47 protein-coding genes and 1 pseudogene (2 of these 48 only partly in view) are annotated in these 57,671 nt (G+C 45.7%); 14 read left to right on the top strand and 34 right to left on the bottom strand.

From position 1 onward, the window contains the following. Positions 1 to 85, bottom strand: partial view of a glycosyltransferase family 2 protein gene (locus tag T325_RS12455; RefSeq protein WP_051949835.1) — the 5' end (the start) only. The gene continues 950 nt to the left of window position 1, outside the view; only the first 85 of its 1,035 coding nucleotides appear in the window; the start codon lies at positions 83 to 85; its stop codon lies beyond the left edge, outside the window. 167 nt (positions 86 to 252) lie between these two features. Between T325_RS12455 and T325_RS09780 the strand changes: the two genes are divergently transcribed. From T325_RS09780 to T325_RS09790, 3 genes are read left to right on the top strand one after another with little or no spacing between them, the layout of a single operon-like run. Then, positions 253 to 1,413 carry a glycosyltransferase family 4 protein gene (locus tag T325_RS09780; protein ID WP_036913031.1) on the top strand — a complete coding sequence of 387 codons (1,161 nt, stop codon included), beginning with the start codon at positions 253 to 255 and terminating at the stop codon, positions 1,411 to 1,413. Positions 1,414 to 1,415: 2 nt separating this feature from the next. Continuing rightward, positions 1,416 to 2,966, top strand: a complete 1,551-nt coding sequence (locus tag T325_RS09785; protein WP_036913033.1) for a lipopolysaccharide biosynthesis protein — start codon at positions 1,416 to 1,418, stop codon at positions 2,964 to 2,966. Beyond that, positions 2,963 to 4,141 carry a glycosyltransferase family 4 protein gene (locus tag T325_RS09790; RefSeq protein WP_036913036.1) on the top strand — a complete coding sequence of 393 codons (1,179 nt, stop codon included), beginning with the start codon at positions 2,963 to 2,965 and terminating at the stop codon, positions 4,139 to 4,141. The genes T325_RS09785 and T325_RS09790 overlap by 4 nt, the downstream gene beginning before the upstream one ends. Here the strand turns inward: T325_RS09790 and T325_RS09795 are convergent. From T325_RS09795 to T325_RS09810, 4 genes are read right to left on the bottom strand one after another with little or no spacing between them, the layout of a single operon-like run. Then, positions 4,101 to 4,946 carry a glycosyltransferase family 2 protein gene (locus T325_RS09795; RefSeq protein WP_036913038.1) on the bottom strand — a complete coding sequence of 282 codons (846 nt, stop codon included), beginning with the start codon at positions 4,944 to 4,946 and terminating at the stop codon, positions 4,101 to 4,103. The genes T325_RS09790 and T325_RS09795 overlap by 41 nt on opposite strands. A 12-nt stretch (positions 4,947 to 4,958) precedes the next feature. Continuing rightward, on the bottom strand, positions 4,959 to 6,095 hold the full coding sequence (locus T325_RS09800; protein WP_036913041.1) for a glycosyltransferase family 4 protein: 1,137 nt from the start codon (positions 6,093 to 6,095) through the stop codon (positions 4,959 to 4,961). 10 nt (positions 6,096 to 6,105) lie between these two features. Further along, positions 6,106 to 7,137 (bottom strand): glycosyltransferase family 2 protein, encoded by a 1,032-nt coding sequence (locus T325_RS09805; RefSeq protein ID WP_036913044.1) that lies wholly within the window; start codon positions 7,135 to 7,137, stop codon positions 6,106 to 6,108. Positions 7,138 to 7,145: 8 nt separating this feature from the next. Further along, entirely contained in the window at positions 7,146 to 8,306 is a 1,161-nt protein-coding gene (locus T325_RS09810; RefSeq protein ID WP_036913046.1) for a glycosyltransferase family 4 protein, read from the bottom strand. Between the two features lie 85 nt (positions 8,307 to 8,391). Between T325_RS09810 and T325_RS09815 the strand changes: the two genes are divergently transcribed. After that, positions 8,392 to 9,297 carry a glycosyltransferase family 2 protein gene (locus T325_RS09815; RefSeq protein ID WP_036913048.1) on the top strand — a complete coding sequence of 302 codons (906 nt, stop codon included), beginning with the start codon at positions 8,392 to 8,394 and terminating at the stop codon, positions 9,295 to 9,297. A gap of 4 nt (positions 9,298 to 9,301) precedes the next feature. Here the strand turns inward: T325_RS09815 and T325_RS09820 are convergent, their stop codons facing one another. Together T325_RS09820 and glf are read right to left on the bottom strand one after the other, a co-directional pair. Continuing rightward, the gene (locus tag T325_RS09820) at positions 9,302 to 10,438 is read right to left on the bottom strand and encodes a glycosyltransferase family protein (protein WP_036913051.1); all 1,137 of its coding nucleotides are present in this window, start codon (positions 10,436 to 10,438) and stop codon (positions 9,302 to 9,304) included. An 11-nt stretch (positions 10,439 to 10,449) separates the two neighbouring features. Beyond that, the gene (glf, locus tag T325_RS09825; protein WP_036913054.1) at positions 10,450 to 11,583 is read right to left on the bottom strand and encodes a UDP-galactopyranose mutase; all 1,134 of its coding nucleotides are present in this window, start codon (positions 11,581 to 11,583) and stop codon (positions 10,450 to 10,452) included. A gap of 84 nt (positions 11,584 to 11,667) precedes the next feature. Here glf and T325_RS09830 point away from each other — a divergent pair, with 84 nt between their 5' ends. Continuing rightward, the gene (locus T325_RS09830; protein WP_036913057.1) at positions 11,668 to 12,258 is read left to right on the top strand and encodes an acyltransferase; all 591 of its coding nucleotides are present in this window, start codon (positions 11,668 to 11,670) and stop codon (positions 12,256 to 12,258) included. On the opposite strand, the gene T325_RS09835 is transcribed toward T325_RS09830, so the two are convergent. From T325_RS09835 to aspS, 3 genes are all read right to left on the bottom strand, one after another. After that, complete coding sequence (locus T325_RS09835) at positions 12,255 to 12,596, bottom strand: hypothetical protein (protein WP_036913059.1); 342 nt, start codon at positions 12,594 to 12,596, stop codon at positions 12,255 to 12,257. The two genes, T325_RS09830 and T325_RS09835, sit on opposite strands and share 4 nt — an antisense overlap. Positions 12,597 to 12,656: 60 nt before the next feature. Beyond that, complete coding sequence (locus T325_RS09840) at positions 12,657 to 12,971, bottom strand: winged helix-turn-helix domain-containing protein (RefSeq protein WP_036913684.1); 315 nt, start codon at positions 12,969 to 12,971, stop codon at positions 12,657 to 12,659. Positions 12,972 to 13,138: 167 nt separating this feature from the next. After that, positions 13,139 to 14,920: an aspartate--tRNA ligase gene (aspS, locus tag T325_RS09845; RefSeq protein ID WP_036913062.1), complete on the bottom strand. Its 1,782-nt coding sequence runs from the start codon at positions 14,918 to 14,920 to the stop codon at positions 13,139 to 13,141. A 148-nt stretch (positions 14,921 to 15,068) separates the two neighbouring features. On the opposite strand from aspS, the gene T325_RS09850 reads away from it, so the two are divergent. Then, positions 15,069 to 15,458, top strand: coding sequence for a DUF1573 domain-containing protein (locus T325_RS09850; RefSeq protein ID WP_036913065.1), 390 nt, complete (start codon positions 15,069 to 15,071; stop codon positions 15,456 to 15,458). Positions 15,459 to 15,884: 426 nt separating this feature from the next. Here T325_RS09850 and T325_RS09855 read toward each other — a convergent pair whose 3' ends face one another. Beyond that, the gene (locus T325_RS09855) at positions 15,885 to 17,063 is read right to left on the bottom strand and encodes a DUF3078 domain-containing protein (RefSeq protein ID WP_036913067.1); all 1,179 of its coding nucleotides are present in this window, start codon (positions 17,061 to 17,063) and stop codon (positions 15,885 to 15,887) included. A gap of 129 nt (positions 17,064 to 17,192) precedes the next feature. On the opposite strand from T325_RS09855, the gene yidC reads away from it, so the two are divergent. The 6 genes from yidC to T325_RS09885 all read left to right on the top strand — a co-directional run bounded on the left by yidC (position 17,193) and on the right by T325_RS09885 (position 27,529). Beyond that, a complete protein-coding gene (yidC, locus tag T325_RS09860) occupies positions 17,193 to 19,079 on the top strand; it encodes a membrane protein insertase YidC (RefSeq protein WP_036913069.1) in 1,887 nt (628 codons plus the stop codon). A 4-nt stretch (positions 19,080 to 19,083) separates the two neighbouring features. Further along, the gene (locus T325_RS09865) at positions 19,084 to 21,246 is read left to right on the top strand and encodes a dipeptidyl-peptidase Dpp5 (RefSeq protein WP_036913071.1); all 2,163 of its coding nucleotides are present in this window, start codon (positions 19,084 to 19,086) and stop codon (positions 21,244 to 21,246) included. Between the two features lie 100 nt (positions 21,247 to 21,346). Continuing rightward, complete coding sequence (locus tag T325_RS09870) at positions 21,347 to 22,969, top strand: MFS transporter (RefSeq protein ID WP_036913073.1); 1,623 nt, start codon at positions 21,347 to 21,349, stop codon at positions 22,967 to 22,969. A 7-nt stretch (positions 22,970 to 22,976) separates the two neighbouring features. Then, on the top strand, positions 22,977 to 24,443 hold the full coding sequence (locus tag T325_RS09875; RefSeq protein WP_036913075.1) for a DUF1846 domain-containing protein: 1,467 nt from the start codon (positions 22,977 to 22,979) through the stop codon (positions 24,441 to 24,443). An 8-nt stretch (positions 24,444 to 24,451) separates the two neighbouring features. After that, on the top strand, positions 24,452 to 25,792 hold the full coding sequence (locus T325_RS09880) for an MFS transporter (RefSeq protein WP_036913077.1): 1,341 nt from the start codon (positions 24,452 to 24,454) through the stop codon (positions 25,790 to 25,792). Between the two features lie 3 nt (positions 25,793 to 25,795). Continuing rightward, a complete protein-coding gene (locus T325_RS09885; RefSeq protein WP_051949836.1) occupies positions 25,796 to 27,529 on the top strand; it encodes a phosphoethanolamine transferase in 1,734 nt (577 codons plus the stop codon). Positions 27,530 to 27,532: 3 nt separating this feature from the next. On the opposite strand, the gene T325_RS09890 is transcribed toward T325_RS09885, so the two are convergent. From T325_RS09890 to T325_RS09910, 5 genes are read right to left on the bottom strand one after another with little or no spacing between them, the layout of a single operon-like run. Continuing rightward, entirely contained in the window at positions 27,533 to 28,552 is a 1,020-nt protein-coding gene (locus tag T325_RS09890; protein ID WP_231622224.1) for an endonuclease/exonuclease/phosphatase family protein, read from the bottom strand. After that, a complete protein-coding gene (gene nhaC, locus T325_RS09895; RefSeq protein WP_036913080.1) occupies positions 28,539 to 29,948 on the bottom strand; it encodes a Na+/H+ antiporter NhaC in 1,410 nt (469 codons plus the stop codon). Before nhaC ends, T325_RS09890 begins: the two co-directional genes overlap by 14 nt. Further along, positions 29,949 to 31,484, bottom strand: a complete 1,536-nt coding sequence (locus T325_RS09900) for a peptide MFS transporter (protein ID WP_036913083.1) — start codon at positions 31,482 to 31,484, stop codon at positions 29,949 to 29,951. Between the two features lie 3 nt (positions 31,485 to 31,487). After that, on the bottom strand, positions 31,488 to 32,327 hold the full coding sequence (locus tag T325_RS09905) for a porin family protein (RefSeq protein WP_231622225.1): 840 nt from the start codon (positions 32,325 to 32,327) through the stop codon (positions 31,488 to 31,490). A 22-nt stretch (positions 32,328 to 32,349) separates the two neighbouring features. Continuing rightward, positions 32,350 to 33,708 carry a PBP1 and LysM peptidoglycan-binding domain-containing protein gene (locus T325_RS09910; protein ID WP_036913086.1) on the bottom strand — a complete coding sequence of 453 codons (1,359 nt, stop codon included), beginning with the start codon at positions 33,706 to 33,708 and terminating at the stop codon, positions 32,350 to 32,352. Between the two features lie 179 nt (positions 33,709 to 33,887). Between T325_RS09910 and T325_RS09915 the strand changes: the two are divergent. Both T325_RS09915 and uvrA read left to right on the top strand, forming a co-directional pair. Continuing rightward, positions 33,888 to 34,190 (top strand): annotated as a pseudogene (locus T325_RS09915) (gliding motility-associated C-terminal domain-containing protein); the annotation flags it as partial. 3 nt (positions 34,191 to 34,193) lie between these two features. Beyond that, positions 34,194 to 37,019, top strand: a complete 2,826-nt coding sequence (uvrA, locus tag T325_RS09920) for an excinuclease ABC subunit UvrA (RefSeq protein ID WP_036913089.1) — start codon at positions 34,194 to 34,196, stop codon at positions 37,017 to 37,019. Between the two features lie 430 nt (positions 37,020 to 37,449). On the opposite strand, the gene T325_RS09930 is transcribed toward uvrA, so the two are convergent. From T325_RS09930 to T325_RS10015, 18 genes are all read right to left on the bottom strand, one after another. Continuing rightward, positions 37,450 to 38,874 (bottom strand): NADH-quinone oxidoreductase subunit N, encoded by a 1,425-nt coding sequence (locus T325_RS09930; RefSeq protein ID WP_036913094.1) that lies wholly within the window; start codon positions 38,872 to 38,874, stop codon positions 37,450 to 37,452. Between the two features lie 20 nt (positions 38,875 to 38,894). After that, the gene (locus tag T325_RS09935; protein WP_036913097.1) at positions 38,895 to 40,415 is read right to left on the bottom strand and encodes a complex I subunit 4 family protein; all 1,521 of its coding nucleotides are present in this window, start codon (positions 40,413 to 40,415) and stop codon (positions 38,895 to 38,897) included. 4 nt (positions 40,416 to 40,419) lie between these two features. Beyond that, positions 40,420 to 42,411, bottom strand: a complete 1,992-nt coding sequence (nuoL, locus tag T325_RS09940) for an NADH-quinone oxidoreductase subunit L (protein WP_036913101.1) — start codon at positions 42,409 to 42,411, stop codon at positions 40,420 to 40,422. A gap of 29 nt (positions 42,412 to 42,440) precedes the next feature. Next, on the bottom strand, positions 42,441 to 42,749 hold the full coding sequence (gene nuoK / locus T325_RS09945) for an NADH-quinone oxidoreductase subunit NuoK (protein ID WP_036913104.1): 309 nt from the start codon (positions 42,747 to 42,749) through the stop codon (positions 42,441 to 42,443). Then, complete coding sequence (locus T325_RS09950; protein ID WP_036913106.1) at positions 42,746 to 43,261, bottom strand: NADH-quinone oxidoreductase subunit J family protein; 516 nt, start codon at positions 43,259 to 43,261, stop codon at positions 42,746 to 42,748. The genes nuoK and T325_RS09950 overlap by 4 nt, the downstream gene beginning before the upstream one ends. Before the next feature lie 6 nt (positions 43,262 to 43,267). Continuing rightward, complete coding sequence (locus tag T325_RS09955; protein ID WP_036913109.1) at positions 43,268 to 43,813, bottom strand: 4Fe-4S dicluster domain-containing protein; 546 nt, start codon at positions 43,811 to 43,813, stop codon at positions 43,268 to 43,270. A 9-nt stretch (positions 43,814 to 43,822) separates the two neighbouring features. Beyond that, positions 43,823 to 44,911, bottom strand: a complete 1,089-nt coding sequence (gene nuoH / locus T325_RS09960; protein WP_036913111.1) for an NADH-quinone oxidoreductase subunit NuoH — start codon at positions 44,909 to 44,911, stop codon at positions 43,823 to 43,825. A 12-nt stretch (positions 44,912 to 44,923) separates the two neighbouring features. After that, positions 44,924 to 46,486: an NADH-quinone oxidoreductase subunit D-related protein gene (locus tag T325_RS09965; protein WP_036913114.1), complete on the bottom strand. Its 1,563-nt coding sequence runs from the start codon at positions 46,484 to 46,486 to the stop codon at positions 44,924 to 44,926. Then, entirely contained in the window at positions 46,483 to 47,217 is a 735-nt protein-coding gene (locus tag T325_RS09970; protein WP_036913117.1) for an NADH-quinone oxidoreductase subunit B, read from the bottom strand. The genes T325_RS09965 and T325_RS09970 overlap by 4 nt, the downstream gene beginning before the upstream one ends. Then, complete coding sequence (locus T325_RS09975; RefSeq protein ID WP_036913119.1) at positions 47,208 to 47,558, bottom strand: NADH-quinone oxidoreductase subunit A; 351 nt, start codon at positions 47,556 to 47,558, stop codon at positions 47,208 to 47,210. The genes T325_RS09970 and T325_RS09975 overlap by 10 nt, the downstream gene beginning before the upstream one ends. A 152-nt stretch (positions 47,559 to 47,710) precedes the next feature. Beyond that, positions 47,711 to 49,228, bottom strand: a complete 1,518-nt coding sequence (locus tag T325_RS09980) for an alkaline phosphatase family protein (RefSeq protein WP_036913121.1) — start codon at positions 49,226 to 49,228, stop codon at positions 47,711 to 47,713. Next, on the bottom strand, positions 49,225 to 50,490 hold the full coding sequence (locus tag T325_RS09985) for an AGE family epimerase/isomerase (protein WP_304412730.1): 1,266 nt from the start codon (positions 50,488 to 50,490) through the stop codon (positions 49,225 to 49,227). The genes T325_RS09980 and T325_RS09985 overlap by 4 nt, the downstream gene beginning before the upstream one ends. 17 nt (positions 50,491 to 50,507) lie before the next feature. Continuing rightward, positions 50,508 to 51,851, bottom strand: a complete 1,344-nt coding sequence (locus T325_RS09990) for an MFS transporter (RefSeq protein ID WP_036913124.1) — start codon at positions 51,849 to 51,851, stop codon at positions 50,508 to 50,510. 1 nt (position 51,852) lies between these two features. After that, positions 51,853 to 53,019: a glycoside hydrolase family 130 protein gene (locus tag T325_RS09995; RefSeq protein ID WP_036913127.1), complete on the bottom strand. Its 1,167-nt coding sequence runs from the start codon at positions 53,017 to 53,019 to the stop codon at positions 51,853 to 51,855. Positions 53,020 to 53,031: 12 nt separating this feature from the next. Then, on the bottom strand, positions 53,032 to 54,150 hold the full coding sequence (locus T325_RS10000; protein ID WP_036913131.1) for a glycoside hydrolase family 26 protein: 1,119 nt from the start codon (positions 54,148 to 54,150) through the stop codon (positions 53,032 to 53,034). Positions 54,151 to 54,157: 7 nt separating this feature from the next. Next, a complete protein-coding gene (locus T325_RS10005; protein ID WP_036913134.1) occupies positions 54,158 to 55,477 on the bottom strand; it encodes an acetylxylan esterase in 1,320 nt (439 codons plus the stop codon). Between the two features lie 90 nt (positions 55,478 to 55,567). Then, the gene (locus tag T325_RS10010) at positions 55,568 to 56,869 is read right to left on the bottom strand and encodes a glycoside hydrolase 5 family protein (protein ID WP_036913137.1); all 1,302 of its coding nucleotides are present in this window, start codon (positions 56,867 to 56,869) and stop codon (positions 55,568 to 55,570) included. Positions 56,870 to 57,113: 244 nt separating this feature from the next. Beyond that, positions 57,114 to 57,671, bottom strand: the 3' portion of a protein-coding gene (locus T325_RS10015; RefSeq protein WP_036913139.1) for a hypothetical protein. Its footprint extends 333 nt past the window's final position; the window shows 558 of its 891 coding nt (coding positions 334-891); its start codon lies beyond the right edge, outside the window — the gene reads right to left on this strand; its stop codon occupies positions 57,114 to 57,116.

Raw genomic sequence — 57,671 nt, forward strand, 5'->3', positions numbered from 1 at the left:
TACACGACTGATTCATTATGGATTGAATACAACGTGTAATGTATTTCTCAACCTTATACACAGGAATAATTATTGAGACATCCATCTTTGGCCTAGATATTAAAAAATATAACTTATGGTGCAAATGTACGAATAAAAAACGAATTCAACAAGAAACTCACATTAAAATGCTTGTCTTTAAGTTAAATTCAGAGCATTCATCGTATTTCTTCATTTTTTTTTGTACTTTTGCACAAAGATAATGTTCACTTTATGAAAGTTGCAATTATTACATCTGGAATATTGCCAATTCCTGCAGTCTTAGGTGGAGCTGTAGAGAATCTTATAGATTATTATCTAAAATACAATCATCAACATCACCTTCACGACATAACAATATATAGTGTTAGCCACCCTCAGATTAAGAAAAACAAAGCACTCCAAGCGAAAGAAAATCATTACGAATACATCGATACAAAGTCCCTCTGGGCTCGTTTTGAAGCAAGAATATATGCGCAATTCCACAAGAACGAATGCTATTCGTACAAACTCGAGTATTTCTTTGAGAAAGTCTATAAAAGATTAAAAAGAAAGAATTTCGATTTGATAATTCTTGAAAATCGGCCAGGCTTTGCTTTAAAACTTAAAAAAAGACTAAATATTCCCATTGTCTCACACCTACATACCAATATGATATGTGCATCTGATGAAAAGACGAAAAGTATTATAAGAGCCACAGACAAGTTTATTGTTGTATCTGATTTCCTTAAAAGACAAATAGAATCCGTAGGAATTCCAAGCCGAATTGCTGTTGTGTATAATGGATTATGCACAGAAAACTTCACAAGCCCCAACAAACCTAACAACATTCGTGAGGCATTAGGCATTGAGAAGAATGATTTTGTTGCCATATATACTGGACGCCTAATTCCTGACAAAGGAATTAAAGAGCTTTTAGAGGCATTTATATTGCTAAAAGATCACCCCGATATAAAACTGATTGTAGTTGGAGGGGAAAATTTTGCTGACAGCAAGAATCAAAATCCATTTATAGAAAGTCTATATAATTTGGGGAAGAACGCCAACGCACATTTTACCGGTTTTGTTCCATACAACAAACTATCAAGTTACTTATCCGCAGCAGATGTCGCCATTATTCCTTCTCACATTAACGAGGCACTCGGAATGACTTGCATAGAAGCTACAGCTATGGGGCTTCCTGTAATTGCGACAAACGATGGAGGTATACCTGAAACATTAGTTGGGCAAAAACATATTCTTCTGGATAAAAATGACAACCTTGTAAGTGAGCTGGCCCAAGCCATACTTAAGATCAAGAAGAACTATAACAGCTACATTGGCAACAAGTTAGATCCCAGATTCAATATAGAATCATATTCATCACATTTTTTTGAGAATATTGTTATTAATTAAATATGGCAGAAAGAGTACACAAGAGTCTATTGAATGCAAAAGTAGGAATCATATTCTACTTTACGTCTATCATTATGACATTCTTCTCACGCCGTATTTTTCTGGACAACCTGGGCGCTGACTTTATCGGACTCACTGGTACTATCTCAAGTATTCTCGGTTTTCTTAATATTACGGAAGTGGGTATTGCCACAAGTATCGGATATTTCTTATACAAGCCTCTTGCAAATAGAGATCAGGATACTATAAACGAAATCGTCTCACTCTTTGGGTGGTTATACCGTATTGTTGGAACTATCATTCTATGTGGAGGTATTATAATCAGCCTGTTTTTTCCCTTTGTTTTCTCAAATTCGGGGATGCCTCTAGGAATCATCTTTTTCATGACATATTCATTTCTTGGTTCCGATGTGATAGGCTATTACTTCAATTACCGTCATATCCTATTGGACAGCGATCAAAAGACATACAAATACACGATATGGATACAGACAGGGGGAATAGTTAAGACTATTGTTCAGATATTATTAGCATACTACTATAAGAATTACTATATATTTGTAGGAGTCGAATTCGTCTTCTGCCTGTTTATATGCTGGGCGGTTAATTATGTAATTGACAAAGAGTATCCATGGCTTCAAAGTGACAAAAGCAAAGGTAAACTCATCTTAAAACGATATCCAGAGATACTCAAGAAAACGAAACAAGTCTTTATTCATCGTATGAAGAATTTCTTTCTTTCTAAAAGCGATGAAATACTTGTTTTCGCATTCGAATCACTACGCATGGTTACATGTTTCGGTAACTACATGATGATTGTCGGCAGACTAACTGGCTTATTCAATACAGTTTTTACAGGAATGAATGCCAGTATTGGCAATCTTGTCGCAGAAGGAAATCAAAGGAACATCAGAAAGGTCTTCTGGGAGTTCGCAACCTTTAGATATTGGATTACTGGTATTTTTATCATAGTCTTAACATTTATAATCAATCCATTTATTGGGTGGTGGCTTGGCCCACAATATATCTTAAAAGACCATATTGTTTTCTTGGTTCTACTCAACATGTACATCATGCTCACGCGTCCTTCCGTTGACTTATTTATTAATGCATACGGACTATATGATGATGTATGGGCTGCCTATACAGAAGGAGCAATAAACCTAATAATCACACTCGTTATAGGATACTTTTACGGACTTATCGGTATTTTATTAGGTAAAACTATTAGTATGATATTACTTGTAGTAATCTGGAAACCATATTTTCTATACAGACATGGTTTCAAACAACATGTCGCAAAATACTGGCGCCATATTATTATTCACTATTTGATACTTCTTTTATGCCTTGCAGGCAATTACTTCCTTGCATTGGCGCTCTCACAAAAAGCAGAATTCACACTCATCAGTATTCTTCTATATGCAATCTGCATCTCCCTTCCCATCATCATATTATACACAGTATTTGTGTATCTATTTACCCCAGGCATGAAAGACCTTGGCAATAGAGTCCCTGTTATTTCCAAGATTCAAAACAAACTACTCAGATGAAAATAGTATATTTATTAAAATCATTTGCTGCTAAAGGCGGAGAAGAAAGAGTGATGGCAGACAAGATGAATTATCTTGCCGAACATGGCCATGAAATAACATTGATAACATCAGAACAGGGGCAACACGAACTAGTATTTCCTTTGCATCATTCCATCAATCACGTTGACCTTGACACCCGTTTCTTTACTATTACCAATCTGCCGCTATTAAAGAAGCTTCATTCCCTGCATCTCATGCGGAATATATATATTAGGCGTTTGACCGCTATTTTAAACGAACTGCGTCCTGACATCATGACATCTACAATTATTCCACTTAAGAACATACGCCTAACAACTCGTGCATGTAAAGCTACAGGTATTCCTCTTATATTAGAATCACATTTGGCATTCAAGGCAACTATTAAACAAAATGATTTTTCTAAAAAATCAGCAAAATGGTACCTGGCAAAGTTCTATGATATATGGAATCTTCGTCCATTACGTCATTGCAGCCAACTTGTAGCACTGACTAAGGGAGATGCAGACAATTGGAGAAGATATTGCAAGAATGTTATAGTAATACCTAACCCAGTAACTCATATACCTGATCAAATTGATGACGTTGAGAAGATTCCTAGTCGTATTATAGCCGTAGGCAGACTTCATGCTCAGAAAGGATTTGACTTGCTTATAGAAGCATTCAGCCTCATTGCGTCCAAGATACCCAATTGGTATATTGATATCTACGGACAGGGAATTGATAGGGATCTGCTTAGAGACCTGATTGATAAGAAGGGCCTTATCGGACGTGTTAACTTGAAGGGAGTTTCCAATTCTATCTATGATGAATACAAAAAGAGTCAATTCCTTGTACTTAGCTCCCGTTACGAAGGTTTCGGCTTGGTTTTAATTGAAGCTATGTCTTGTGGAATTCCGTGTGCAGCATTTCGATGTGAATATGGTCCTGAAGACATCATCTCTGACGGCTCAGATGGTTTGCTAATAAAGGATGGTGACATCAAAGAGCTCGCAAGGAAGATATTATGGTTGGCAACTCACTCTCAAGATTGTGCGAAAATGGGAAGTGAAGCAAGAAAAAAGGCTCTTTTATTCAATATGGATGCAATCATGAAAAGATGGATTGAGTTGTTCAATGCACAATATTATCATCATTATCCTCATAATGATTAGCTCTATAGAACAAACGTGTTATTCCTTTCATTTGCACCTTAATATGTTTCAAGAAACTTTGCCATAGAGGCTCCTGTCCCATAGTACCATAGCCCGTTATAGCCCGACACCGTCTATCGCGAACAAATACAATTCTACCATATTTCTTAAGATTAAAAGCCATTGAGCCATCTTCTCCACGAATAATATCAACACGATATGGCTCCTGGCGTCCATAGTCGGCATTATATGCAAAGACTAAGCCTCTAACACTTAATTCCGGTCTTTTAAAATGTTGAATCCATAGAAACAGATCACGAGTTAACTCATATATCTTCAAACCTAGCTTAGAATGATTTGAATCAGGGAAATAACTCCATGTAGCTGAAACACAAGCGACTCCAGGTTTCAATAGCTGCTCAAGCATTACCTCATAATAGTATGGAGGATAGATAGTATCACTATCGACATCAAAATAAAAGCGTCCTTTTGAATGTTGGAGGCCACAGCGACGAGCATACCCACAGGAGTGCTGATACTCTCTATAATAGGGGATTCCCGATTTTTCAAAAATTTCTGCCGTTCGATCCTTAGAATTATTATCAACTCCTATAATCTCCAGCGGATACTTGCATTTAATCTCACTAATAGCCCACAGGCACGCTTGAAGATGAGTTTCTTCATTATATCCGATCACGACTACAGATGCTAATGGTTGGTCGCTCTGTAAAGCAGCTAAACGCTCACGAGTTCCATCAATAATTTCCTGGGGAACTTCACTAAACGGCTTGCCATAAATGGACAAATACTTATCATACCATGCCATATCTATATCGTTTTAAAGTGATTCAAACAATTCTATCCAACGATGCATAACTTGATCTCTTGAGAACATGCCAGCTCTAGCAATCGCAGCCTGCCCCATTGATTCACGAACATCTCTATTCTCTATAAGATAACAGATTTTCTCTGCCATTTTCCGAACATCACCAGCCTCAACCAGATAACCACTCACACCATCTTCAATAATATCCCGAGGGCCACAAGGACATGCAAATGAAACAACTGGCAAACCTGTTCCCATAGCCTCAACTAACACTAAGCCAAAGCCTTCATATCGTGAACTTAAAACATAGATACTGCTTTCTGAATATTTCTCATAGACATGATCCACTGACTTATGACAGGTCACTGATGATGATAAACATAATTCATCTGCCAATTTCTGATATGAAATATTGTCTCCACTACCATATATATCCAAGTGCCAATCAGGGTGACGAGCACTCACAATTTTCCATGCATCTATCAACATATCAAAGCCTTTCTGCCAAGAATATCTACCAACTGCGACAACCCTTTTAGACGACAAATCCGACTTTAGAGAAGTATTAGAAAACACGAAATTAGGAATCACAACCAGATTAGTCAGCTCTGGCCAATTCTTGGAATCTTCTTTCGTCAAAACAACAAAACGGTCAAGGCGCTTAAGCTGCTTTATCAAACTACCTGCCCATAAATTACTAATCCACTCATTTATTAATTTAGGAAAGAAGGGCTTTTCAAATCTTCTATAAAAAGGACGTGCGAAATGTATCTCTGCGACTTTCTTACTTCCGTCTTTAATATTATTAATAAAATTGATTTCACGGCGACAAATTGAAACTGTAATATCCGGACGGACTTTCATCAGATAGTCTGTAAACATCTGTCTGAACTTACGCTGTTTCAACCAATAAAACAAGACTTTCTTATATATAGGCATAACATCCAACTCATCGAAGTTGATGTCAAAGTTGACCCATTTAACCTTGGGATTGATATCATAAAACCATGGAGCACCAGCCTTCTCCGTCAAAATCATATAAAGATCGTAGTTCGTATGCTCTGCCAGATAATTAATTTTCTGGCTAAGGATTGCTCCCATTCCGTTGGGAGATAAAAGGCCTCCCACAAAATACACTATTTTTTTCATATGTCTCCGTTTATATGACTTTCTTTATTTTCCCTGCTATACGAACAAAAGGCACGAACAAAGAGTTTGGTATATGAGATAATGTCCAAAGCGCCAGATTACCCATCAACCTGCCACGACGGCATATAATGTCAGAAAACTTTAATGGCATCTGCATTAACTGTCTTAGTTCCGAATTTGAGATTATCGGGTGTATTATTGACTGATGCTTCAGGACATAACATACTACATAGAAACTATTCATTCCCAAATTATAATTCATGTAAGGGACATAAGAATGACCTCGTAGAACTCCCAACTTATCTTTAAGATAATTGACTACAGATGCGTTCTTAAGTATTTCTTCCTTGTGCAATGTTTTACGCTCTTGGAAATGAGAAAGTGAATCCGGACGACATATATAATAATAGGTAATTTCGGGCAATAGAATGGCACGACGAACTTTAGTAACCATCTCATATGTAAAAGCCATATCTTCCCAGAAAATTGCATCAACAAAATGCAGATGGGCATCACGAAGAGTTGATATTTTCATCAAGCAATTACATACAGAGATTCTAAATGTTGAATAGTTTTTAAAGGCATACATTGCAAGCCCATCAGGTTCTGTAAACAGCATATAAGGATAAACAGATTGAACTGACGGGCTCTTATCAATGACATCTATTCTTTCCCAAGACCCATATACAATTTCTGCATCAATCTTTTGGGCATGATCAAACAACAACTGAATAGTATCAGACATTATTATATCATCAGAGTCAAGGAAAAAGAGATAATTACCTCTTGCTTCATCAAGTATTCTGTTTCTTGCGACTCCTATGCCGTAATTCTTTTCATGACGAAGAATACGGATGTCCTTACCGCGAGGATGTTCCTTCTGCAATCGTTCAACCACATCCATTGAGCCATCTCCTCCACAATCATCCAGAACCAAGAACTCAATGTTTGGGAATGTCTGCGAAAGAGCTGATTCCATTGTCTTTTCAATGTAACCAGCAGCCCGATAAACTGGAATTCCTATAGTTACTTCGTATTGCATCCTCGTTTCTATTCTTCAGATACTGCTTTATCAAATAATCTTCTCCAACGTTCAGCAATTTCATCCATCTGGAACCGATGTACATCAACCAACGCGCATGATGACATGTTATGTCGCATGATCTCATCAGACATCAGCTTTCTCATCGATTCTGCCAATTTCTCAACACTGCCAGATGGGACCAATATACCATTTTCCATGTGTCGGACAATATCCTTAGGGCCGCATGGACAATCGAAAGAGATGACAGGAAGACCACAAGCCATTGCTTCGATAAGAACCATACCAAAGCCCTCAAAGCGAGAACTAAATACAAACAAAGAACTATTCAAGTACTCATGCTTAATATCATCGGTTGGACCACATAAGTGACACCGGTTAGTATCTATCTTGAGATCTTCCATCAATTTCTCATAAGCAGAACGATCACCCATGCCATAAATTGCCAATGACCAATCCGGCATTTGTTTCTCAACCTTTGACCATGCTTGCAACAACAGGTCAAATCCCTTTTGATAGACATAACGACCAACAGCGATAATACGCTTATTGGTTAATGGGCTCACTTCATCTATATCAAAAGCTAAAGGATTTGGAATTGAAACTACATTATTCAGTTCCGACCATGCAGACTTGTCTTCTTCAGTCAGAACGACAAAACAGTCTAGATGCTTAAGATGAGACACAAGACTTTTCATCCAGAACTTTGCGAAGATATTCTTGAAAACATTAGAATTCTCTACCTCAAAATTGCGATAGTTATTACGATTGACATGGAGTTCACCAATCTTCTTACTGCCATCACGAATACTGGTCAGAAAATTAATCTCACGTCGCAAAAGACTAATGGTTATATCAGGGCGGATACGCATCAGTTCAGCAGTCAGTCTTTTCCTGTATATTCTCTGCTTCTTCAAATAGACATATATCTTCCTTGCGAATGAGCAGTTCCACAGTTCTTCAAAGTTGATATCAAGATTAATAACCTTGATTTTATCAGACAAGGGATAGAATAATGCTTTATCTTTACCTTCCGTCAGAATAATAGTGATATCATACCCATCATGCTCTGCAAAATAGTTGGCTTTGAGTGTTAATACACGTTCAACCCCTCCAGCCATATACAAGGCTGGTGTACAATACACTATTCTCAGAGGCTTGTCATCCATAATGTCTCATATTTTATGCAAATATACTGAGATTATTTGGAAAAATCAAATTTAATCCTTATTTTTGCACCAAGAATGAAGAAAAATGATAAAAGTCAGCGTCATACTCCCAATATATAATGTTGCACCTTATCTGGACGATGCATTCCAATCTCTTATCAATCAATCGTTAAAAGAGATTGAAATCATCGCCGTTAATGATGGTTCTACCGATGATAGCGAAGAAATCATAAAAAAATATGCAGGACAGGACGCTCGTATCAGTTTCTATAGTCAGACAAATCAAGGTCAGTCCGTTGCCCGCAATCTTGCTTTACAACATGCCAGTGGAGAATATATCTATATGATGGACTCCGACGATATTTTAGCAGATAGAGAAGCGTTAAGGATCTGTTACGATTATGCAGAGGACAACCATGCTGACTTTATCTTCTTTGATGGCAATATCATACAAGAAGAAGGAGCAGCTCCCCTTACATGGAACTATCAAAGGACACAAGAATGGGAAGAAAACAAAGCCATTATAGGGGAAAATTTATTAAATAGAATGTTAGACATTAGCAAACACAACTGTGTAGTATGGCTTCTTCTAATTAAACATGACTATCTCAAACGGATTGGGCTCAGCTTTTATCCAGGAATTATCCATGAAGACGAGCTCTTCACCACAAAGTTAACTTTACAAAGCAATAATATATATTGTCTAAAAAAGAGTTTCGTCAATCATCGTGTCAGGTCTGTTTCTACTATGGGGAAGCATTATTCAAAAAGAAATATAAACTGTTATCTGACCGTCATTGATGAACTCTTAAGATGGCAAAAGAGTCCAATAATCCACAAATTTGCAAAATACACCTTGAGCAAGGTTTTCTATACTGGGCACATCATACCTTTCAAAGATAAATTCAGTGTATTTGGAAGAGCATTAAGATCTGGCTATATAAAATATATCGGAATCAAATCTTGTATGGTTTTTTGGCTAAAGCGATAAAAAATCAGGCCTCTTCAACAACACGTTTCATCTGAATCTTCCAACTTAAATTTTCTACAGTCTTACGTATCTCCTGGGGAGCGAATTTGTTATGATCAATAAAATCAAGAATCTCCTGGATGTTGATAGGGCTCTCGTCTGGAGAGGCTTTTATAATATAAGGTTTATCATCAAAATCACTATCAGTCTCAGAATAAATAAATGGAATTCCACGGGTGGCATACTCGCGATTCTTTAATGTCTTGATTATCTTAATACCTGAACGATGACGGGCCAGACTACCTACAGCAAAGCAACATTGATTGAAGACACGATTAAGTTCTTCACCAAACAACTGACCATGGAAAAATACTTTATCTCGAATACCGTAACGATCCATTAACTCAACAAAACCTGGAGCGTGCATCGAGTCGTACATCTCACTTTTCCATACTCCGCCAACAATATGGAAGAAAATTGATCTTGGTTTGGAGGTATTCTTATAGTATTCTCCCATTCCTGCTATCAGACGGTCAAAGCCATGCCAATAATGAACTTCTGCGACTCCAATCAAATGAATTGCTCCGTCACTTAAAGGATGGTAATCATGCAAAGGTATACTATCGAAATCAACACCATTGCTAATTCGGATAGTACGCTGTCCAAATATCTGTTCTGCATCAGAAAATGTCACTATAGCATCCATCTGCTTAGAAAGACGATTTCTGAACAGTTGGTCAATTTTCAAATTCACACGTGTTATAAATGGAAAGCCAACGAACTCTGCATCATAAGGATAGGTAGGAATCTCGGTCACAGTTTTGATGCCCAATTTCCTTAACCTTTTAAACAGCCTTATCAACCATGGATTGGCATTCTGGAAACAGCGAGCATATACAAGGTGAACGCCATTGAGTTTACAATACTCATAAATACATTCATAATCAATACGCTGACGAAGTCCGGCAAAGAGGCCCTTTCCATAATCTTCAATAACCTCGTCGTCAATATATCGACATTTATGACCATTCTCGGCATAGCCATAGTAGCAGAGGTGGACTTCATAACCATTCTCACGAAGTCCCTTCACTTGGTGGTGGATTTTCTTACTAATACCGCTGACTTCTGAAAAGCCATGATAAACGAGGAAAAGAATCTTCATTTACAACCTATCTATTCAAACAGCCCCATCACTTTTTCAACAATAGGAGCCATGTCGTAATATTTATACTCTGCAAGGCGCCCACCAAGAATCAGGTTGGGTTCTTGTTCTGCCAAATCACGATATTGCTGATAGAGCGACATGTTACGTTCGTCGTTGACACTGTAATAGGGTTCCATACCCTCTTTCCACTCCGTAGAGTATTCACGGGAGATAATAGTCTTGGGGCATTTATATACATCGTCACCAAACATCTCGAAATGCTTGTGTTCGATGATACGGGTGTAGGGGATTTCGGCATCGGTGAAGTTCATGACAGCATTACCCTGATAGTTGGGCAAATCAAGGATTTCTTCCTCAAAACGAACAGTACGGAACTCTAACTTACCAAAGCGATAGTCATAAAACTCATCGAGTTTACCAGTATAAAGAATCTTGTCAGCGATAGACTCCCAATGCTGGCGATCATCGAAGAAGTCAGAGTTCAACCTGGTCTCTACCCCTTCAAGCAAACCATCAATAAGTTTATTATATCCCCCCATAGGAATACCCTGGAAGCGATCATTAAAATAGTTATTGTCATAGATGAAGCGAACGGGCAGACGCTTGATAATAAAAGCGGGAAGTTCGCTGCACTTACGTCCCCATTGCTTTTCTGTATATCCTTTTATAAGGATCTCATAAATATCCTTTCCAATCAACACCTGAGCCTGTTCCTCAAGGTTACGGGGTTCTGTAGCGCCATCGGCCCGCATCCTCGCAAGCGCCTCCTGACGCTGTTCCTCTATCTTTGCCTGAGCTTCTGCTGGTGTAAGAACTCCCCACATCTGATAGAAGGTATTCATGTTGAAAGGCAGGTTGTACTGCTTACCTTTATAATTGGCGATGGGCGAGTTGGTATAGCGATTAAACTCAACTATAGAATTCACGAAATCCCACACCTTTTTGTTTGATGTATGAAAAATATGAGCACCATATTTATGAACATTGATGCCTTCGATATTCTCGCAATAGATGTTTCCTCCAAGATGGTTGCGTTTATCAATGACCAGACAACGCTTGCCCTGACGATGAGCCATATAAGCAAACGTAGCGCCATAAATACCTGCTCCAACAATAAGATAATCGTAATGTTTGTCCATCATTCACAGATTTTTCTGCAAAATTAGAGAAAAATTTGCTAATATACAAAATAATTCGTACTTTTGTAGTCATAAATAACAAAAGCGATGAATAACGAAGCCATCAGAGAAATGTTTAAGAAGAATCCGAAATGGAAGAATTTCATTGATTGGATTATCATGAATCAGGTGGAGACAAGGCCACGTTGGTTTATCAGGATATTATCACCTCTCTACCAGCATCGTGGCAAACATTCCGTGATTCATAGTTCTGTCAGGATGGACACCCCACCTTATAGAAAGTTCTCGCTTGGCGACTATTCAGTAATTGAATCATTTGCTTGTATTAACAATGCTGTTGGAGATGTAATCATTGGCAATTACACGAGGATAGGATTACACAATACCATTATCGGCCCTGTGACCATTGGTCATCATGTAAATTTAGCGCAGGGCATCACAGTAACTGCCCTTAATCATAAATTTGAGAATCCAGACATAAGAATTGACGAACAGGGTGTATCGACAAAACCCGTTGTCATAGGAAATGACATCTGGGTTGGAGCTAATGCCGTTATTCTTCCTGGCATAACTATAGGAGACCACTCTGTCATAGCTGCAGGGGCGATTGTCACCAAAGATGTCCCTCCCCACTCTCTCGTAGCAGGAATCCCCGCCAAGGTCATAAAACAAATCTAAGAATCAAATAAATTCAAGGAGAGGTCAACAGCAGGCTTCTCCTCTTTGTTCTCCTGTTGACGGGATTCGCTAAACTCTATCATAAGTTGGCGGGCATCGGAATTATTCTGAGTATTCAATCGATAACAGCCACGTTTGCCAGTAGCCTCAACCAGAGAGAGAGAAGACTTGGAGTTTTTCAGAAGGTATTGCTGAACATAGGCACGGATTTCATCCAAATCAGGAGTAAAAAACAGGCTTGAATTACAATTATAGATATGCTTGGCCAACAACTGCACGCTGATGCCCTTATCACCGACCTCCATAAGAATGTCTAATATCTGCCTGTCGTATATCATTCTATTAAAAAAGGCCGGTAAAAGCGATTACCGACCTTCTTTTATTGTACGTTAATTGTCTTATGCCAATGTAACTTTCTCTCCGTCGTTAGCAAGCTTGCCCTCCTTAAAGAGCCATCCAAGTCCGAGAAGAGTCTCTTCCTCAGAAATCTTTGCAGCTTTAGCAATCTCCTTTACGGTGAGAGCCTTACCTGCTGCAGCCAGTGCCTGATAAACATCTCCTGCCTTGAAACCTATATTCTCAGCATTCACTGCGAGAACAGACTTTGCTGCAGCCTTCTTAGGAGCTGCGGCTTTCTTCACGGTTGCGGTTTTCTTAGCTGCGGCTGCCTTTGTATCAGTAGCCTTCTTAGCTGTTGTTTTCTTTTCTGCCATAGTTCTTAATAATTTATTCTTTATTGAGTTATTTATCTCTCTCATCTTTTCGAGTGCAAAAATAGCACTATTAATTCAGACAAGTTATTGATATTTAAGTTTTTTTGGCAGAACACAGCTTATTCTTGACGAATATCAAGCGGCGAACGAAGCAAGTACAGTGAAATTCATTCACTGTCTTGCGAGGAGGAGCTAGAACGAAGTTCAATCGAAAGGTTCAGCTCTTCTAACTGCTTAGGATCAAGTTCTCCAGGAGCGTCAAGCATCACGTCGCGACCACTGTTATTCTTCGGGAAGGCAATGCAGTCACGAATGCTATCGAGACCAGCCATGAGACTTACGAAACGATCGAGACCGAAGGCCAATCCTGCGTGAGGAGGTGCTCCATACTTAAAGGCATTAATCAGGAAGCCGAACTGTGCCATCGCACGCTCGGGGGTGAAGCCCAGAATCTGGAACATCTTTTCCTGCAGCTTTCCATCGTGGATACGCAGTGAACCTCCACCAACTTCGACACCATTGCAAACAAAGTCGTAAGCTACGGCACGGACCTTAGCAGGATCAGTATCCAACAGAGGAATATCATCAGGATTAGGCATCGTAAACGGATGGTGAGTAGCCATCAGGCGCTGTTCCTCATCGCTCCACTCAAAGAGTGGAAAGTCGACAATCCAGAGACATACGAACTTATCCTTATCGCGAAGACCAAGACGATCACCCATCTCCAGACGAAGTGTACAAAGCTGAACACGGGTCTTATTAGCATTGTCGCCACTAAGAATCAGCACGAGATCACCATCCTTGGCACCACATGCCTCCTTAACCTTAGCCCAAACCTCAGGTGTATAGAACTTATCGATAGATGACTTAACAGTACCGTCCTCGTTGAACTTGACATAAACCAAGCCCTTAGCACCTACCTGAGGACGCTTTACAAACTCGGTAAGTTCATCGAGCTGCTTACGAGAATAGTTAGCGCAACCAGGCACGCAGATACCTCCGATATAGGTAGCCTCATTGAAAACAGGGAAAGTGCCTGTGCCCTTGAGCTGGTCCATCAGCTCAACAAACTCCATGCCGAAACGCAAATCGGGCTTATCACTACCGAAGCGACGCATAGCCTCATGCCATGTCATACGCTGGAGTGCAGGCAGTTCGATACCACGAACCTCCTTGAACAGATGACGAGCGAGATCCTCGAAAATCTGGAGTACATCCTCCTGATCAACAAACGACATCTCACAGTCAATCTGTGTGAACTCAGGCTGACGGTCGGCACGTAGGTCCTCATCACGGAAGCACTTGGCAATCTGGAAGTAGCGGTCGAAACCACTAACCATCAGCAACTGCTTCAGGGTCTGAGGTGACTGTGGCAATGCATAGAACTGACCTGGATTCATACGAGAGGGGACTACAAAGTCACGAGCTCCCTCTGGAGTAGAACCAATCAATATAGGAGTCTCAACCTCAATAAACTCCTTAGAGTCCAAGAAGTTACGAATCAGGATGGTCATACGATGACGCAGTTCAAGGTTTTTGCGAACAGCATTACGACGCAAGTCGAGATAACGATACTTCATACGGATGTCATCGCCTCCGTCAGTGTTATCCTCAATAGTAAACGGCGGTGTAAGGCTTTCACTCAGCACATTCAGTTCCTTGACCAGTATCTCGATATCACCTGTAGGCATCTTAGGATTCTTACTCTGACGCTCGCTAACCTCACCCTTTACCTGAATACAGAATTCACGACCAAGCTTGTTGGCTCGCTCACACAAAGCCGCATCATCTGCCTCGTTGAAAACCAACTGAGTCAATCCGTAACGGTCACGCAGGTCGACGAATGTCATGCCACCCATCTTACGACTACGCTGAACCCAACCTGCAAGTGTTACAACACTACCTGCATCGGAGAGACGGAGCTCTCCACAAGTCTTACTTCTATACATATTTATTATTCTTTTATTCCTTTTGAGGTGCAAAGGTACGAATAAGCGAGTAAAAAACCAAAAAAAGATGAAAAAAAAGTGTCCTTAGTGTCCTTAGTTAATTAAAATGCTTATCTTTGCATCAGAAATTAACAAAGAACACTTGAATATGAAAAAGATTGCATTGATGACTTTACTGCTGATGTGCGGCCTGACGGTTGCCTTGGCACAGAAACCCGCCGAGATTAAGTTCGACAAACTGACCCACGACTTCGGAACCTTTTCCGAAAGCAGTCCTGTTGTGACCTATACATTCACCTATACCAATGTAGGCGAGTCGCCTTTGATTATCAATCAGGCTGTAGCCAGCTGTGGATGCACCGTTCCAGAGTACACCAAGACACCCATCAAGCCAGGTGAGAAGGGTCAGATCAAAGTGACCTATAATGGTACAGGTAAATTCCCTGGGCATTTCAAGAAATCTATCACCGTTCGCACCAACGGCGTCGTTGAGATGACCCGCCTCTATATTGAAGGAGAAATGACTGAAGCAAAATAACCACTCAGGCCTCATACGCATATGAGGCGCACAGATGGTTTTGTCTATAGTAAAACAACTTGTTTTACTTTCTAAAGTATCGTCTTTTACATAGAAAAAGATAGTCTTTTCAAAGGTAAAACAAGTTGTTTTACTTTTTTGCATGACGTCTATTAAGCGTATAATCCTTATTCTCAAACATTTAAAGGCCTACTTTCAAGGCGTGAAGGTAAGTGACAGATAACAAGAAACCATCACCCGCCTTAGACATCAGTATATCAGGCTGTTACAACAAGAAGTGACAGATTCGCAAAAAAACACCGAATAAAAAAGAAAAAAATTATATCTATAGAAAAAGTTAGTCGTAAGGAAACTATGAGTTATATTACGACAAACCCATAGTTTCCTTACGACTAACTAGTAGTTACCTATATAACAAAACAAGAATTAGAAGTTATAGGTAAATCCCACCGATGAATACTCCTTGAACTGGAGATAGCCAAGATCGTCATCCTTAGCTCCGGCATCGTCGAAACGTGGGAAGAGGAACAAGTTGGCAGAGATATATTTCGAAACACGCAGTTCAAAGGTGTTTTCCCACTCAATCTCAGCACGCTTATAAGAAGTGAAGGCATAGAAGCGCGACTTCCACGTTACAACATCATTCATCTTCCAGACAAGATCGGCCGTCACTTGCGAACCGAAATCAAGAAGCGAGTGCTTGCCCTCTTTCAAACCATAACTTGGTCCAAGAGCAAGACGCCCCACATAACGATAGTTCACTGCAAGGGGCGACAGGTTGACCGTTCCTGTCAGTTTCTTATTTTTCGACTCTACCTTGTAGTCCATACCAAGACCGATATTCAGATTAAAAGGCGACATAAAATCAGAATAGGTTTTGGCATCATTTGATTTCAAGCCTCGAGTGAACTGTGTATAAGTGAGCAATTGGAGAGTATAATACCAATTTTTGGTAGCTTCAAGTCCCACCTTACTTGTAAAACGCAAGAGGTCTTCATTTGACTTGAACTTGTGAAGAGAGTCCGTACGAGAACGCAGGAAACCGAGTTTCATCTCCAGCTTATTATCCCACTTCCATTTATTCTTATTGTCATAGTTGGCTTCTAGCGTCAAAGAGCCGACCGCAGAGTAGTTCGACTCACCACCCTTATACCAGTTGCCAGAAACATAGTTCTGCATGAACTGCAGGAAGCCATCGCCTTTTTTTGTCCAGAAATTAGGTTTCTGCACCATTACGTCGGTAGGCACATCCTCTGGCATATCGAATATAGGTTCTTCAACCTTCTCAACCAATTCCACCTTATTCTCTATAGGAGCATCTACATCCTTACGGATTTCTCCAGACTTCTGAAGCTCTGTTTCTGTGGTGCTAACCAGATCTGGGCGATTCAGATAAATATTCAACAACGCAGCGTCAACAGCATCAGCCACAGCATCCTTACCTGTATCATTAGAGGCTATGTCCAATGTTTTATCAGCTACATTGTGGTAGAACGTCATCGGTGCAAACAGGCGATAATATCGTCCGTCGACACTGTCGTTTGGCTGGGCGGCCTTTACGCTGAGCGCAAAAATTGCCGCGATGAATAATATGTTTTTTCTCATAACTGGTGGCAAAGATACAAAATTTATAATAGATTTCGCAGAATTAGCAGATTTTTTTGTACCTTTGCACCTTGATTTATTGTGAACTTTAATTAATAAAGCAAATATAAAAAATAAAAATAAACAGAAATGAACAAAGACACTATCATCGGCTTTGTGCTTATTGCGCTGGTTCTCATCGGCTTCAGCTGGTATAATCAGCCATCGGCAGAGGAAATTGAAGCCGCACGCAAACAAGACAGTATTGCAACAGCCATCAAGGATAACGCTGCCAAAAAGCAGCAAGCTGAAGAGGCTGCACAAAAAGCTCAGGCTGAGACAGACGCAAAAGGAGACTCAACGGCACTCTTCTACTCAGCGCTCAACGGCACCGCCCAGCCTGTCGTGCTGAAAAACGACAAGGTAGAACTGACCTTCAACACCAAAGGCGGAACTATCAGCAAAGCCGTCATCAAGGGCTTTGAGGATCGTGACAACAAGATGGATGTGACACTTTTCGACGAGAAGACACAGAAGATGAACTTCATGCTCGCAGGAAAGTCTGAGAATATCATCACCCAGGATTTATATTTCACACCATCTAACGTAACCGACTCTACCGTGACGATGACCGCTCAGGCTGGCAATGGTGGCAGCATCATATTCAACTATATACTAGGACAGGACTATATGCTCCACTTCACTTTGCAGGTTAATGGTCTGAATGGCATGTTCGCTCCTAACTATAAGGAGATAGACGTTGAATGGACAGACTTGATTCGTCAGCAGGAGAAAGGCTTTACTTTTGAGAACCGCTACTCTACCCTGACCTATAAGGAGAAGAAGGGCAGCACAGACTATCTGAGTGAGACTTCTGAGAAAATCGACGAGAAGATTGATGAGCAACTCGACTGGGTAGCCTTCAAGAACCAGTTCTTCTCTGCTGCCTTGATTGCCAAAGACGAGTTCGCAGCTAATTCTCTGATGACCAGCATCCCTCAGCAGAAGGGCTCAGGCTATCTGAAGCAGTTTAATGCTAAGATGAAAACCGCATTCGACCCCTCAGGCATGCGCCCGTCAGAATTTGAAATGTATATTGGTCCTAACGATTTCCGACTGATTAAGGATGTTGAGGAACAGAGTACTTTTGGAAAGGATCTCGATCTGGAGCAGTTGGTATATCTCGGATGGCCTTTGTTCCGTTATATCAACCGTTTCTTCACGATCTACGTGTTTGACTGGCTCACGTCATGGGGCTTCTCAATGGGTATCGTACTGATTCTGATTACCCTGTTGCTGAAGGCTATTACCTTCCCAATGGTGAAGAAAAGCTACATGTCATCTGCCAAGATGCGTGTGCTGAAACCGAAACTCGACGAGGCCACCAAACAGTATGACAAGCCAGAGGATCAGATGAAAAAGCAGCAGGCCATGATGCAGATGTATTCTCAGTATGGCGTATCACCCCTGAGCGGCTGTCTGCCTATGCTGATTCAGATGCCAATCTGGATTGCGATGTTCAACTTCGTACCAAACGCTATCCAGTTGCGCCGTCAGTCTTTCCTTTGGATCGATGACCTTTCAACCTACGATCCTATCGTGGAATGGAGCACCCATATCTGGGGTATTGGCGACCATCTGTCGTTGACCTGTATTCTCTTCTGTGTGGCCAACGTGCTCTACAGCTACATGACCATGCGCCAGCAGCGCGACCAGATGGTGGGTCAGCAAGCCGAGCAGATGAAGATGATGCAGTGGATGATGTACCTCATGCCCCTCTTCATGTTCTACCTGCTTAACGACTACTCTTCTGGTCTGAACTTCTACTACTTCATCTCGCTGTTCCTCTCGGCAGCCATCATGTGGGTGCTCCGCAAGACGACCAACGACGAGAAGTTACTTGCCATTCTGGAAGCCAACTATCAGAAAAACAAGAATAATCCTTCAAAGAAAACAAGCGGACTAGCTGCGCGCCTTGAAGCCATGCAGAAGCAGGCAGAGGAAATGCAGCGTCAGCGTATGAATCAAAAGCGATAACGGTATGAAGAAGCTAACAACCATTGTTGCCTTAGTAGCTCTGATGCTGCCAGGTAGCGTAAATGCAGATAACGACGTGAAAATCGGAAAGCAGAATATCAAACTCGAGAGCGACCTGATGACCCCAGAGGCACTATGGGCCATGGGACGAATCGGAGCTGCCGAGGCAAATGCCGACGGTAGCAAGATTGTCTATCAGGTAGGTTATTATAGCGTAAAGGCCAACAAGAGCCAACAGAAGATTGCCATCATCAATGCTGATGGCACTGGAAACACAACGCTGACCACAGGCTCTAAAAGCGAGACCGATCCCACTTGGTTCCAAGGCAAGATAGCCTTCCTCTCCGGAGGCCAGATTTGGACAATGAACGCTGATGGTTCTGACCGCAAGCAGATTTCCAAGACAAGCAAAGATATCGAGGGCTTTAAGTTCTCACCAGATGGCAGCAAAGTCATTCTGCTTCACAGCCTCGACTTCAATGAGATTATCAAGAAGAATCCTGAGGATCTTCCAAAGGCATCAGGCCGTCTGGTGACAGACCTGATGTATCGCCATTGGGATCACTATGTGGAGAGCATTCAGCACCCATTCGTGGCAGAAGTGACAGAGGACGGTATCAAGGACGGCATCGACATACTGGAAGGCGAACCTTTCGAATGCCCGATGGAGCCGTTTGGCGGTATTGAGCAGTTAGCCTGGAGCCCAGACTCTAAATCAATTGCCTATACCTGTAGAAAGAAGACTGGCAGAGCATATGCCATTTCTACCGATTCAGACATCTACCTATATAATATAGGTACGCGTGAGACAAAGAATCTCTGTAAGCCCGCTGATTATGTGGAGCCAGAACTGGATCCTACAAAGACCATGAAGTATCAGAAGGTTAATGCAGAAGAAAATCTCGTTAACAATGTCGGTTACGACCAGAATCCTCAGTTCTCACCCGATGGCAAGTATGTGGCTTGGACCTCGATGAAGCGAGATGGTTACGAGGCCGACCGCAACCGACTGTGTATGTACAACTTAGCTACTGGCGAGAAGAAATACATGACAGAGAGCTTTGACTCTAACGTCGATGCTTTCGTATGGGCTAAGCCAAAAGACAAAGACGCACAGTTCTATTTCATCGGCGTATGGCACGGTTGCGTGAATATGTATGCTGTTGATAAAAAAGGAAGTATCAAACAACTGACAGAAGACTGGGCTGACTGGGTAAGCATCGCTCACGCCAACAACGGCAATAAGTTGCTCGCCATCCGTCAGAGCATCTCTGCGCCTAACGACATCTACATTGTCACACCTGGCAAGAAGCAGACTGACGTTCAGCAGATCACTTTCGAGAACAAGCATATCACAGACCAACTTTCTTTTGGTAAGGTACAACAGCGCTGGGTGAAGACAAGCGACGGCAAGGACATGCTGACATGGATTATCCTGCCTTCAAACTTCGACCCCAACAAGAAATACCCCACCCTGCTCTTCTGTGAAGGAGGTCCTCAGAGTCCTGTGTCTCAGTTCTGGAGCTATCGCTGGAACTTCCAGATCATGGCTGCCAACGGTTATGTTGTAGTAGCCCCCAACCGTCGTGGTCTGCCAGGTTTCGGACAGGAGTGGCTTGAAGAAATCAGCGGCGACTGGACAGGTCAGTGCATGAAGGATTATCTTGCAGCCATCGACGATGCGGCAAAGAATCTACCTTATGTCGACAAGGATAAGCTGGGTGCTGTGGGCGCCTCATTCGGTGGGTTCAGTGTCTACTACTTGGCTGGTCATCACGACAAGCGTTTCAAAGCTTTCATCTCTCACGATGGCGCCTTCAATCTCGAGTCGATGTATACAGACACAGAAGAGGTGTTCTTCTCTAACTGGGAATATGATGATGCCTTCTGGAACAAGGATCAGACAGCTAATGCCACTCGCACCTACAACTATTCTCCACATAAGTTCGTAGACAAGTGGGACACACCTATCCTCTGTATCCATGGCGAGAAAGACTATCGCATCGTCTACAATCAGGGTATGGGCGCATTTAACGCCGCCCGTCTGCGTGGAATCCCAGCTGAACTGCTGATATTCCCCGACGAGAACCACTGGGTACTGAAACCCCAGAATGGTGTACTCTGGCAGCGCACATTCTTCAACTGGCTCGACCGTTGGTTGAAATAAAACGGAGGTATACTCCGAGTAGACCCATACTTTACCCGGAGTAAAATGAGACTTTAGTCGGAGTAAACATATAGAAGCAAAATACAAAGAAATTAGAATAATGACTCAAGCAATTCAAAAAACATTACGCGACTCCGCTGGAATGAGGTGGACCGCTTTGCTGCTGCTCGCTATGGCGATGTTCTGCAGCTACATCTTCATGGATATCCTCTCACCTATCAAGGACCTGATGCAGGAGACTCGCGGATGGGACTCTACGGCATTCGGAACCATGCAGGGTTCAGAGGTATTCCTCAACGTGTTCGTGTTCTTCCTCATTTTCGCAGGTATCATTCTCGACAAGATGGGTGTACGTTTCACTGCTGTGCTTTCTGCTGCTGTGATGGTAGTCGGAGCCTGCGTAAAATGGTATGCCGTGAGCGAGAGCTTCATGGGTACAGGACTCGAGACTTGGTTTAACAACAATCTGAACTATATCCCTGTCTTCGACGAATTGGGCGTATCGCCTTTCTATGAGGGTATGCCAGCATCAGCCAAGTTTGCTGCCTGTGGATTCATGATCTTCGGTTGCGGCTGCGAGATGGCTGGTATCACCGTTTCAAGAGGAATCGTGAAGTGGTTCAAGGGGCGCGAGATGGCTCTGGCCATGGGATCGGAGATGGCGCTGGCCCGTCTGGGTGTTGCCACATGTATGATTTTCTCGCCGTTCTTCGCCCGTTTGGGTGGCGAGGTGAGCGTTAGTCGTAGCGTTGCCTTTGGCGTAGTGTTGATGTGTATCGCCCTGATCATGACCATCGTCTACTTCTTCATGGATCAGAAGCTCGACAGCCAGACTGGCGAGGCAGAAGAGAAGGACGACCCGTTCAAAATCTCAGACCTTGGAAAGATTCTGACCGATACAGGATTCTGGATTGTAGCTTTACTCTGTGTACTCTACTATTCTGCCATCTTCCCATTCCAGAAATACGCCGTGAACATGCTTCAGTGCAATCTGACACTAACAGCTCCCGACGCCGATTCATTCTGGGCTTCGTCGAGTGTGACCATCATACAGTACATCATCATGTTGATTGTTGCCGCCGCTGGTTTCGCCAGCAATTTCCAGAAAAAGGCTAATCTGAAATATGGTCTTCTCGGTCTTTCAATCGTGGCACTCATTACTTACTGTTATATGGGTTACATGCGTCAGTCGGCTGAGAGTATCTTTGCTGTCTTCCCACTGCTCGCAGTACTGATTACTCCAATCCTTGGCAGCTATCTCGACCATCACGGTAAGGCGGCTTCGATGCTTGTCTTGGGTAGCATTCTGCTGATTGCCTGTCACCTGACATTCGCTTTCGTACTTCCTTTGTTCAAGGGCAATGCTGTTGGCGGCATCATCATTGCCTATACCACCATCCTTGTGCTGGGTGCTTCATTCTCATTGGTTCCTGCCTCATTGTGGCCATCAGTACCCAAGTTGGTTGATGCCAAGGTGATTGGCTCTGCCTATGCCCTGATCTTCTGGATTCAGAACATCGGTCTTTGGCTGTTCCCTCTGCTCATCGGCAAAGTGCTCGACAAGACGAATCCTGGTGTTACTGATCCCACACACTTCAACTATACCGCACCACTTGTGATGCTCGCATCGCTGGGTGTAGCCGCTTTGATTCTCGGCTTCGTACTGAAAGTTGTGGATCGCAAGAAAGGAATTGGACTGGAATTACCCAACATAACCGAATAAGACAACAATGAAGAAGATAGGTTTCGATAACGATAAATACCTCAAGATACAATCTGAGCATATCAAAGAACGTATTGCCCAGTTTGACGGTAAACTGTATATGGAGTTAGGTGGCAAGCTCTTCGACGACCACCACGCTTCACGTGTGTTGCCAGGCTTTAAGCCCGATTCAAAGCTCCGCATGTTGGCCCAGCTGCGCGACAGCATCGAGATTCTTATCGTGATTAGCGCTGAGGACATCGAAAAAAATAAAATACGTGCCGACCTGGGAATCACCTACGACGAAGACGTACTCCGTCTGCGCGATGAGTTCATGAGTCGCAACTTCATGGTAGGTAGCGTCGTCATCACCCACTATAACGGACAGCATGCCGCCGATCAGTTCCGTCACCGTCTGGAGCGCGAGGGTATCAAATCTTATATCCACTACCCCATTGACGGATATCCACATAACGTGGAGCTCATTGCTTCCGATGAGGGCTTTGGCAAAAACGACTATGTGGAGACCACTCGTCCACTCGTTATCGTAACTGCGCCAGGTCCTGGTAGCGGCAAGATGGCAACCTGTCTCTCACAACTATACAATGAGAACAAGCGCGGCATCCGTGCAGGTTATGCGAAATTCGAGACCTTCCCAGTATGGAGTCTGCCATTGAAGCATCCTGTCAACATTGCCTACGAGGCTGCGACTGCCGACCTCAACGATGTGAACATGATTGACCCCTTCCATCTTGAAGCCTATGGCAAGACTGCCGTTAACTATAATCGCGACATTGAAATCTTCCCTGTACTGAATGCGCTCTTTGAGGGCATCTATGGCGAGAATCCCTACAAGTCGCCTACAGATATGGGTGTTAACATGATTGGTTTCTGCATCAGCGACGACGAAGTATGTTGTAAGGCTTCAAAAGATGAAATCATCCGCCGTTTCTACGATGCAACCAACAAGATGGCTGATGGAGCAGACAACGAAAGTGAGGTGAACAAAATCCGTATGCTCTTCAACCAGGCAAAGATCACTACTGCTTTCCGTCCTGTTACAACAGCTGCCTACGAAAAGAAACTGGAAACAGGACTTCAGGCAGCAGCCATCGAACTTGAAGATGGCACCATCATTACAGCCAAGTCAACACCACTTCTGGGTTGTAGCGCTGCCCTTCTGCTTAATGCGACCAAATATCTGGCAGAAATCGACCATGAGGCGAAGCTTATTCCACAGAGTCTTATCGAACCCGTTCAGAAGACGAAGATTGAGTATCTGGGCGGAAAGAATCCTCGCTTGCATACCGATGAGGTTCTTGTAGCCCTAAGTGTACTTTCAACCCATGACGAGAACTGTCGCAAGGCATTAGCTCAGCTTCCGAAGCTACGTGATTGTCAAGTACACACTACAGTAATGCTCTCAGAAGTAGACCGTAAGATCTTCAAGAAACTTGGCTGCAACCTAACCTGCGATCCCATTAAAAAGAAATAGTAAGAATCGTGACTGAGGCTATCCGACAACGACTCAACGACTCGCCCGTTGCACGATGGACCGTACTACTCATTGTAGCAACAGCTATGATGATGGGCTACTTCGTAAACGATGTAATGTCTCCGTTAGAGACGTTGTTGGAAATGCCCAGGGAGGCGGGCGGCCTTGGATGGACGCCTAGCGATTACGGATTCTTTTCCGGATCCAGTGGACTGATTAATGTTTTTCTGTTGATGCTGTTCTTCTCGGGACTGATTCTCGATAAGATGGGCATCCGATTCACAGGTATTCTGGCATGTAGTCTGATGGTTCTCGGAACCCTGCTGAAGCTTTATGGTGTTATGGTCGACTTCGGCTCAGATATGGTATCATTCTTCGGCTTCGAGCTACCCATGTCTGTAGCTGTGGCTTCGCTTGGCTTTGCTATCTTTGGCGTTGGCTATGAGATGACTGGCATTACCGTTTCTAAGGCAATGGTACGTTGGTTTACAGGCCATGAGTTAGCATTAGCTATGGGCATTCAGTTGGCAATGGCTCGCTTAGGTACAGCTGCTGCACTGAGCATCTCTGCGCCAATAGCAAGGCACTTCACACTTTCCATGCCACTACTCGTTTCTCTGGCATTCCTCATCATCGGCCTGCTGGCATTCCTTGTATTCTGTGTCATGGATCGCAAACTGGACTCATCGGTTTCGTCACAAACAACTAATAGTGAAGAATTCCATTGGAGCGATATCAGAGTAACCTTGCGCAATCCTGGTTTCTGGCTGATCACACTTTTCTGTGTACTCTTCTACTCTGCTGTGTCTCCTTTCCTGAAATTCTCTACGAAACTGATGGTGATAAAGTATGGCGTTGACACAGATATCGCAGGCTTTTTCTCATCGATAGCACCCTTCGGTACTATCATGATGACACCAGTCTTCGGACTGATAAATGACCGTTATGGCAAAGGCGTGACTCTTGTTATCACGGGAGCTCTCATGCTGACATGCGTACATTTCGGCTTCTCATTGCCTCTGCACAACAGCACCATAGCCATTGCCCTAATGGTGATTCTCAGTATAGGCTATTCTCTGGCGCCAGCCGCCCTATGGCCCTGCGTGCCCAAAATCATCCCATTGAAATGTCTAGGCACAGCGTACTCCATGATTTTCTTCATCCAGAACTTCGGACGTGCCATCATTCCCATGTTTGTAGGAAAGGCCAATGAGACTGATTCTTCCTACACCACTTCCATGCTTATCTTCGGCTTTACAGCCCTTGGCGCAGCCCTCATTGCTGTTGCCATGTTCTACGTCAACCGTCAGAAAGGCTACGGCCTACAACTGCCTAATATTAAATCGTAAGTTATGAAACAGATACTTAAACCAATCCTAGACAATATCACACTATTCATCATCTCCATCTTGTTGCTTGGCGGGTTTGATGTATTCTATCACCAGTACAATTTCCATGAGAACGACACCATGGGCATGTTATCGGCTTATGGAGAAATGATTCTGGAAGCCTATCTGATTTGTCTCTGCTCATACTGGCTGAGAAAGATTCATCTGAAAGTGGCTTTCTATATTATTCTATTCACCATCTACGCTGTCAACTGTTACCTGCGCTATGCATATAGTACAGACATATCGCCAAAGATTCTTTTGCTACTTTTCGAGACCAACAATAAAGAGATTACTGGTTTCTTTAAAACCTATTTTATGACTCCGGCCATGTATAAGACCATAGCCATCGTCAGTTTTATGCTCTTATTAACCGTCATTGGCGAATTATACCGTGAGAAAATCACCAGACTCATCAGAAGGCCAATCACCGTATGGCTATTAATACCCATCCTTCTGCTTGGCGCAGTTGGTGGCGCGGGAGCCATTGGCAGATATGTCAGACTTGCTATGTGCAAGAACACTTTCGAGGCAGAACGATGGCTTATGGAAATACCCTATCGTAAAGGAATGCCAATGCCTAACCTCTGCTACTCGGTGGATGCGATTCACATGTCTGGGCAAGACCTCTATTATATGATTAACGCTACAGAAGCTGCAATCAGTGATGTGAGATGTAAGCAAAACGACTCTCTGAACATCGTACTTGTCATTGGTGAATCGTATAATAAGCACCACGCTTCTCTTTACGGATATCCACTCAACACAACACCTTATCAGTGTCAAGAGCGCGAACGAGGTAACCTCTATGCCTTCAATCATGTAAAAGCTCCACACAACATGACCAGTATCGTCCTAAAGAACGTACTCTGCTGCAACAACATCCATGAGGGAGAACGGTGGCATGATTTCCCGTTCTTTCCAGCCATCTTCAAGAAGGCAGGCTACGACGTATGGTTCTGGGACAATCAATACAAATGGGATCCTGATGCAGCATGGGCATTTACGCTTAATTCGGTCCTTTTCAATGAGAGAATACAGGAACTATCGTATACAGCCATCAACGAGACAGGCTCTACATACGACGGAGGGCTCATCGCCGACTTCGAGAAAAACAAGAAAGAGCAACTCGGTAAGCATAACCTGATGATTTTCCATCTAGCAGGTCAGCATTTCCCTGCCAGCATGCAATACCCACAAGAGAAAAGCTATCAAATATTCTCTGCCAACGACATCAAAGACAAAGCTCCATATCTGAATAACGAAAGCCGTCAGCGTATTGCTGAATACGCAAATGCCACGCGCTATAATGATGAGGTCATCTGGCAGATTATGGGTCTATTCAAGCATACGAACACACTATTGATTTACTTCCCCGACCATGGTGAAGAGGTATATGATTATCGTGATTTCTATGGGCGACAGATTCTCGGAGAAGATAAAATCACACCAGAGCTGATTAAATACCAATTGGAAATCCCATTCGTCGTATGGTGCTCTGACAAATGGAAACACACGCACGAAACAGAATGGAAAGCAATTGGAAAAGCAACAGATCGTGAGTTCTCTACCGACAACGTGTGCCATCTTCTCTTCCGTCTTGCAGGCATCAAGACTAAAGAATATAAGCCAGCGCGCGATTTGTTCAGTCCTGAGTTTGAACCGCAGACGAAAGAATATGATATTCTTTCACTCTAAGTATTACCACGATAAACGGACAACTAACGGAAGATGGTCGCTATAACCAGGTTGATAGCGCATACCATTGTATGTCCGACGAGGTTTGAATCCTCCATATAGCCGTTCTTCCTCCAGGAGAAAGTATGGTGCATGGATGAAGGCCTTTTCAACCTTATTATATATATAAGGGGAACCCAGTATATGATCGATTTGTTCCCAATGGCCTTTATAACGATATGTGCCTCGAACATCTTTGGGAGCTGAAGGCTGCCACGTAAGACTCTTGATGCGATGTCTGAAAATCTCTTGCATCACAGGACTATCAATATCATCATTGAAATCGCCAGCTATCAGGATTCCTGGTTGCGATGATACAGCACAGATAGAATCTATGCTCTCACAAAGGCGCTCTGCCGCTGCTTGACGGAAAGGACGACTATAATGTTCTCCACCATATCGGCTCGGCATATGGACAACAAACACATGCAGCGTATCACCAGAAACAACATGTCCACAGGCATAGAGGATATCACGCGTAGGACGCATACCCTCAACAGGTTTAACACGGATACTATAGCTGGATATTGGTGCAAAGGAAAACGGAGAATATAACAAAGCAACATCAACACCACGAAGATCCGGCGATGAAGTCATCATATATTCATATCCCGCATTCCTTAGCAATGAGCGCTTCGTAAGGTCATGCATCGTTGAATCGTTCTCGACCTCACAAAGCGCAATCATGTCAGGGATACCATCATCAGAACAGGAAAGCAATTCCTGAGCAATGTTGTTCAACTTGCGCCAGTAACGTTTCTTTGTCCAATGGCGCGTTGCATCCGGCAAATATTCCGTGTCGTCTTTCCCTTCATCATGAGAATAATCAAACAGATTCTCACAATTGAGTTCGACGAGAGTGAACTGCCGCTGCGCAGCAGCCGAAAGGAAGTAAAAGGAAGGCAGAAGAAGAAAAAAGAAGATAAAAAACATATGTCTTATACCTCCTTCTATCTTCCTATATCTTCTTCTATCTACTTTCATTCCGTTTGATTTTCCAACCAATGGCAGCAATGACGATACTTGTTACCGGCGATAAGAAATTAAAAAAGCAATAAGGCAAATAAGTAAGTGTAGCCACCCCAAGTACTGTGCTTTGCGTGAGTCCACAGGTGTTCCAAGGCACCAATACCGAGGTCACCGTTGCACCATCCTCACAACTGCGGCTCAACAAGCGGGATTCGCACCCCATCTTCTTATAAGTATCCTTGAACATAGAACTTGAGAGCATTATCGACAGATACTGGTCGGCAGTGGCGATATTACAGAAAATCGCAGTTCCTACAGTCGAGGCAACCAGTGATGCAGTACTCTTCACAAAATGCAAGACCTTACGCATCAGTTCCTGCAACTGTCCCGTAGCCGTCAGTGCACCACCAAAGGTCTGAGCACAGATAATCAGCCAGATGGTTGGCATCATACCAGCCATACCACTTGTATGTACCAATTCATTCAACATAGGAACTCCCGTCTCAATGTTCGTGCTACCATAGCAGACCTGCATCATTCCTTTGTATGAGGCCAGCAAGCCCCCGTCCACATCACCAGAGATGGTATGAACCAGCGGTATCTGAACTATTAAAGCCACAATAACAGCCAACAAGATCGCTAAAAACAGAACAACCATTGAAGGCCAACGACGTGCTATCATCACTCCCGTCAGCACAGGAACGACCAGTAGCCATGGAGAAATGACAAAGGTTCGCTGAAGACCATCCATAAATTCCACCACATTGCCATGTCCTTGCACATCCATTGTGAAACCTGCAATAAAGAAGATGGTCAGAGAGATGCAGAACGTGGGCACGGTAGTATAAAGCATATACCGGATATGGGTAAAGAGTGGTGTTCCCGACACGCTTGAGGCTAACACTGTTGTATCAGAAAGTGGCGACAACTTATCACCAAAATAAGCGCCAGTGATAATAGAGCCGGCTATCCAACCATCGTCGAAACCATGGGCCTTACCGATACCCATCAGTGCTACACCGATAGTAGCTACCGTAGTCCACGAAGAACCTATCATCAAACTAACCAATGCACATAGCACACTGCTGCTGACTAGGAACACCTCGGGACGGATAATCTGCATGCCATAGTAAATCATCGTCGGCACGATACCCGACACCATCCATGTACCACCGATGGCACCAATCAATAATAGGATAATAATTGCCGGTGTACAACTGGCTATCTTATCCGTTATCTCTTTCTCAAGGTTCTCCCATTCCAGACGTTTCGTGAAATGACCAATAAGCACACTCACGGCAGATGCTGCCAACAGCGACACCTGCGATGCACCATCCAGTGTTGCGCTGCCGAAAGCAGCAACGCAACACGTGATGAGCAATATTAAAACTAAAAATGGGATATATACCATTTAGCAGACCTTCTCGAGTCGTTTCATCATAGCGAACATGAAGATGGCTGCCACGAGGCAGACACCAAGGAAGACGCTCCAGCATATCCAGAGGGGAACAGCCCCCCAGAGCAGACCGCCTACCACTACGAGCTGGTTACCGATAGCCGTAGCCACAAACCAGCCACCCATCATCATACCCTTATACTTGGGAGGAGCCACCTTAGAAACAAACGAGATTCCCATGGGCGAAAGTAACAGTTCACCGAAAGTCAGCACCAGATATACCATTATCAGCAAGTTCGGAGTGACGTCAGCCACATGAACAGCAACAGGATTGCCGTCGGGACCTATCTCGGTCTGAGGCATAGGCAAGCCAAATGAAGAGAAGGCCATCAGTGCGTATGCTACGGCAGCCACAATCATACCATAGGCAATCTTACGAGGAGCCGATGGTTCCTTTCCTTTTGCAGCCAATGCTCCAAAGATTGCCATCGACACAGGTGTCAGTGCCACTACATAGAAGGGGTTGAACTGCTGGAAGATTGGAGCAGAAACTGTGATACTACCATCAGCATCATATTGCAGGCAAAGGAAAGCCAAAGCCATACAGATGACAATGGCAGAAATGGCCTTACCCTTACCAGTCTTTGACTGGAACAGTGAGAACAATGCATAGACTATGAAAATGACAGCCACAAGATTCCACACATTGAAGCACATCGCCTGCAAGCCGTCAGCCGACTGTGCGGTGAACTCGTCAGCAAAATAGGTCAGCGACAATCCGTTCTGATGGAATGCCATCCAGAAGAAGATGACCACTGCGAATACGAGACACAGAGCCACGATGCGCTGCTTGGTCTCTTCCTTCGACAGCTCTGGCTCTGCTGTTGTCGTGTCATCCTTGACAGCAGCCTTCTTCGCACCACCCTCCGTATGACGGAAAGTTGAACGGAACACATAATAGATGGCTATCGATAAAATCAGTGAGGCACAAGCCACAGCGAACGAGAAGTGATAAGCATCGTTGCTTGAATAGCCTAAGACTGTTTCGGCATACTCCTTGATTCTGATGGCTGCAGTCGGAGCAAACAGAGCACCGATGTTGATAGCCATGTAGAAGATAGAGAAGCCCGAGTCGCGCTTGTCCTTATACTTCGGATCGTTGTAGAGGTCGCCCACCATCACTTGAAGGTTACCTTTGAACAAGCCCGTACCAAAGCCAATGAGCAGCAGGGCTGCCAGCATCACGACCAGAGCCGTGGTGTCACCACCAAGGGGAACAGACAGCAGCAGGTAACCAGCGAACATAATCATGATACCCGTCGTTACCATCTTGCCGAATCCGAACTTGTCGGCCATGATACCACCAATCAGCGGGAAGAAATACACTAACATGAGGAACGCACTGTAGATAGTACCGGCTAAAGCAGGTGACAATCCATAGTTAGCTCTCAAAAACAAAGCAAAAACGGCAAGCATCGTGTAATAGCCGAATCGCTCACCAGTGTTGGCTAAAGCCAACGCGAATAATCCTTTCGGTTGTCCTTCGAACATAAGTTATTTTATTTTAGAATTTTTGGTTTTAATGATATCAAACAGGTAGGTACACTTAATGACAATATTGCCGAAGTTAGAACGGCCAAAATAGTCGCGTTTGGTTGAACCGTAGATGTTACCCAAACCGTAATAGTAACGGCCTTCAATCACGAAATGTCCCATATGAGGGTTACTATACTCCACTCCAGCACCGACGGCAATACCATAGTCGAACTTATTCTCCACAGCCATTGTATCCTGAGCCACCACATGGTTGGCACGAACATTGGCATACTGATACTCCGGTCCGAAATAGCCCTGCTCTGATATATTAGGGTTGAAGGCTGGATCACGCACATCGAAATTACTCTCCGTCTTATCGTTGAGATAGAAACCTATCTGCGGACCCAGATGGATGAAACCCTGAAAGCCGTTACGTTCACGTCCCCATCCCAAGCGAGCCAGCAAAGGCACCTGTACGTAGGTCATCTTCCTTGAAAAACTGAGATTCTGTGAGGGATCAGTATGCAGCGGCACTGGCTGATCATTCATCGTGAGAATATTCTCCTTCCAACCTATCTGCGCATAGTTAACCTCGGCCGTTACGGCGCATATACTACTGAAATACTTCTCACAAGTGTAACGTGCCGATATACCACCTGTGACACCACCAAACATAGACTGGGGAACCTTTGGTACAAAAGCTACGTTACTCAACACATAACCACCGTTCACACCTATAGCGAAATCAGTACGATACTCACCTACCTGAGCCGATGTATTTAAGGGTAAAAGGGTAAGAAAGTATAAAGGTACGGCCTTTACCACACAGCATAGGAACCCTTTCATCACATTTCTCATCTACTTATTTTCTTTTTACTTTTCAAAACTTGATAGTTTCTATCTTATGGCTGGGGGCATAGTGAACCAACACAATAGACCTGTTGCGAAGCCCGCCATTGCCATAACGCTCAAACTTCAATGGTGTCTGCACCGGCTCATAGCCCAGCATACCTGCAGCGCCATTGAATGTCTTACCATACTTATGGAGTCCACGCAGGAAGAAATATGCCTGATCAAAACCCGTAATACCTAATCGTGGCAAACGGTTCTGCATATCCGAATGGAAGTTCTTGCGATAATTCTGTTCTATTCGTTGAGTTGATGGAGTCAACGGGTTATAGTTGAACGTTGATGGTATATAAGTATTATATTTATAGAAATTCTCCAAGTACGAACGATTGTACATCAACCACTCTGTATAGCCGAACATCGTGATATTTAGTTCTGGACTAACCACTTTCAGTCCGTCAATCTTCGAGAAGGCGACGCCCAACTCCTGAGAGCGAGCGGTATTGAGTATCACCACATTCGACTTCTTACGGCTAAACGCTTTTGAGAAATCATCTTCTCCCGACTTCAGACTAGTCACAGAATACTCCAGCCCGCGCTGTTCCAGCTGGCGGCGCACACCTGCGGTAAAAGGTCCCTTCTTACTAGTAGAGTCGTTACAGTCGATGATTACCGTATGGAAACCTTTGAACTGGTCGACAAACAGATTTACCGAAGCCTCGTTAATCTCGGCCTGTGTCTGATAAATCTGGAAGATATGACGGTTGTCATTCAGTTGGGGCGCATTGATTGAGAAAGGAATCACCAGCTTTATGTCATGCTTTGCAACAAAGGCCGACAGTGCATCCATCTGTTTGGAATATAGCGGACCGATAATCAAGTCGCACTTGGCGGCAGCCTCGTCGAGCAAAGTCTGACGGATATCCCAGTCCTCTGGGGTATTCCAGGCATGAACATCCACAGAGATACCCAGTTTCTTCACACTGTCACATGCCATCAACACACCACGATAATATTCTATCATCCGCTTGCCATCACCATTGATGTCGTGCAGCGGCAGCATCACACCCAGACGGATGGCGCGATTACGCACATCGTCGGCAGAAGCCTTGACCTCGGCTATAGGTTTTGCAGGCTTTGCCTGACCTGCCGCATAAGGAATCCTGAGCACTACTCCTTTCTTCAGTTCATAGCCAGGAGCCTTCATATCCGGGTTTGCCTCTATCAACTCATCTATGGTGATGTCGTACATCCGGGAGATACCGAAGATGGTTTCCTTCTTCTTAACCTTATGCAAGCCACGGATAGAATCAGTAACCTGGGCAGAAGCAATGCCTACAGCCAAGAAGAGTGCTATTACAAGCAATGAAGATCTTAATAGTCGTGTCATAAACTTCGAAATTAGCAATTTTCGCCTACAAAAGTACATAATAATTGTGATATATACAAATTATTTCGTATCTTTGCACGATAATGCAGATAAAAATGAGAATAAAACACATTCTTTCAGTCGCCTTGATGGCGTTTCTACCGCTTCTCGTTCAAGCACAGGATGACATACCTAATGCCAGTGAGAGCAAGCTGACATTCCCCAATGCCTTCTCGCCAAACGGCGACGGAATCAATGATATATACAAGGCCAAAGAGCAACAGGGACTGGCAGAGTTCCATGCATACATCTTTAATAGAGGGGGACAGAAGCTCTATGAGTGGACCGACCCTGCTGAGGGCTGGGACGGCACCTACAACGGCAAGAATGTGAAAGAGGGTGTATACTTCGTACTCGCCAAGGCGAAAGGTGTAGACGGCAAGACGTACAACATCCGTAAAGATGTGAATCTGCTAAGAGGCTTTATCAATAGTGAGAAGTAAGAAATGAAGAGAGAAGACGATAAGATAAACGTATACGGAGCTCGTGTACACAACCTGAAGAATATCGATGTGGAGATTCCGCGCAATTCGCTGGCCGTGATTACCGGTCTCAGTGGCAGCGGCAAGTCTTCACTGGCTTTCGACACCATCTTTGCCGAGGGTCAACGACGCTATATCGAGACTTTCTCGGCCTATGCCCGAAATTTTCTCGGTGGCATGGAACGCCCCGATGTAGATAAGATAACCGGTCTGTCGCCTGTTATCAGCATCGAGCAGAAGACCACCAACAAGAATCCGCGCTCTACAGTAGGTACGACCACTGAGATCTACGACTACATGCGACTGCTCTATGCCCGAGCCGGAAAAGCCTATAGCTATGCCACTGGCGAGGAGATGGTGAAATATACCGAGGAGAAAGTGCTCGACATGATACTGAACGACTATGCGGGTAAGAAGATCTTCATCCTCGCCCCCCTAGTTCGCAGCCGTAAGGGACACTATCGTGAACTCTTTGAGGCCATGCGCCGCAAGGGCTATCTGAATATCCGTGTTGATGGTGAAATCATGGAGATTACCCGTGGCATGAAGGTGGATCGATATAAGAACCACGACATTGAGGTGGTCATCGACAAGCTGGCCGTATCGCCCAAGGATGAGGAGCGACTCAAGAAATCTGTACAGATAGCCATGAAGCAGGGCGAAGGTCTGATACTCATTCTCGATAAGGAAACGGGAGCCATTAAGCATTTCTCCAAACGCCTGATGTGCCCCACTACCGGTATCAGCTATAGCGATCCCGCACCCAACAACTTCTCGTTCAATTCTCCCCAAGGTGCATGTCCTTATTGCAAGGGCCTTGGTACAATCAACCAGATCGACCTTGAGAAAGTGATGCCCGACAAGAAGATGAACATCCACGACGGTGGCATCGTTCCCCTAGGGAAATACAAGAACCAGATGATCTTCTGGCAGGTGGAATCCATCCTCAAGAAGTATGAGTGCAACCTCAAGACCCCTATTCAGGACATCCCCGACGACGCCATGCAGGAAGTGCTCTATGGCTCACTCGAGAATGTACGTATTGACAAGGAACTGGTTCACACCTCGAGCGACTACTTCATCTCTTTCGATGGTATCATCAAATATCTGCGCAATGTCATGGAGAACGATGATTCCGCTGCCGGACAGAAATGGGCCGACCAGTTTCTGGCAGAGTGCGAGTGCCCTGAATGTCACGGGCAGCGGCTCAACCGCGAGGCGCTTTCATATAAGGTATGGGACAAGAACATCAGCCAGCTGGCCTCGATGGATATCAACGAACTGCGCGAATGGTTAGACGAGGTAGAAAGCCACCTTGACCATCATCAGCAGCAGATAGCCCACGAGATTCTGAAAGAGATACGCACCCGACTCGACTTCCTGCTTGAGGTGGAACTCGACTATCTGGCCCTGAACCGTCAGTCGGCCTCGCTCTCGGGTGGTGAGAGTCAGCGCATACGTCTGGCCACACAGATTGGCTCACAGCTCGTCAACGTGCTCTATATTCTCGACGAGCCCAGTATCGGACTACATCAGCGCGACAATGAACGGCTCATCAAGTCGCTCAAGGAGTTGCGCGACCTGGGCAATACCGTGATCGTAGTAGAACACGATGAAGACATGATGCTTAATGCCGACTATATCGTAGACATCGGTCCACGCGCCGGCAGAAAAGGCGGCGAGGTGGTGTTCCAGGGAACGCCCAAAGAGATGTTGCAGACCAACACCATTACAGCACAGTATCTGAACGGCCAGCAAAAGATTGCCATTCCGGAAGAGCGGCGCAAGGGCAACGGCCACAGTCTCATCCTGCGCGGCTGCACGGGCAACAACCTGAAGCAGGTAGACGTTGAGTTTCCTTTGGGCAAACTCATCCTCGTAACAGGTGTCAGCGGTAGCGGTAAGTCGACGCTCATCAACGAGACCCTCCAGCCCATCCTGTCAAAGCATTTCTATCGTTCGCTGAAAGCACCGATGCCCTACGAGAGTATCGAGGGACTGGAATATATAGACAAGGTGGTCGATGTCGACCAGTCGCCTATCGGACGAACACCCCGTTCAAATCCTGCCACTTATACTGGTGTGTTCTCTGATATCCGTTCACTTTTCGTCAACCTGCCAGAGGCCAAGATCAGAGGCTACAAGCCGGGCCGCTTCTCGTTCAACGTGAAAGGCGGACGCTGTGAGACGTGCGGCGGTAATGGTTACAAGACCATCGAGATGAACTTCCTGCCCGATATCCAGGTGCCCTGCGAGGAATGTCACGGCAAGCGCTATAACCGCGAGACCTTAGAGGTGCGCTACAAGGGAAAGTCTATTGCCGACGTACTCGACATGACCATCAACCAGGCCGTAGAGTTCTTTGAGAACGTACCCGATATCCTGCGTAAGATCAAGACCATTCAGGATGTAGGTCTGGGTTACATCAAGCTGGGACAATCGTCCACCACCCTATCCGGTGGCGAGAGCCAGCGTGTGAAGCTGGCAACCGAACTCTCCAAGAAAGATACGGGTAAGACGCTCTATATACTCGACGAACCGACTACAGGCCTGCACTTCGAGGATATCCGCATCCTGATGGATGTGCTCAATAAGCTCGTGGACCGTGGGAACACTGTCGTCATCATTGAGCATAACCTCGACGTCATCAAGTTGGCCGACTGGATTATCGACATCGGTCCTGAGGGCGGCCGCAAGGGAGGTCAGATTCTCAGCACTGGCACTCCAGAACAAGTGGCCAAGAGCAAGAAGGGCTACACCCCCAAGTTCCTTAAGAACGTGTTGAAATAGGCATATCTGAAAGGATTATAAATATTGTTTACAAACGGCCTCGTGAGAATTGCGCCGTAGTCAGTAAACGGTCCAATGGTCGCAAATATGCGAGTTTTGGACCGTTTCCGTAAGTCACTGATAACGTGCCCTTTACGAAAAAAGACAATTTCCCTCCTTCGTTAAGACGTCATCTTCGGGTACAAAACAAGTTGTTTTGTACCCGAAGATGCTATCTGTAATACCTTTAGAGACTATCTGAACCAAGATAAAACAAGTTGTTTTATCTGAAAAGGTCCTGGGTTTGTCGTAATGAAACCCTAAGTTTGTCGTAATACAACCCATAGTTTCATTACGAGAGACCCGTTTCCAATCGGTTTTAACCAACAAAAGCGCCTCCCGCAGCTCTAGATTGAGCAAAGCGGGAGGCGCTTTTTTAAGCATTATTTCTTTACATGCCAGCGGCAGCAATCCATTCGTAGATGCAGCTTACAACGCCGAAGAGGGCGATGCCTGCAGTACAGATAGCGAGGGCCATCTTCGTATTGACGTCGCTCTGGAACGTGGGCAGCGGACTGTCGGTCTTCGTGATGTACATAGCCTTCACAATCAGCAGGTAGTAGTAGAGTGAAACTACTGTGTTGACCAAGGCAATGAATACTACGAAGTAAGCCAAGGGCTCACCGTTCTGGACACCAGCCATGAACACGAAGAACTTCGAGAACATACCTGCGAACGGAGGAATACCTGCCAGAGAGAACAACGCCAAGGTCATGAGGAACGAGAGCTTGGGGTTGGTCTGGTAGAATCCATTGTAGGCAGCCATATCGGTGCGACCAGCGTTATTACGCTCCACAACATTGATAACGGTGAAGACAGCCATGTTGGCTACGATATAGACAAGTACATAGTAGGTAAGTGCAGCGATGCCCAACTGATTGTTACCAACCACGGCAAGCATGATATAACCGGCCTGCGAGATAGAGCTGAACGCCATGAAGCGCTTGAGCTCGCTCTGACGGATGGCAAACAAGTTGGCCACGGTAATAGAGAGAACGATGACTACATAGAGCATGTAATCCCAATACTCTACCATGGGTTGGAACACTTTCATAAGGATGGTGCACAGTGTGATGGCAGCAGCACCCTTGGAGATAACACTCAGATAACCGGTAACAGGGGTTGGAGCACCCTGATAGGTATCGGCCGTCCAGAAGTGGAAAGGCACGAGTGAGATCTTGAAGCCAAGACCACTGAAGAAGAATACCAGACCCATGATGGTGAGAGGCTTAGCAGTAATCACAGCTGCGACATCATCGAAGTAGAGCGTACCTGTAGCGGCATAGATGAATGAGATACCGAACAGCATCACACCACTTGAGAAAGTAGCCACGAGGATGTACTTGGCAGCTCCCTCGGCTGAATTCTTACGATCCTTATCGAAGGCCACCATACATGCCAGAGGCACAGATGCAGTCTCAAGACCAAGGAAAAACAGCAGGAAATTGCCACTCGACATCATGACATACATACCGAGCAGGGTGGCAAGAATCAACATGTAGAACTCACCAGCCAAGTGCTTACGGGTCTCAACCCACGACTGGGCCATCATCACAACGATAAACGTACCAAAGGCCAGGATGGTCTTCATGACATTCACGGCTGCCGACGACACATAGAGTCCACCGAAGGCCTCAGAGGGCTGGATACCGAACATCAGGATGGTCTGACACAGCAACAGGGTAGCTGTCAGCTTGCCAAGCACACTGACCTTACGCTCGCTCTTCATCAGACTGAAGTCGGCCACAAACACTATCAAAAGCCAGAGAACGAGTAATGCCTCAGGCATCATATTTAAGAATTGTCCGTAATTCATATCTTAAGTCCTCCTAACTTTTACATGACACCAATTGAATGAAGTATGCTGCCTGCCGCAGGCGAAATCATATCGCTGAAGAAGAACGGCATACAACCGAGACCAGCCACACAGAAGATAAGGCAGATCACTGCAACGCGCTCATCCCATGTAGCATCGGTGAGCTCGAGGAAGTGCTTGTTCTCTACCTCGCCATACAGAATCTTACCGACAACACGCAGGATATAGACTGCCGTTACGACAATCGACGTACATGCGATGATGGTAGCCACCATGCGGAACGATGTGTTGGGGTCGCCATCCATCGGATGGGCAGTGAATGCGCCAACGAAGATGCTCATCTCAGCAATGAAGCCAGAGAAACCGGGAAGACCGAGGTTGGCCAGACCGGCAATCACATAACCGACAGCGAGGAAAGGCATGATCTTCATGAGACCAGCCAGCTCACGGATGTCACGGGTGTGGGTACGACCGTAGATCATACCGATGAGGGCAAAGAAGAGAGCCGTCATCAGACCGTGAGACAGCATCTGAAGCACAGCACCGGTTACAGCTGTCTGACTCATCATCAGCAGGGCGAAGAGCACCAGACCACAGTGTGACACTGAAGAGTAAGCATTGATATACTTCAGGTCGGTCTGAACGCAAGCACTCAAGGCACCATAGACTACAGAGATTGTAGTCAGGATGAGGAAGATCCAAGAGAGATCCTGAGCAGCATCAGGCAACAGGTACATAGCTACACGGAAGCAACCATAGCCTCCGAGCTTCATCAACACACCGGCATGGAGCATAGACACGGCGGTAGGCGCTGAGGCGTGACCGTCGGGGCTCCATGTGTGGAATGGGAACAGGGCGCCCAGCACACCGAAACCAATGAAGATGAAGGGGAAGAACACGTTCTGGATGTCGCTCGGAATCTTATGGGCAGCGGCAATCTTAGTGAGCTCAAAGGTGTATTCGCCACTGTAGAGACCATTGAAATAATAGATACCCAGCAGTCCGAGAATCAGCAGGGCAGAACCTCCCATCAGCATCAGCGTAAGCTTCATGGCCGAATACTCCTTACGACCACTACCCCATACGCCAATCAGCAGATACATGGGAATCAGAGCCACCTCATAGAACATGAACATGGTGAAGAGGTCTGTTGAGATGAAGAAACCATATACACCCGTTGAAAGGAGTGTGAACCAAAGGAAATACTCCTTTGTCATGGGCTTCAGCTGCCATGAAGCAAATGTGCCAGTAAACACAATGATACTCGACAACAGCAGCATAACAACAGAAATGCCATCGACACCTACAGAATAGGCAATATTAAGAGGCTTGAACCAGGGCACACTATAAGTAAGCAGCATCTCAGCCGTATTACCTGCAGCACGCTCCTGAACGAAATAGATCGTCAGCCAGATAGAGAGGGCCAACAGGCAGCTGGCACCCGTCACCATCACGCCACGCACCTGATTGAGATTCTTTGCCAACCAAAGGCAAAGCAACATCAGAGCGGGGATTACTACGAATAATGTTAATATACTCATATCTTTAGATGCATAAAAGGATTAATGTTAATGCAACCGTACCAGTAAGGAACCATACGGCATACTGACGGACATCGCCACTCTGCCAAGGACGGATACTCTCACCAGCCTCGTTGGCACCCCATGCCAGGAAGTTGAACGTACCATCAACGACATGACGGTCGAACCAAGCGATAGGCGTGCTGACGCAACGGAAGATAATTCGATGTGTTACATACTGCCATATCTCGTCCTGATAGAAACGCTTGTAGGCTGCACGATGCAACTTGGGGAACGTCTTATACAGTCGATCGGCAATTGGCTGGGTTTCACCTTTATAGATATAGGTGGCCAGACAAATGCTCAAGATGGCAATAATCGTAGATGTAGCTGCGATCTGTGGATCGAAGTGAATGGTGTACTCCTCACCGCTTGCAGTAACGAAACTGCCGAAAGAGCCGCCCCATCCGAGGAAACCGCCAAGCGTGGTGTAAACACCAACACCAACAGTAATCACACAAAGCACAATCAGAGGAATGGTCATTGTGAGCGGAGCCTCATGAGGAGTATGATGCTCATGTGCCTCCTTATTCTCTGTTCCCCAGAAGATGCCGTAGTACAGACGGAACATATAGAAAGCAGTCATTGCTGCAATGCCTGTCATGATCCATCCTACAACAGGACTGTAGTGCATGCAGGCAGTGATAATCTCATCCTTTGAACTGAAGCCAGAGAAGAATGGAATACCGGCGATGGCCAGACAAGAGATGAGGAACGTGATATGCGTAACCGGCATGTACTTGCGGAGACCACCCATGAAAGCCATCTCATTTGAGTGAACAGCATGGATGATACAACCAGCACCAAGGAACAAGCAAGCCTTGAACATGGCGTGAGTAAACAAATGGAACATACCAGCCATGAAACCAAGCTGTGCGTGATTGTCCCACATACGCTCGTGACCTACAAGACATACACCGAGTGCCACCATCATGAAAGCAATCTGAGAGATTGTCGAGAAGGCCAGCACACGCTTGATATCGCTCTGGGCACAAGCCACAGCAGCAGCATAGAAAGCGGTGAACACACCCACCCATACCACGATGCTCAGAGCCTCGGGGGCGTACTGAAGCCAGAGAGGGAACATACGGGCAATCTGGAACACACCAGCTACCACCATCGTAGCAGCATGGATGAGCGCAGAAACAGGTGTAGGACCTTCCATGGCATCGGGCAACCAGATGTGCAACGGGAACATGGCACTCTTACCGGCACCACCAATGAACATCAGCGTAAGAGCTGTGGGGATGATAAGTCCACCGGCAGTAACAGCCTTCAGCATGTTACCAGGGATGAACGGAGTTGAACCAGCGCCCATTACGATATCGGTACCCTGATCGGCAAACCAGAAGCTGAATGAATCGGTAAAATAACCAAAGGTCAGAATACCAATGAGGAAGAACATATCGGCAAAACGCGTCACGATGAATGCCTTCTTAGAAGCAGCAATAGCGGGCTTCAGAGGGTAGTAGAAACCGATGAGCAGGTATGAGCTTACACCTACCAACTCCCAGAACATATACATCTGGAAGATGTTGGTAGCTAATACCAAGCCCAACATAGACATCGTGAAGAGAGAGAGGAAAGCGTAATAACGCTGAAATCCCTTCTCACCATGCATGTAGCCGAATGAGTAGATATGAACCATCAGTGAAACCGTAGAGATAACAATCAGCATCATTACGCTGATAGGATCCAACAGAATACCGAGGTCGAAGTGCAGATTGCCCAGAGGCAACCAAGTGAAGTTATAGGGGACAATTGTCTGATAGACACCCTCCACACGATCAGCAGTGAAGTACTGGAACGCTGTGAGGTAAGACAGAATTGTCACTATAGCCAGTGAACAAGTGCCGATAAGTCCGGCAACTTTATGTTGCATCTTCATGCCAGCCAGTCCAAGAACGATGAACGACAGCAACGGCAGAAGCATGATAAATAATGTGTATTCGAACATATTCTTTACCTTTTTACTTTTTTACTTTACTATCGTTTCATATTCTGAATAGCATCAACACTATCGCTCTTGAAGTTGCGATACACATTGATGATGATGGCAATAGCCACAGCCGACTCTGCGGCTGCAACACCAATCACAAAGAGCGTCATGAACATACCCTCCATTCCATTGGGATAGAGAAGACGGTTGATGGCGGCAAAATTGATATCAACGGCATTAAGTACCAACTCGACAGAAATGAGCATGGCAATCAGGTTACGACGAGTGACGAAACCATAGACACCGATAAAGAACAACAGAGCACTAAGTGCGAAATAACATTCAACAGGTATCATTGCTTATCCTCCTTTCTTGCTACAACCAAACCTCCGATGATACATGCCAGCAGGAATACTGAGATGAACTCGAAAGGTAGTACATACTGATACTTCTCTGAACCAACGAGTGCCATACCGATTTCCTTCATCGGCACCTCTACATTGGCAATCTCCTGAGTATAGAAGCCAGTCTTCAGCAGAATCAGGCTAACAACTACCAGACCTGCAAAGGCTGCCAGTGCTCCACCAATCATCTTGCTAGACTTAACCCTCTCCTCAAGTCCCTGAAGAGTACGCTTGCTCACCAACTGGATAGCGAACACATAGATCATCGTAACGCCACCGGCATAGACAGAGATCTGAGCGGCCCCCAGGAATGTATAGTCAAGCAGGAAATAGATACCTGCCACACCAAAGAGCACGAACAACATATAGGTTGCGGCTCGCATAATCTTAGTAGTTGTCACGCAAAGCAGCGCCGAAGCCACAATGACAACCGCAAGAATGCAAAACATTACTATATTTCCCATACGGCGTTACTTAGTTTTAGTATTAAACTTACCAACCTCGAGAGGAGCGCCACCATCAATCAGGTTAGGCAGTGAGCCACCCTTGTAAACCTCCTTGTTCAGGTGAAGTACCAGCTTACTGCGATCAAACACAGCGTTCTCGAAATCGTTTGTAAACTCAATTGCGTCGAAGTTGCAGGCGTTAGTACAGAGCTGACAGAACATACAGTCGCCCAGATCGTACAGATAATCATCGAGCACCTTCTTTTTCTTGCCTGTCTCAGGATCTTCCTCCATGTGTGCGGTAATCTTGATAGTTCCGTTAGGACAGGCCTTCTCACACAATGTGCAAGCCGTACACTTGTAGCTGCCGTCCTCGTTGCGCTTGAAAGTCAAGCGACCACGATGACGCTTTGCCACATGAAGTGTGGTCTTGCGGTTCTCGGGATACTGCTCAGTTGACTTGTTGGTGAAGAAATCCTTGAAATATTCCTTCCAAGTAATCTTCATGCCAGTAGCCAAAGTCTTGACAGCATGTCCGATTTCTCCGAAATATGATTTATTATCTTCCATTGCTATACCTTATTTAATATATAAGCCAAGAGCTACTACTACAGTCATAATCACAAGATTGAGCAGAGCCAGCGGCATGAGATACTTCCACTCAAGTTTCAGAATCTGGTCGATACGCAGACGAGGGAACGTCCACTTAATCCACATCAGAATCCAAACCAGGAAGAAGGCCTTACCCAAGAACCAGACAATACCTGGGATATAGTTCATCACCTCGTCGAAGGCATCTATACCGATGTTAACGGGAGCCCAGCCACCAAGGAATACGGTAGCGGCAATACCAGCGATGATAAAGAGGTTGAGGAACTCTGCGAGATAGAAGAAGCCAAAGCCCATACCAGAGTACTCTGTATGATGACCAGCGGTCAACTCACTCTCAGCCTCTGCCATATCGAACGGACCACGGTTAGCCTCAGCATTACCTGCTACAAGGAAAACGAGGAAGGCAATGATGGCAGGAATATGTCCTTGGAAGATTAACCAGCGCCAAGGACCTGTCTGTGCCTCAACGATACCACTCATCTGCATTGTACCTGTCAGAATCACAGCAGTAATCAGACAGAGGCAGAGCGACATCTCGTAAGAAATCATCTGCACAGCACCACGCATAGCCGAAACAACAGAATACTTGTTGTTTGAACCCCATCCAGCAAGGAAGATACCTACTACGCCAATCGAAGAGATGGCTGTGAGCAGGAACACACCCACATTGAAATCGAGCACTGTAGCACCATTATTCCAAGGCAGGAAAGAGAAAGCACCAACAGAACCGAAAATCACAAGGATAGGAGCAACGATATAAAGCAGCTTATCAGCACGGTCGACGATGAAAATCTCCTTAATGAGCATCTTAAATACGTCGGCAAACACCTGAAGCAAGCCCCAGTAACCTACTCGCATCGGGCCAAGACGGCACTGGAAGTAGGCACACACTTTACGCTCCATGAATATCAGTGCGATTGCAAGCAGGGCATATCCGGCCAAAATGCCAGCACCCACCAGCACGCACTCAATCAATATCGACAGAAAATCTCCTAATCCAAACGTATCTCTCAGGAGAGCGTCGAACCATTGTGTAACAATACTAAAATCAAACATAATCCTTCGCTTTTATCTGTCAATATCAGGAATTACAAAGTCAATAGCAGCGCCTGTAGCTACAAGGTCGGCAATCTTCTGACCACGCAGCATCGGATCGAGCGCACCTGTCAGTGAGAGACCCATGGGTCGCATCTTCAGACGATACGGACTCTTATCGCCACGAGAATCAAGATATACACCGAATTCACCGCTTGCACCCTCAACAGCGAAATACCACTGTCCCTCAGGTACCTTGATGATAGGCTTCTGCTTCACGTAGAAATCACCCTCAGGAATGTTGTCGATGAGCTGCTCAATGATACGCAAGCTCTGGTACATCTCCTGAATATGACAAGTGTAACGATCCATCGTATCACAGCCTGTCATTGTAATCTGATCCCACTCAACCTTGTCATACATATCATATGGATGATTCTTACGCACGTCGTTCTTCCAACCAGAAGCACGTCCGGCAGGACCTGTAACAGCGTAAGAGATACAGTCTTCCATTGACATGGGACCAACCTTCTCGAAACGGTTGTGTGTGATAATATTATCACCAAACACATCAACATACTCCTGAATGATGGGCTTCATATATTTGATAAGATCCTTCACGTTCTTCACAAAGTTCGGATCGATATCATCCTGCAAGCCACCAATGCGGTAGTAGTTCTGAATCAGGCGGCCACCAGTGGTTTCCTCCATAGCATTGAGCACATGCTCACGGTCACGCATTGAATAGAGGAATGCTGTCAGAGCGCCCATATCCTGAGCACAGCAGCCAACATACAGTAAGTGACTGTCAAGACGCTGCAACTCATCCATGATAGTACGGATATACTTGATGCGATCGGTAAGTTCCACACCCATACCTTCCTCGATGACGCCCACCAAAGCATGACGATGCATCATAGCAGAGAGGTAGTTCAAGCGATCGGTCAGAGCTAGAGTCTGAGGATAAGTCATCGACTCACACATCTTCTCGATACCACGATGGATATAGCCGAGATGCGGATAAACACGCTTCACTGTCTCACCCTCAAGCACAGTCTGCAGACGAAGCACACCGTGTGTAGAAGGGTGCTGAGGACCTATGTTAACAACATAGGCATCAGGACCGAAGAGCTTATTCTGTTTAGACTGGAGAACACCATCCTTGTCAAGATAATACTCCAGGCCATAGTCAGGTTCATTATCGTCATCGAGCGTATAAGAATCATCGAACTTCCAGTCCTTACGGAAGGGATATCCTTTGAAGTCGCTACGAAGGAACAGACGACGCATATCTGGATGACCGAGGAACACGATACCGAAGAAGTCGTAAACCTCACGCTCCAGCAAGTCGGCTACATGCCAGATGTTAGAAACCGTAGGAATATATGGAGTTTCTTTCTGAGTCTTAGCCAACATCTTAACACTGCAACGTTCATGGGTTGTAGTATTCTCTAAGATATAGATACAGCCAAGGCCCTCTTCGCCAAAATCTTCACCAACAATGGTAATAAGATAGTCAAAATGCTTCTTCTCCTTCAAGTTCTGCATCTCTGAGGCGAACTTGTCAAAATCGAATGATAAGAATTCTAATTTCATGCCTTGCCCTCCTCTACTTTAGTTTCCGTCTGTGCAGACTTGATCTCTTCAACAAACTCCTGGGGCACATCCGTTATAACCATCGGCTCACGGCGATGATCGCCTAACTTATTGCGGAATGTGAGCTCCTCGTTAGAAACACCGAGTTCACGCTCTTCCTTGGTCTGTTTGTGATTGGCGCCTCCAAAGAATTTCTCAATCTTCACCTTACGCTGCAGTTGCATCATGCCATACATGATAGCCTCTGGACGCGGAGGACAACCTGGGATAAACACATCAACGGGCACAATTTCCTCGATACCCTTTACTACATGATAGCTCGACTTGAACGGACCACCGCTGATAGCACAGCCACCTACAGCAATCACGTACTTTGGCTCTGCCATCTCGTCGTACAGACGCTTCAACAGCGGAGCCATCTTGTGTGTAATCGTTCCTGCGCACATAATCAGGTCGGCCTGACGAGGAGAGTTACGCGTAACCTCGAAACCGAAGCGGGCGAAGTCATAACGGGCGCATCCGCAGGCCATGAACTCAATACCACAACAAGAGGTTGCAAAGGTAAGCGACCATAGTGAGTTACTACGTCCCCAGTTTATCAGTTGATCGAGCGAACCCGTCAGGACATTGACACCACCCTCATGGAGCTGGTCGATAATCTTCTCTAACGAAGCATTGTCATTCCACTCCTCGTAGGGGATGCTTTTGATGTGAGGCTTTCTTACTTCCATTCCAAGTCTCCTTTCCGCCAGGCATATGCCAAGCCTAAAACCAGAACTACTAAGAAGAAACCAATGCTCAGCAACGCCATAGCACCGAACTCCTTCACAACCACAGCCCACGGGTACAGGAATACTGTCTCCACGTCGAACATCAGGAACAGGATGGCGAACAGGTAGAATCCCACACTAATAGGCAACCAGCTGGACCCTCGTGTGGGAATACCACACTCATAAGGTTCACCCTTTACCTTTGCATAAGATCGCGGACCAATCAGCTTAGCGACAACGTAAGCCCCCGCCACCAATGTCAAAGCCGTCAATAAAACGGTAATTAACAAAGTAAAGTTCATAAATAATTTATAATGTTATAACAATATCGTTCTCGTTCTTAAGCAGTTAGGGCAAAAATGAAAGTACCTTCACGGCTTTTCAGCTGCAAAGGTACTAATTATAGTTGTAAAACTAACGAATATTTATAAAAAAATCGTTAATTATTGTATATTCAGTCGCCGACTACTTCGGTGATTGCTTCTCCGACACAAGCATTTGGTTGCTGAATATGGAGCTTCTGACATATCGTTGGAGCAATGTCGGTGATATGCACCTCACGACTGGTGGCGCCATGCTTCACGTTCCATCCATAGAACAACAGGGGGATATGGGCATCATAGGGGTTCCATTCACCATGAGTTGTTCCCACTGGTGACGACCATCTGCTGAACTCATACCATCCTGGCTCAGGAACAACAAAGATATCACCAGAGCGACGAGGATGATAGCCCATCAATGCACGATAACGAATCAAATCAGGGATGGCGGCATCCTGAACATGTTCGAAGTCGGCCACGAACTGCACATGAGGAGCAGTCTTCAGGAAGTCAACAATCGTCTTGCGAACCTTAGCCTCATCAAGTCCCTGTTCAGCAATATACTTCTTATTAAGATAGATACGATAAGCCAACACAGAAGAGATAACCTTCAGATCAGTATTCATCTTATCTTTCAGTTCTTTTCCCAACTGAGGAGCTATCTCTTCCGACCACTTCCATGCGCCGCCTCCAAGCTTATGGTCAATCATAAACTGGAAATTATGAGCCGCACCATGATCAGCAGAAAGGAAAAGCAGATAGTTTCCCTCGCCCACTTGGTCGTCCAAGGCCTTCAGTAATCGTGCGATATCCTTGTCAAGTTCAATATAGGCCTCGTCCGTATGTTCGCCTCGAGTACTCCACTCATGTCCGATAACATCGGTCTGCGAGAAGCTAACACAGAGCATATCAGTGGCCTCGCCTTTACCAAGCGATTCACCCTTCAAAGCTGCGATAGCCATATCAGTGGTAATATGTCCGCAAAGAGGATATAAGCCTACCTGTTTTCCAACCTTCTGGAGTTCCTTGTTTTTCTTCAGTTCGAGATTATAGTTCTTTGCCCAATCAGGAAGTTCCGTACGATAATAGGTACTTGTGATGAACTGTCCGTTTTCCGTGTCAAGCCAGTATGCACCATTGGCGCTTCTGCCAGCAGGAAGAATAGCTGCACGATCCTTATATGACACACCTATCACCTTCGACTTAAAGTCTGTATGCAACCTGATCTGATCGCCAATCGTCGATGCCAACAGGTTCTTGGGCGACATACATCCTTTCTTACGATTATCAGAGCCTACAGGATCTACAGACTTATCATCGGTACAATAAACGGGCACTCCATCAATCTGGAAGTCATTACCACAGATGCCATGGAAAGCAGGCGTTGTGCCTGTATAGGCTGAGGTATGACCGATGGCTGTTATGGTAGGGATGTAGTTAATCAGACAGTTGTCACAGCTATATCCCTTATTAATCAGACGCTTCAGTCCGTCATCACCAAACTGATCATAATACCTGCCTAGATAGTCCCAACGCATCTGGTCTACCATAATTCCCACTACGAGCTTCGGACGCTCGTTAAATTTTGTCTGCGCCTGTAGCTGAGCCGACAGACACATTGTCATTGTAATAAATAGTAATAGTTTTTTCATATTTCCTTTAAACGTTCAATAATCTCCAAACACATACGGCTGTTATGGTATGGGCACTTCCAGAAACCGGCCTTATCATCAACGGTATTCAGCGTACCATCGGAATGACGGCTCCAGTGCCACTCCCCATTGTCCCAGTCAATCAGCTGAGTCTTGATATACTCCCAACAGCGCACGGCATGCTCTAAGGCCTGCTCATCACCAAAATACTGATAGAGGTTAAACCACCCCACCACGCTCTCGGCCTGCACCCACCAATGCAGATCATCGTCAACATGACCTGTATCCAGATTAGCCTCATGAATCATTGAGCCATCCGGCCGCAAGCCCTTTTCTGAGGCTTTCGCCACTTCGCGCACCACCGGCTCCACTTTCTGCAGCACTTTCTGGTCGCCCAATACCAGCGCTGCCTCATGCAACAGCCACGAACATTCGATATCATGTCCATAGCTCTCCAGGTGACCAGCGCCTCGCGTCCAATCCATCTCGAAGAACAAATCGAGATGATGGGTCTCAGGATTCAGGATATTATCGGTAAAGATATTAATCAGATTGCGCAGCGAGGCTTCTACACCGACAATGGTTTCCTGAGGAACACTAATCCCCACAGGAAGCACCGATCCGATGACTGGTACATAGTCGCACGATTCCTGAGCACGCATTTCTTTAAGACACCTCAGCAGATTGGTATAGGGCTCGATAATGTGCAGATGGGTGTTCTGCGACTTGGGATAGTTGGCGTCAAGCTCAGAGAGTCGCATATCTGCAATTTCTCCCCACTCTCGCGTGCAAGCTTCAATATAGCCGTTATGCTCGCGATCCAAGGCGTGTTCTTCTATGCAGTCATAGAGTTGGAGTGCATAGTCCAGCGTCTCCCTGTCGCCCGTGGCCCTTGTATACTCCGTTAGCGCATAGATGACAAAGCCAATAGCATAGAACTGCTTCTTGGTATCAAGGGGATTACCCTTATAGTCGAGACTCCAATAAACGCCACCATACTCCTTATCGATAAAGTAGTCGATGATATAGTCCTTTGCACGAGTGGCAGCCTCCAGATATTCAGGATTGGCCAACACGCGATAAGCAGCAGAAAACGACCATAGAATACGGGCGTTGAGGATGGCGCCTTTCTCTGCCTTAGGATGGAGCACCCCACTGCCGTCGATACGTCCATAGAAGCCTCCATTCTCATGGTCGACCATTTTATCGAGCCAAAAGCGCAGGATGTTTTTTTCCAAAACATCCTGCATCTCTTGCTTCATTGTTTCTACGTGCCCGCTCATTTTTTAATAGGATAGATCCAGGTAAGAACAACAATCAGTCCAGCGATGATGGCTGGGAACAGCGAGAAGAGCGACCACACCATGGCAAGCACCGACTCTGTGATTGAAGCAGGGTCAACCATCGTATTACCCATGTCATCTGTAATCATACTTGCACCAGCCAATCCCAAGAAGAGGGCCACCAGCGAGCCAGAAATGGCGGTACCAAATTTCTGCGCCATCGTACCTGACGAGAATATCAGTCCTGTCGATGATGTTCCATTCTTCTCTGTAGCATAATCGGCCACATCGGCATACATACTCCACAACAGAGGCGAATAGAGTCCGATGCCTATTGACGTAAGTATCACCAATGCCACCATCACCCAGATATAACTTGGGTCCATCGGCACAAAGAAGAATGCTACCGAAAAGATTACACAAATGAGGGCCGCCGCCATAAAAGCCTTACGCTTTGAACCGATGATCTGTGTGAACTTTGGCGACACACCGCCGAAAATCATACAAGTCAGTTCACCAAAGGTCATAAACACTGTGTAATTGATAATCAGTCCGCTTACCGTCACATCACCATGCAGACAATACTCCAACAGATAACCGGCTACGGCATAGCGGAATCCATTGAAGAAGTTGGTACAGATGCCTATCAGCGTCAATATAATCCAAGGCTTATTCTTAAAAAGATCGCCAAACTGCTTGAACGAGAATTTCTCTGCGCGTATGGGCTTCAGCCGTTCCTTTGTCAGGAATCCGCAAGCCAACGTACCAGCGGCGGCGATAAAGCCGAAGAAAGCGCCCAGAACGGCATACTGATGCTGCTCTGTGCCACCCACCAACCGCTGTAGATACGGGAACGACAGTAGGGTAATGAATCCCATAGCATAGGCACCCACCATACGGAAACTCGAGAACTGGTTCTTCTCATTGTCATCGTCGGTCATTACACCCAACAGCGATCCGTAAGGCACGTTCACAGCCGTATACATAGCCATCATCAGCAGATACAGGCTGTAAGCCCAGATGCGTTTACCCGTCAGTCCAAATTCAGGGGTATAAAGCAAGAGTGCAAACACCAGTCCGAATGGGATGGCACCGAATATCAGCCATGGACGATAAGTGCCCCAACGACTCTGCGTACGGTCGGCAAGCGAGCCCATCAACGGGTCTGTCACCACATCGAACATACGTGCTATCAGCATCAGTGTAGCAGCGTCAGCAAACGTCAATCCGAACACATTTGTAAAAAACAGTGGAAAGGCTATCGACATAATTTTCCATGTGATACCTCCAGCAGCAGCATCGCCCAAGGCGTAACCGATCTTTTCTTTTAGTGTAGCCATATTATTTTAAGTTTTTATTTTTTGCTATCAAGCGTTTGATGGTCTCAACACTGGCTGCTGTGGTAAGGCCGTCTTCTGGCGTATTCATGCAGTAGTCGATGAGCTTATCGATGGTCGACGTAGCCACATGCATACGGGTGTCAGCCGATGCGTAATAAATGAACACCTTGCCGTCTTCATCGGCTATCCAACCATTGGCAAAGGCCACGTTCATCACATCGCCCAGATACTCATCACCCTCAGGCACGAGGAAATAGCCGCCAGGCTGAGCTATTACCTTTGTGGGATCTTCAAGCGCAGTCATATACATATAGAGCACATAGCGCAGGCCATCGGCCGTAGCACGCACGCCATGAGCCAGATGGAGCCAGCCCTTGGGTGTCTTGATGGGGTGCGGACCTTCACCGTTTTTCACCTCAGTGATGGTATGATAGTGACGGGCATTGATAATCTTCTCGTCTTTCACCTCTGCATTAGTGATGTCGTCTACCAGTGCCCACCCTATACCGCCACCACTACCAGTGTCGATAAATCCGTCCTGAGGACGTGTGTAGAAAGCATACTTTCCGTCTACGAACTCAGGGTGAAGCACCACGTTGCGCTGCTGACTTTTGGTTTTCAGGTCTGGCAGACGATACCAGGTCTTCAAGTCCTTGGTGCGAGCGATACCTGCCGTAGCAGTGGCAGCACTGAGATTACCAGGCTGCGAGTCGTCATGACGCTCTGCACAGAACACACCATAAATCCAGCCATCCTCATGTTGTGTGATACGCATATCATAGATGTTGGTGGCAGGAATCACGTCGTCAGGCATTGTGATAGGCTCTTCCCAGAAACGGAAATTGTCAATGCCATTAGGACTCTCAGCCACAGCGAAGTAGCTCTTACGGTCGGCACCCTCAACACGAACGATGAGCAGATATTTACCATTCCATTTAATGGCGCCAGAGTTCAGTGTTGCGTTACACATGATGCGCTGCATCAGATAGGGGTTATCTTTCTCGTTGAAGTCGTACTTCCACTCCAAGGGTATATGGGCAGCAGTCACTACGGGATACTTATACTTGTCATATATGCCGTTGCCCCACTCCAAGGGTTCGTTTCTACGACTCAACAGCTCCTCATGATGCTTACGGAGAGCAGCAACTTTATCATTGAAATTCTGCATTATCTTTTCTGTTTATTTAATATCGTTTAGGAATAATGATTTCTCATTGTTGTGAAAGTCGACGAAATACTGGGCATCGGGCTTACCGGGCGAAGGACCGAACCACTCGTGAGGCGCATTGCGCCACACCAGCAGGTAGCTGATGAGATGTTTCTCAACCACAGGCTGCAAGGTGGAAGTCCACCATGTCGGATCGCTCAGATTCTTCAGTCCGCATTCTGTCAGCGCAGCCACCTTGCCATGATCTTCGGCAAACTTGCAGAGCATCGTCAGATTCATATCCAACAGACGCTGAAAATCAATCTTACCATCTGGCGCCCACTGATAGCCGTCAAAACCTACCACTCCTACACGGTCGTCACCAGGGTAGCGTTCCATGTACTTTTCTGCCGTCAGGTCAGGAGCCATTCCTGGTGAATATGCCCAGAGCAGATTGTCAAGGCCGTCGGCAGTGAGCTTATCCTGCAACATATTCCACAGAGCCTTGTATTCCTCTGCCGTACAGAGTCTCTCGCCCCACCAGAACCAAGAGCCTGTATTCTCGTGCCAAGGACGGAAGATAACAGGAACTTTTTCTCCATCTGGCGTCTTCAAGGTAGCGAGGAAGTCAGAGAGGCGCTGCATCCATGTCTGGAAAAGTTCATGTTTCAAACCACCTTCGAGGACGCTCTTCACCACAGTTGTGTCGCTGATATCCCAGGCTGTACCTTCAGGGTACTGCTGTCCTGCATTTCCGCCGCCTTCGATGGTAGTGAGGGGATTGCGCGGATGCCAACTGATGGTTATGATACCTCCACGCTGATGGTGGGCGATGATTTCTTCAGATATTCTGGTAAAGGGCACGCTGTCGAGACTCTTCTCGTCGCCCATCTCGATACCACCGAGCTCGAAACCCATCACGGCGGGATAGTCGCCACACACGTTCTTCACGTCGCTCGAGTCTTTCTGATACTCCCAAGTTAGTCCATAGAACGGATCGTCCTGATGACCGAACATATAGCCTTTCTGGCGAAGTGTGTCGAGGCGCTCCATCAGCTGCTCCGCCTTGGTTTTCTCATTCTCGCTATGCTTTGCCGTAGAACATGCTGCCACAGCAAACGCTATTATCGTCATAAAAACAAGCTTCTTCATAATTCCTCTAATTTTTTATATTCATTTGTTTAAGCAGCCACGCTTCCCACTCGTCCCACTGTTCCTGGAACCAGAAATGCCAGGTGGCCTGATAGGGGGAAATCTCCTTCGGACCCTTCACAGTGTTATAGGTAGCCCAGGCTGTTGTAGGAGGCACCACATCGTCGTTATAGCCAAACGAGAACCAGCCTTTCTGCTGGTCAGTAATCAGACGGGCGAAGTTGATGCCGTCATAATAGCGACTCACTTCTATCTGCTTTTCCTGTCCTCTGCCCTTGTTCTCGCCTTGTGAGCGTCCATCGGCCGATTGCCAATAGAAATAGTGTGGCCAACCGCAGGCTGCGCCCTTAAGCGAATTAGTATGATCGCAGAGGGCAGCGTGAACAGGAGCATAGAAGGTGACGCGTTTGTCGAGACCAGCTGTGGCCAGCGACAGAAAGCCGCCCTGACTCGAACCTGTCACACCCAGTTCCTTTCCGTTCCAGGGCGTAAACTGCTCGATATAGTCAATCGCACGAATGCAACCCAATATCACGCGCATATAATAATGTTTCTCGCGCGAATCCATATTATACTCCCAATAGCCAGAGAGCGCACCATTGTATATATCGTCATAGACCTTCTGTTCCATCGTCACAGGTATGCCGTGAATACCGATTTCGAGGGTGATTGCGCCCTGAGAGGCTGTCCAGATATCGCCGCCATAAGGACGTACGCCAGCACCTGGCACACGCAGAAGGGCTGGATAGCAGCCCTCTTTTACTGGTACTGAGAGGATGCCATACGTACGATAGCCAGCCTGCATATTCTGGAATGAGACCTCATACACGTTGACATCCTTCGTGCATCGCTCAGGAAGCAGGCGCTTCGTTGGGTTCAGCTCCGTCTTGCGGGCTTGGGCGATGGCATGTTGCCAGAAATCGCAGAAGTCACTAGGCATCACCGTCGACGGCTGTAGCCGCTCTGGCGAGAAAGCTGCGCCACAAGCGCCCCTATAATCCTTGCCGTCTACATGGGCCGTCACGTCGACACGATAAAAACCAGGCTGGCTCATAGTACCCGTCAATTTATAGGTACCATCCTTGAGCGTCATGCTTTTCTTGACATCCTGATACATCTCCGGACCAGCCGCTAAATCAATGCTTACGTTGTCGAGCAGCGTGCCCGACTTGAGCACCTGAACCACGAAACCGGCTTTCTCGCCCGCCTTGTACGTCCAGTCCTGATGATCAGGCTGCACCACAACCTGAATACTGCTGCCGCGAATCTGTGCAGACAGCGTCGAGAACGCCATCATACAGAAAATAATTGATAGTAGTCTTTTCATTGCTTTTGCTTTAAGATGATTACAAAATTGCGGTGCAAAGATACGACTTATTACGCGAACGTCAGTACTTTTATTTGCTCATTACTTACACTATTTTGCCAAAGTGCCGATTCTGTCTATTTGGGCCTTGATAACTGCCAGCGTCGACTTGTCGCCAGCAAACACGGAGTTTAATCCCTGAGCCTCCTGAGCGGGGTCACCCGTATAGTCGTCGCCTATGAGCCATTGCTCGTGTTTCGGCTGGGCCAGTCCGCCCCATCCCCAGAAGTTACAGCCAGCAAAGTATCCCCCTTGCTCCATATTGTCACCCACAAGGGAGAACACATATTCATAGAAACCGTCGCGACCCTGTGTAGGAGTGCCGAGAGCGAAATTGAAGCCATCGCGAGGATAGCCGAATTCCTCCATCACCAGCGGTTTTCTGATCTTCTCGCATATCTGCAAGTGACGGTCTATATACTCCTTCGTATTGGCTTTGGCACGCGGCAGGTTCTCTATCAGTGAGTCTTGCTTTGCCCACCCCCAGTTATAGGGCCAAAGATGGATGTTGGCATAGTCAATATTCTTGTCGGCCGTAATACGCTCCCAGCAGCCAAAGTCGCCCTCACAGCCCCACGCGCCCTCTGAGCCTATCGAGATCAGATGGTTAGGGTCAAGTTCGCGGATAAGTGCCGAGGCCTCACCGAGCCATTTCTCAAAGGCAGGCAGCGCCTCTGTAGAGAAGGCACGAGGCTCGTTGCCTATCTGCCACGACATGATGGCAGGATCGTCTTTATACGCCAGACCGGTATAGCGATTGGTGCGACCGATGATGAAACGAATATAGTCATAGAACAACTTGTGCGCCTTTTCGTTAGTGGCATATTTGCTCATCGCCTGCATGAAAGCAGGATAGCCTACATCGTCTGGTCTCGGCTGTTTCCCTTCGCCAGCCTGCTCCAGATAGTAGCCGTAGCCGCCACTCCACTCCCACGAGTTGTTCAGGTAAAGCACAGCCACCATCTCGCGCTTACCCATCTCCTGCAACAGGTAGTCGAGACCTGCGAGGATTGTGTCGTTATACACGCCCGGAGCTACCTGCAGCGTTGGTTCCACCTTGGTTTTGAAACCACGCTCACCGTCGGAACCCACAAGAATACGCAGGTTGTCAATTCCCATCTGCTTCATCAGGTCGAGTTCCTTACAAAGGCGCTCACGATTACCGCCCTGTCCCTCTGAGCCGAGAATAGCACCATACCAGAAGTTCGTACCCACATAATAATATGGCTGGCCATTTTTCACAAAGTGTCCGTCCTCCACCTTTACGAATGGAGACTGCACTGAACCCTGCTTCGAAGCGCAGGATGAAAGGACAGCTGCTATCAGAATGGTGGTAATAAGTTTCAATTTCATATCGTATATTTATAGTTTCACAAACGGATGCAAAGGTACAATAAAAATATGACACATGCAAGAGTTCCGGGAAGAAAAATTCAATATTTTTTGGTAAGCACCAATTCCCCCTCACACAGTTACATTTTGAAACAGTGAAACTGCGTGCCCCTACCACAATGCGTATATGCGTGTACAATGTGGGGGCATAACGAGAAAAGGGCGTTTGTCGTAAATACCGAAGGGGTTGGTTTACGAGAAGCCCCTACTCCATCCCTCTGGTATGAAAGCGGATAAGTGCCGCAAGCGGACTGCCATAGACGGTTCCGATAGTATACCCCAGCCGCTCGGCAGCCTCCCTGAGCTGTTTCTGGTAGTGAAAAGCCACACTTCCGATGAACGAGACAGGCAGATCTTTGCGCTGGTAAGGGGCTATATGGTAGTCCAGGAAGTCGATGAAGTTATCAACCACCACCTTGTGCACGCCTGCGTCGCCTATATGGTCCTGAATAAACACAGACAGAGAAGCCAGGAAACGGTTGGCCAGCGGCTGGCGATATACACGGTTAATGATTTCAGGCAGTGACAGTTTCGTCTCCGCCTCGAAAGCAGTTTTGATTTCTTCTGACAAAACACCACCATATAAATCATGCACAAAACGCTTCCCAAGCGCAGCACCACTACCCTCGTCGCCAATGATATAACCAAGGGCTGGCGTATGCTGAATAATCTTTTCGCCGTCATACAGGCACGAATTGGCACCGGTACCTAATATACTGGCTATTCCGCAATTACGACCACATAGAGCTCGTGCAGCCCCCAG

It is taken from the genome of Prevotella sp. FD3004, assembly GCF_000746155.1.
Classification (GTDB): Bacteria; Bacteroidota; Bacteroidia; order Bacteroidales; family Bacteroidaceae; genus Prevotella.

Excerpts from the sequence above, each read along its gene's own strand:
- T325_RS09910 (WP_036913086.1), bottom strand. The coding sequence starts at position 33,708 with ATGACACGACTATTAAGATCTTCATTGCTTGTAATAGCACTCTTCTTG.
- T325_RS09890 (WP_231622224.1), bottom strand. The coding sequence starts at position 28,552 with ATGAAAGTAGATAGAAGAAGATATAGGAAGATAGAAGGAGGTATAAGA.
- T325_RS09985 (WP_304412730.1), bottom strand. The coding sequence starts at position 50,490 with ATGAAGCAAGAGATGCAGGATGTTTTGGAAAAAAACATCCTGCGCTTT.
- uvrA (WP_036913089.1), top strand. The coding sequence starts at position 34,194 with ATGAAGAGAGAAGACGATAAGATAAACGTATACGGAGCTCGTGTACAC.
- T325_RS09810 (WP_036913046.1), bottom strand. The coding sequence starts at position 8,306 with ATGGATGACAAGCCTCTGAGAATAGTGTATTGTACACCAGCCTTGTAT.
- T325_RS09990 (WP_036913124.1), bottom strand. The coding sequence starts at position 51,851 with ATGGCTACACTAAAAGAAAAGATCGGTTACGCCTTGGGCGATGCTGCT.
- T325_RS09795 (WP_036913038.1), bottom strand. The coding sequence starts at position 4,946 with ATGGCATGGTATGATAAGTATTTGTCCATTTATGGCAAGCCGTTTAGT.
- nuoK (WP_036913104.1), bottom strand. The coding sequence starts at position 42,749 with ATGATACCTGTTGAATGTTATTTCGCACTTAGTGCTCTGTTGTTCTTT.
- nhaC (WP_036913080.1), bottom strand. The coding sequence starts at position 29,948 with ATGGTATATATCCCATTTTTAGTTTTAATATTGCTCATCACGTGTTGC.
- T325_RS09785 (WP_036913033.1), top strand. The coding sequence starts at position 1,416 with ATGGCAGAAAGAGTACACAAGAGTCTATTGAATGCAAAAGTAGGAATC.
- nuoL (WP_036913101.1), bottom strand. The coding sequence starts at position 42,411 with ATGTTCGAATACACATTATTTATCATGCTTCTGCCGTTGCTGTCGTTC.
- T325_RS09930 (WP_036913094.1), bottom strand. The coding sequence starts at position 38,874 with ATGAATTACGGACAATTCTTAAATATGATGCCTGAGGCATTACTCGTT.
- glf (WP_036913054.1), bottom strand. The coding sequence starts at position 11,583 with ATGATGGACAAACATTACGATTATCTTATTGTTGGAGCAGGTATTTAT.
- T325_RS09980 (WP_036913121.1), bottom strand. The coding sequence starts at position 49,228 with ATGAAAAAACTATTACTATTTATTACAATGACAATGTGTCTGTCGGCT.
- T325_RS10010 (WP_036913137.1), bottom strand. The coding sequence starts at position 56,869 with ATGAAATTGAAACTTATTACCACCATTCTGATAGCAGCTGTCCTTTCA.
- T325_RS09965 (WP_036913114.1), bottom strand. The coding sequence starts at position 46,486 with ATGAAATTAGAATTCTTATCATTCGATTTTGACAAGTTCGCCTCAGAG.
- T325_RS09900 (WP_036913083.1), bottom strand. The coding sequence starts at position 31,484 with ATGTTCGAAGGACAACCGAAAGGATTATTCGCGTTGGCTTTAGCCAAC.
- T325_RS09975 (WP_036913119.1), bottom strand. The coding sequence starts at position 47,558 with ATGAACTTTACTTTGTTAATTACCGTTTTATTGACGGCTTTGACATTG.
- yidC (WP_036913069.1), top strand. The coding sequence starts at position 17,193 with ATGAACAAAGACACTATCATCGGCTTTGTGCTTATTGCGCTGGTTCTC.
- T325_RS09840 (WP_036913684.1), bottom strand. The coding sequence starts at position 12,971 with ATGGCAGAAAAGAAAACAACAGCTAAGAAGGCTACTGATACAAAGGCA.
- T325_RS09875 (WP_036913075.1), top strand. The coding sequence starts at position 22,977 with ATGAAGAAGATAGGTTTCGATAACGATAAATACCTCAAGATACAATCT.
- aspS (WP_036913062.1), bottom strand. The coding sequence starts at position 14,920 with ATGTATAGAAGTAAGACTTGTGGAGAGCTCCGTCTCTCCGATGCAGGT.
- T325_RS09955 (WP_036913109.1), bottom strand. The coding sequence starts at position 43,813 with ATGGAAGATAATAAATCATATTTCGGAGAAATCGGACATGCTGTCAAG.
- T325_RS09830 (WP_036913057.1), top strand. The coding sequence starts at position 11,668 with ATGAATAACGAAGCCATCAGAGAAATGTTTAAGAAGAATCCGAAATGG.
- T325_RS09885 (WP_051949836.1), top strand. The coding sequence starts at position 25,796 with ATGAAACAGATACTTAAACCAATCCTAGACAATATCACACTATTCATC.
- T325_RS09950 (WP_036913106.1), bottom strand. The coding sequence starts at position 43,261 with ATGGGAAATATAGTAATGTTTTGCATTCTTGCGGTTGTCATTGTGGCT.
- T325_RS09800 (WP_036913041.1), bottom strand. The coding sequence starts at position 6,095 with ATGAAAAAAATAGTGTATTTTGTGGGAGGCCTTTTATCTCCCAACGGA.
- T325_RS09970 (WP_036913117.1), bottom strand. The coding sequence starts at position 47,217 with ATGGAAGTAAGAAAGCCTCACATCAAAAGCATCCCCTACGAGGAGTGG.
- T325_RS09935 (WP_036913097.1), bottom strand. The coding sequence starts at position 40,415 with ATGAGTATATTAACATTATTCGTAGTAATCCCCGCTCTGATGTTGCTT.
- T325_RS10000 (WP_036913131.1), bottom strand. The coding sequence starts at position 54,150 with ATGAAGAAGCTTGTTTTTATGACGATAATAGCGTTTGCTGTGGCAGCA.
- T325_RS09815 (WP_036913048.1), top strand. The coding sequence starts at position 8,392 with ATGATAAAAGTCAGCGTCATACTCCCAATATATAATGTTGCACCTTAT.
- T325_RS09905 (WP_231622225.1), bottom strand. The coding sequence starts at position 32,327 with ATGAGAAATGTGATGAAAGGGTTCCTATGCTGTGTGGTAAAGGCCGTA.
- T325_RS09855 (WP_036913067.1), bottom strand. The coding sequence starts at position 17,063 with ATGAGAAAAAACATATTATTCATCGCGGCAATTTTTGCGCTCAGCGTA.
- T325_RS09805 (WP_036913044.1), bottom strand. The coding sequence starts at position 7,137 with ATGCAATACGAAGTAACTATAGGAATTCCAGTTTATCGGGCTGCTGGT.
- nuoH (WP_036913111.1), bottom strand. The coding sequence starts at position 44,911 with ATGTTTGATTTTAGTATTGTTACACAATGGTTCGACGCTCTCCTGAGA.
- T325_RS09790 (WP_036913036.1), top strand. The coding sequence starts at position 2,963 with ATGAAAATAGTATATTTATTAAAATCATTTGCTGCTAAAGGCGGAGAA.
- T325_RS09835 (WP_036913059.1), bottom strand. The coding sequence starts at position 12,596 with ATGATATACGACAGGCAGATATTAGACATTCTTATGGAGGTCGGTGAT.
- T325_RS09995 (WP_036913127.1), bottom strand. The coding sequence starts at position 53,019 with ATGCAGAATTTCAATGATAAAGTTGCTGCTCTCCGTAAGCATCATGAG.
- T325_RS09820 (WP_036913051.1), bottom strand. The coding sequence starts at position 10,438 with ATGAAGATTCTTTTCCTCGTTTATCATGGCTTTTCAGAAGTCAGCGGT.
- T325_RS10005 (WP_036913134.1), bottom strand. The coding sequence starts at position 55,477 with ATGAAAAGACTACTATCAATTATTTTCTGTATGATGGCGTTCTCGACG.
- T325_RS09870 (WP_036913073.1), top strand. The coding sequence starts at position 21,347 with ATGACTCAAGCAATTCAAAAAACATTACGCGACTCCGCTGGAATGAGG.
- T325_RS09865 (WP_036913071.1), top strand. The coding sequence starts at position 19,084 with ATGAAGAAGCTAACAACCATTGTTGCCTTAGTAGCTCTGATGCTGCCA.
- T325_RS09850 (WP_036913065.1), top strand. The coding sequence starts at position 15,069 with ATGAAAAAGATTGCATTGATGACTTTACTGCTGATGTGCGGCCTGACG.
- T325_RS09780 (WP_036913031.1), top strand. The coding sequence starts at position 253 with ATGAAAGTTGCAATTATTACATCTGGAATATTGCCAATTCCTGCAGTC.